The organism is Enterobacter sp. JBIWA003 (genome assembly GCF_019968825.1).
Lineage (GTDB): Bacteria > Pseudomonadota > Gammaproteobacteria > Enterobacterales > Enterobacteriaceae > Enterobacter > Enterobacter quasiroggenkampii.
This window is the reverse complement of sequence record NZ_CP074170.1, coordinates 799,014-856,684: the sequence shown is the minus strand read 5'-3', so window position 1 is coordinate 856,684 and position 57,671 is coordinate 799,014. Positions and strand designations below refer to the sequence as shown.

Here is a 57,671-nt window from a genome sequence, read left to right as displayed (position 1 = left end):
TAATAACTGCACAACTGGCGAGGCAAAATTAACGTTATGAATATTTGTAAGAAAAAAACCGAATATGCACACTAGCGTTAAGGCTCACTCAATATCATCGCAGATAAATATAAAGTGTCAGTTTGCGACGCGGGCAGCATTTTATGACAGATTCTCAGGGGATGACAGCGCCAGATTCACCCAGGCACACGGTAAGCGCAGTGGTTAGCACGTAAGCTGGCAAAGGAAGAGGAAAAAACGTCTGAATATTCATCGACCGAAGAGGGTTTGTAACAAAATAATACAAAGAATACCGTTTAAAATCGCTGAGATGTTCTTTAAAGAACAATTTAAAAGCCAAAATGAATTAAGAAAAATAGGCGATTATGATCTCACAAGAATTATCCTAATTTCTCTCCGGGAATTATCCGCACGAATTATCGTAGCAAAATGGGGCAGATTTCGCCGCCCCAGTCATTTCATTTTTGGCGGCTTAAAATTCCGCGATGGTAGAGATTACGTTTGATACGCGTCAGGCCCGGCTTTGGTTTGCGGGGTTCATCCAGACTCGCCAGCACAATCTCCAGCACGCGTTCAGCCACGTCACGGTGACGCTGTGCAACCGCCAGCACCGGGCACTGAAGGAAGTCGAGCAGCTCGTTATCCCCGAACGTGGCAATCGCCAGGTCGGAGGGGAGTTTACCTTCACGGCGTAAGGTGACATCCATGACGCCCTGCAAAAGCGCAAACGAGGTCGTGAACAGCGCCTGAGGCATCGGGTGGGTTTCCAGCCATTTCTCGAACAGCTGCGCGGCGGCTTCACGTTCGTAGCTGTTGGCATAGAGGTAGTGAACCTCGCGCGGATCGTCTTTCCAGGCGGTTCTGAATCCCTGCTCGCGCAGGAAGCTCACCGAAAGCTCGGGCAACGCGCCAAGATACAGCACCGTTTCCGCCGGGAACGTCCGCAGCTCTGCGGCCAGCATTTCGGCATCATCCTGATCCGCACCCACTACGCTTGTGAAATGTTCACGATCGAGCGCGCGATCCAGCGCCACGATTGGGAACGGGTCGTTCGCCCAGCGCTGGTAGAACGGATGTTCTGGCGGTAAGGAGGTCGAAACAATAATGGCATCCACCTGACGCTGGAGCAGATGCTCAATGCAGCGCATCTCGTTATCAGGCTGATCTTCCGAGCAGGCAATCAGCAGCTGATAGCCACGCTGGCGCGCCTGACGTTCAAGATAGTTGGCGATACGGGTATAGCTGGTGTTTTCCAGGTCCGGGATCACCAGACCAATAGAGCGGGTGCGCCCGGCGCGCAGACCGGCTGCGACAGCATTCGGATGGTAGTTATGTTCACGAACCACCGCCATAACTTTTTCAACGGTCTTGTCGCTGACACGGTACTGCTTTGCTTTACCGTTAATCACATAGCTGGCCGTTGTTCGTGACACGCCGGCTAGCCGGGCGATTTCATCCAGTTTCACAATTGCCCCTTAAAAAAAGAAAAGAGTCCATGGCCCTGTCAAGGTTATGGTTAAATCTTTTAACATCTAAACGCAGAAAAGCCTTCGCGGCAACCGCTTTTATCTGCGTTGTCGGCTGATTACGCAAAAAAAAGCCCGGCTTTGGTGACCGGGCAGAAAGAGGCGAACCTTTTTGACAACTAACGCATGATTTTCTCGCCGCGTGACAGCCCCACGACACCCGATCTTGCGACTTCAACAATTTTTGCCACATCCCGCACGGACGTCAGGAAAGCATCCAGCTTGTCACTTGTCCCGACCAGCTGAACCGTATAAAGAGAAGGCGTGACGTCGATAATCTGTCCGCGGAAAATATCCGCATTGCGTTTAACTTCTTCACGCCCGTAGCCGGTGGCCTGGATTTTCACCAGCATGACCTCACGTTCAACGTAGGCCCCCTGCCCCAGCTCGCTCACGCGCAGCACATCAACCAGCTTATGCAGCTGTTTTTCAATCTGTTCAAGCACTTTGGCGTCGCCAACGGTTTGAATCGTCATGCGCGACAGCGTGGGGTCCTCCGTCGGCGCGACGGTTAGGCTTTCAATGTTATAACCGCGCTGCGCAAAAAGACCAATGACGCGCGACAGTGCGCCAGACTCGTTTTCCAGTAAAACCGATAATATCCGGCGCATATCAGGTTCTCTCCGTTTTGCTTAACCACATTTCATCCATACCGCCCCCCCGAATATGCATCGGATAAACGTGTTCGGTTCCATCAACAATCACATCCATAAAGACAAGGCGGTTGTTTTTAACGTGCTCAAGCGCTTGTGCGAGCTTCGTTTCCAGCTCGGCCGGATCGGTCACTCGCATCCCAACATGGCCATAAGCTTCAGCAAGACGAACAAAATCCGGCAGCGATTGCATATAGGACTGCGAATGACGGCCAGAGTAAATCATATCCTGCCACTGCTTCACCATGCCGAGGTAGCCGTTATTCAGGTTCAGCACAAGAACCGGCAGCTCATACTGCAGCGCGGTAGACAGCTCCTGAATGTTCATCTGAATACTGCCGTCTCCGGTCACGCAGACGACGGTTTCATTCGGCAGGGCCAGCTTCACGCCCAGCGCGGCAGGCAGGCCAAAGCCCATGGTGCCTAAGCCACCCGAGTTGATCCAGTGACGCGGTTTATCAAACGGGTAATACAGGGCGGCAAACATCTGGTGTTGGCCCACGTCTGAGGTTACATACGCCTCACCTTTCGTCAGTCGCCACACCGCTTCGATGACCGCCTGCGGCTTAATGTTTTCGCTTTGCGTGTCATATTTCAGGCACTGACGCGCTCGCCACTGTTCAATCTGCTGCCACCAGTCGCGGATCTCATCCAGTGGCTGGGTCGCGTTCTCCTGGGTCAGCAGATCCAGCATCTGTTCCAGAACCTGACGAGCATCACCGACGATCGGTACATCAGCCGACACCGTTTTTGAAATGGACGTCGGATCGATATCAATGTGCAGCACGGTGGCGTTCGGACAATACTTCGCCAGGTTGTTGGTGGTGCGATCGTCAAAACGCACGCCGACGGCAAAGATCACATCGGAGTGATGCATCGTCATGTTGGCTTCATAGGTACCGTGCATACCCAGCATGCCGAGCGCCTGGCGGTGAGTGGCGGGAAACGCCCCCAGCCCCATCAGCGACGACGCCACAGGAAGGTTGAGTTTTTCAACCAGCTCACGAAGCTGGGCTTCACAGGCAGCGTTGATCGCCCCGCCGCCGACATAGACGACCGGTTTTTTGGCTGCCAGAAGCGTTTGCAACGCCCGCTTGATCTGTCCTTTATGCCCCTGCGTTGTCGGATTGTAAGAACGCATGCTCACCGAGTCAGGCCAGACGTACGGCAGCTTGTTTGCCGGGTTCAGAATGTCTTTAGGCAGATCGACCACCACCGGTCCCGGGCGCCCGCTTGCTGCCAGCCAGAAGGCTTTTTTCAGTACGCCGGGAATGTCTTCGGTTTGCTTGACCAGAAAGCTGTGCTTCACAACGGGACGGGAAATCCCGACCATGTCACACTCCTGAAAAGCATCGTAGCCAATCAGCGAGGTTGCTACCTGCCCGGAGAGGATCACCAGCGGGATAGAGTCCATATACGCCGTCGCAATGCCGGTAATGGCGTTTGTCGCGCCGGGGCCGGACGTGACTAAGACCACGCCCACTTCACCCGTCGCACGCGCCAGACCGTCGGCCATGTGTACAGCCGCCTGCTCGTGACGTACCAGAACATGGTCAATGCCCCCTACCGTATGCAGCGCATCATAAATATCCAGGACCGCGCCGCCAGGGTAGCCGAACACTTGCTTTACGCCCTGATCGATCAGCGACCGCACGACCATTTCCGCGCCAGACAACATCTCCATGCTTTGCCTCCAGGCATTTTGTTATAGACGGACTGCCGAATTCATTTCCGCACCGTCTTACGATCGGGATGAACCAATCTTATATTTTGCAGAGTGTTCTTTACCTTAACCGCTCGTTATGAGGCAGGCAATTAGCAAACCCGGGGAGATAAACGGTGCGTAAAGCAGAAAAAGCAGCCGTTAACTGAAGATATGGTTAATTCCTCTGGGAATAGAGGACGGTGTGATAAATCATCGCTGAAAAGCGGGGCAATGCAGGAAATCATCTATTTTTGCGTACCGAAGAGCGGCCCGAAAAAAATCGTCACAGAACAAAATAGTAATTATCTATAAAAACTCAGGATAAATCACACAATCCGATGCGATTTATCCTGATGCGTTTACCGGCGGCAGATACCGACCAGCAACTCTTCCATCCACTGGTGTCCCTTATCCCTTCCGGCCGCTTCATGCCAGGAGAGATAGCAGGTTCGGCTATTTAACTTAAGCGGCAGAGGCAAAATTTGCAGATTTAACGGGTCAGAAAACTCTTCTGCCAGCCAGCGCGGTGCAATCGCCACCAGATGTGTTTGGGAGACAACGTTTAATACGCTGACCATAGCCATCCCCTGATAAGCCACGCTCGCCTGCTTATCCGCAGAGTCATACCACGGCAGGCTAAAGGAAGCATATCTGTCGAGGGCAACAACGGCATGCTGCTCGTTATAGACATCATTTTCGCGTAGCGGATATTTCAGCCGAGGATGATTTTTACTGGCCACCAGAACCATTTCATCTTTAAACAGCGGTACGCAGGAAAATTCAGGACGACGGAACTCTTCATACCCCAGGACGAATTCAATCTCCTGATAGCGTAACTGATGCTCTGTACTTTGGTTCAAGGATGATTTAAAAACCAGATGGATATTTGGCGCGATCTCTTCGACTTTATTATAGATAATTGAGGTTAAATAATTATCTAATGGACTGCAGACACACAGATGAAATGTGCGCTCGCTGCTTAAAGGTTCAAAGCCCGATCCCGGCAGCTCGTTTTGTACCAGCTGCAACGCCTGACGGATTGAGCCGAACAGCTGGAATGCACGCGCAGTAGGCTGGATCCCTCTTCCGTAACGAACAAACAATTCGTCGTTAAACATGACCTTAAGCCTGGCAACGGCGTTACTCACAGCAGGTTGTGACATCCCCAACGCCTGGGCCGCGCGGGTGATATTCTGTTCCTGCATGACAGCATCAAACACCGTCAGAAGATTAAGATCCACCGTGCGTAACTGCGGTTTAATCCCATCAGTAGCTTGAGGTTGTTTAATATTATTTTCTGACACTTCTGACTCCACTGTCACGCTACACTCCCTTTGCTCACGTACGGTAATAATCTCGAAAAATATGATTTATCATGCAAATACGATCAGCGAAAGAGAATTATTTAAAATTCAGAATATATAAAGACGCTATACAAACGAAAAGAAAATAGCGCAAATGATATGTTTGACTTTAGGATTTAAATGAAACCATAAACCAAGCAAATACACAATGACCGCCAGATTAATGATGACTTAAGTATTATTAAACTGTTATCGCCACCGCTCATCAGTTAGTTAATAACATGTTACCTCTGTTCATTTTTTAGCGACGTGTAATAGATTCACCGTAATTATAACTTAATGATAGTAAACCCCTTTATGTACAGAATACTCTCTGTAACGCGCGTCACTCATTTTAAACAATTATATTTATTTATTTCTGCAACTGTTTTCTTCAGTCCAAAATTAGACAATTAGTCGGCTCGCAAAAGCCAAAACCAGCACAATTAGCTAACGTAAAATCCTGCCCGTTCCGCCCGTCGGGTCCGTTTTTATCGTCAGGGGTTGACATCAACTGCCGTATCCAGTACCACTAAAAGCATATTGAATTTAACGGAGCACGATTCATGATTCGCACCATTCGTTTCACCGGTCTACTACTACTAAACGCATCCACTGTGCGCGGTAGACTGGCGGGCGAAATTCAGCGTTGAATCGTCACCAGTAAGACTAAAAACCCGCGCCACTGCGCGGGTTTTTTTATGCTCGTAGCAAGGCGCCCTAAGACTGACAAGGACCTAACCCATGAGCCAGCAAGTCATTATTTTCGATACTACTTTACGTGACGGTGAACAGGCATTACAGGCAAGCCTGAGTGTAAAAGAGAAACTGCAGATCGCGCTGGCTCTCGAACGTATGGGTGTCGACGTGATGGAGGTGGGTTTCCCGGTCTCGTCTCCGGGTGATTTCGAATCCGTCCAGACCATCGCCCGCACCATTAAAAACAGCCGCGTATGTGGTCTGGCGCGCTGTGTAGAAAAAGATATCGACGTTGCAGCCGAGTCACTGAAAGTGGCCGAAGCGTTCCGTATCCATACCTTTATTGCCACCTCGCCCATGCACATCGCCACCAAGCTGCGCAGCACGCTGGATGAGGTGATTGAGCGCGCGGTGTACATGGTGAAACGCGCACGCAACTACACCGATGACGTTGAATTCTCCTGTGAAGATGCAGGCCGTACGCCAATCGACGATTTGGCGCGCGTCGTGGAAGCCGCCATTAACGCGGGTGCCAAAACCATCAACATCCCGGACACCGTCGGCTACACCATGCCGTTTGAGTTCGCCAACATCATCACCGGCCTGTATGACCGCGTTCCGAACATTGATAAAGCGATTATCTCCGTCCACACCCACGATGATCTGGGTCTGGCGGTGGGCAATGCTATCGCCGCCGTCCACGCTGGCGCGCGTCAGGTAGAAGGCGCGATGAACGGCATCGGTGAACGTGCGGGCAACTGTTCGCTGGAAGAAGTGATCATGGCGATCAAAGTGCGCAAGGACATCATGGACGTGCACACCCGCATCAATCACAACGAGATCTGGCGCACCAGCCAGACCGTCAGCCAGATTTGCAACATGCCTATTCCGGCTAACAAAGCGATTGTCGGCACTGGCGCCTTCGCGCACTCCTCCGGTATTCATCAGGATGGCGTGCTGAAGAACCGTGAAAACTACGAAATTATGACCCCGGAATCCATTGGCCTGAACCAGGTCCAGTTGAACCTGACCTCCCGTTCCGGTCGCGCGGCAGTGAAGCACCGCATGGAAGAGATGGGCTATAAGGACAGCGATTACAACATGGATCAGCTGTATGACGCGTTCCTGAAGCTGGCCGACAAAAAAGGGCAGGTGTTCGACTATGACCTGGAAGCGCTGGCCTTTATTAACAAACAGCAGGAAGAGCCAGAGCACTTCCGTCTGGATTACTTCAACGTGCAGTCCGGCTCCAGCGACATCGCCACCGCCTCGGTCAAGCTGGCCTGCGGAGATGAAATTAAAGCAGAGGCAGCTAACGGTAATGGACCTGTCGATGCGATTTACCAGGCCATCAACCGCGTTACCGAGTACGACGTTGAGCTGGTCAAATATGACCTGACAGCTAAGGGCCACGGCAAAGATGCGCTGGGCCAGGTCGACATTGTTGTGACCCACAATGGCCGCCGCTTCCATGGCGTGGGTCTGGCGACCGATATCGTTGAATCCTCCGCGAAAGCGATGGTGCATGTGCTGAATAACATCTGGCGCGCCGCCGAAGTCGAAAAAGAGTTGCAACGCAAAGCTCAGAATAAAGAGAACAACAAGGAAACCGTGTAATGTCGAAGAATTACCATATTGCTGTGTTACCGGGCGACGGTATTGGCCCGGAAGTGATGGCACAGGCGCTGAAAGTACTGGAAGCCGTTCGCACGCGTTTTGCGATGAAAATCACCACCAGCCACTACGATGTGGGCGGTATTGCGATTGATAACCACGGTACGCCACTGCCAAAAGCAACCGTAGAAGGCTGTGAAAATGCCGATGCCGTGCTGTTTGGTTCCGTCGGTGGCCCAAAATGGGAACACCTGCCGCCAGCAGAGCAGCCGGAGCGCGGCGCGCTGCTGCCGCTGCGTAAACATTTCAAACTGTTCAGTAACCTGCGTCCGGCGAAGCTGTACCAGGGTCTGGAAGAGTTTTGCCCGCTGCGCGCCGATATCGCCGCCAACGGTTTCGACATTCTGTGCGTACGTGAACTGACCGGTGGGATCTATTTCGGTCAGCCAAAGGGGCGCGAAGGCAGCGGTCAGCATGAAAAAGCGTTCGATACCGAGGTGTATCACCGCTTCGAAATTGAACGTATCGCCCATATCGCGTTTGAGTCGGCGCGCAAACGCCGCCATAAGGTGACCTCGATAGATAAAGCGAACGTGCTGCAGTCTTCCATTTTGTGGCGCGAGATCGTCAGTGAAGTCGCTAAACAGTACCCGGACGTTGCGCTGTCGCACATGTACATCGACAACGCGACCATGCAGCTGATTAAGGATCCGTCCCAGTTTGACGTGCTGCTGTGCTCCAACCTGTTCGGCGATATTCTCTCTGACGAGTGCGCGATGATCACCGGCTCGATGGGCATGCTGCCATCCGCCAGCCTGAATGAAGAAGGCTTCGGCCTGTACGAGCCTGCGGGCGGCTCCGCACCGGATATCGCCGGCAAAAACATCGCTAACCCGATTGCGCAGATCCTCTCTCTGGCCCTGCTGCTGCGCTACAGCCTGGATGCAGGCGATGCAGCAACCGCAATTGAAAACGCCATTAACCGGGCGTTAGAAGAAGGCGTTCGTACCGGTGATTTAGCACGCGGCACGGCGGCAGTCAGTACCGATGAAATGGGCGACATTATTGCCCGCTATGTCGCTGAAGGGGTGTAATCATGGCTAAGACGTTATATGAAAAGTTGTTTGATGCGCATGTTGTCTACGAAGCACCAAACGAAACCCCACTGCTGTATATCGACAGACATCTGGTACACGAGGTGACCTCTCCCCAGGCATTCGACGGCCTGCGCGCGCACAAGCGTCCGGTGCGCCAGCCGGGTAAAACCTTCGCGACGATGGATCACAACGTTTCCACCCAGACTAAAGACATTAACGCCTCGGGTGAGATGGCGCGTATCCAGATGCAGGAGCTGATTAAGAACTGCAATGAATTTGGCGTTGAGCTGTACGACCTGAACCATCCGTATCAGGGCATCGTCCACGTGATGGGGCCTGAGCAGGGGATTACCCTGCCGGGCATGACCATCGTCTGCGGTGACTCCCATACCGCAACCCACGGCGCGTTTGGCGCTCTGGCGTTCGGGATTGGCACTTCCGAGGTAGAACACGTGCTGGCGACGCAGACCCTGAAGCAGGGTCGCGCCAAAACGATGAAGATTGAAGTGAAGGGCAAAGCGGCACCAGGCATTACCGCGAAAGATATCGTGCTGGCGATTATCGGTAAAACCGGCAGCGCAGGCGGTACCGGCCACGTCGTTGAGTTCTGCGGCGACGCTATTCAGGCGCTGAGCATGGAGGGTCGCATGACCCTGTGCAACATGGCCATTGAGATGGGTGCCAAAGCCGGGCTGGTCGCGCCAGATGAAACGACCTTTAACTATGTGAAGGGCCGTCTGCACGCGCCGAAAGGGCAGGATTTTGACGACGCGGTAGCGTACTGGAAAACCCTGAAAACCGACGACGGGGCAACGTTTGATACCGTTGTCACGCTGCAGGCAGAAGAGATTGCCCCTCAGGTGACCTGGGGGACCAACCCGGGTCAGGTGATTTCTGTCAACGACGCCATTCCCGATCCGGCTTCCTTCGCCGATCCGGTCGAGCGCGCCAGTGCGGAAAAAGCGCTGGCCTATATGGGGCTGAAGCCCGGCGTGCCGTTGACCGACGTGACCATTGATAAAGTGTTTATCGGCTCCTGCACCAACTCCCGTATCGAAGATTTGCGTGCGGCGGCAGAGATCGCCAAAGGCCGTAAAGTCGCGCCGGGCGTGCAGGCGCTGGTGGTTCCGGGCTCCGGTCCGGTGAAAGCCCAGGCGGAAGCCGAAGGTCTGGATAAGATCTTTATCGAAGCAGGCTTCGAGTGGCGCCTGCCAGGCTGTTCCATGTGTCTGGCCATGAACAACGATCGCCTGAATCCGGGTGAGCGCTGTGCCTCCACCAGCAACCGTAACTTTGAAGGCCGTCAGGGCCGCGGTGGGCGCACCCATCTGGTCAGCCCGGCAATGGCCGCCGCTGCGGCAGTCACCGGCCATTTCGCCGACATTCGCAGCCTGAAATAAGGAGACAATCATGGCAGAGAAATTTACCCAACATACAGGCCGGGTTGTCCCCCTGGACGCCGCGAACGTCGATACTGACGCCATTATTCCTAAGCAGTTTTTGCAGAAGGTGACGCGTACCGGCTTTGGCGCGCACCTGTTCAACGACTGGCGTTTCCTGGACGACAAAGGCGAAGTGCCTAATCCGGAATTCGTTCTGAACTTCCCGGAATACAAAGGTGCCTCCATTTTGCTGGCGCGGGAAAACTTTGGCTGCGGCTCGTCGCGTGAGCATGCGCCCTGGGCGTTGACCGACTACGGCTTTAAGGTGGTTATTGCTCCCAGCTTCGCGGATATCTTCTACGGCAACAGCTTCAACAACCAGCTGCTGCCGGTGACGCTGAGCGATGAGCAGGTCGATGAATTGTTTGCGCTGGTTAAGGCAAATCCTGGCATGTCGTTTGAAGTGGATCTGGAAGCGGAAGTGGTGAAAGCCGGGGATAAAACCTACAGCTTCAGCATTGATGCGTTCCGCCGTCACTGCATGCTGAACGGTCTGGACAGCATTGGTTTGACGCTGCAGCACGAAGACGCCATCTCAGCGTACGAGAAAAAACAGCCTGCGTTTATGGGCTAAAGGCAATGGCCCGCGAAATGCGGGCCATTGATAAGGGTGCGTTGAGGCTCAACCACTCTGGAGAGGCGGGGAAACTTCCCCGCCCATACCGCTAACGTTTTGCTTCGTAAGCCAACACTGCCGCCATTTCTGTTTTCTCCTGTCTGAAGTGCAGCTCACACAGCGAGTCACGCACCATCCAGGTGAAGATCAACAGCGTAGTACAGATCAGAAACAAACCTAACAGCAGAGTACGTTTTGGCATTCCAGCCTCCTTATTGCTTTTCGGCAATGAAGAGACTAACCTCGCAATGTTGGTTGTGAAGTTGGTCTCCCCATCAATCTTTTGATGTGGGACTCTCCACTGTTTGCCTCTTGCGAAAGCCTGAGGCAAACAGCCTCAAGCACCCGCCACGCACTCTATTCCCCTTCGCGATCTCTGTCAGAATGTCGTTCCAATTTGTGAAGCCGTCTTCCAGAATCAGACGTCTTTTACCCGGCAGGTCAGCAGGAGCGTCACGACGGATATCGCCGCAATCATCCAGTAAACCGACGTATGGCCATAGCTTTGCGCCAGCGCGCCCTGGATCACACCGGCCAGAATCACCCCGGTTGAAATACTGTTCGTAAAGAGCGTCGTGGCCGATCCCGCGCGTCCGGGCATCAGATCCTGAAACCAGAGCATGCCGATTCCGGCGACGATCCCAATGAACACAGCATTAAACAGCTGCAGCGCAAGCAGCGCTTCACGCGAGTGGAATAAGATCAGCCCAAGATAAAACAACACCCCGGCTGCAACCGCAACCACCATCATTTTGCGTTTACCGAAACGCTTTACGTAATATCCCGCCAGAATCATTGCCGGAATTTCCAGCCCGGCAGCGGTCCCCATTAAGATCCCCGCAAGCTTGTCCGGTAAGCCCAGATCGCTGCTGATCCACAGCGGCATGTCGATGATGTACATGGTGTTGCAGGTCCACATCAGCGTGGAGGCAATAAACAGCATACGGACGTTTTTGTCCTGCCAGCCGCTCACCTGGGTGAGAGGCTTGTCCGTTGTCTGTTCGACGCGCGCCACGGACGGCAGCGCGAAGGCTATCAGCGCCAGGCTGATGACAAAAATCCCGGCCGCGATGGAGAACATGGCGGTAAAGCCGTAGTTCAACGCCAGCATGAAGGCCAGCGGCGGACCAATGACCCACGCCAGCGAGAGCTGGGCACGCATCACCGAGCTGAACATCACCACTTCCCGTGCCGAGCTATCCGCATATTCCCGCGCCAGGGCGAACAGCTGCGGCATGGCAGTGTTCGCAAGAGAGGCGAGCAGCACGCCGCAGGTAATGAGCGTCAGGTAATGACGGTTAAAAGCAAAGAGCAGCGCGTTACCCACGGCCATGGCGCAGCAAAAGAGGATCAGCTTGCGGCGATCGCCCTGGCTGTCCGATCGTTTCGCCAGCGCGAGGCTGACCAGGATCCCGGCAATCGCGTTGACGGTATAAAACAGCCCCACCCAAAACGGCTGCGCCCCCACCTCGCGGCTGAGAAACAGGCTCAGCGTCGGCGCCTGCAGCGCCCCCGCCACGCCCATCATAAAGGCCACCAGCATAAAAGCGGCATACACGCCGTTCAGGCGTCGCCCCATCGTCATCAACCACAGCATGCGCAAGTCCTTGTGAAAGCGAATCGAAATTGGGTGAAAGAATAAACGAAAAAAGCCAGCAAAAACATTTTGCTGGCGGGTGATAAGCACCAATACTCAGTCACACATGATCGAGGCGAGTCAGCGAGAAGAGGCCGGTTTCGTAACGTCCCACTGCATCAGTTCTTCTAACATTTTCAGCCGTTGCTCGGCACACTGGCGGGCCAGCCAGGACGATCCTTTTGTCGCTGAAAAGTACTGCTGATAAAACTGACGTGCGGTAGACCTCTTCATCATTTACCTCCTCGCTTCATCGGGAAGCATTATTGGCCTAATATAGGGATTAATAAATTGCTGGTTTTTTGTCAGGAGTTCCCCTTTTATGCCTTCCGGTCGTCTGCAGCAACAATTTATCCGCCTCTGGCAGTGCTGCGAGGGGCAATCGCAGGAAACGACGCTCAACGAGCTGGCTGACCTGCTTAGCTGTTCCCGCCGTCATATGCGCACGTTGCTCAATACCATGCAGCAGCAGGGGTGGTTAAGCTGGGAAGCGGAAGCGGGACGCGGGAAACGCTCGCGGCTGACCTTTCTCTACACCGGGCTGGCATTGCAGCAGCAGCGTGCAGAAGACCTACTCGAGCAGGACCGCATCGATCAGCTGGTCCAGCTGGTGGGCGACAAAGCCGCCGTGCGCCAGATGCTGGTTTCCCATCTCGGACGCAGTTTTCGTCAGGGCCGACACATTCTGCGGGTACTCTACTATCGGCCAATGAAAAATCTGTTGCCCGGCACGGCGTTACGCCGCTCAGAAACCCATATGGCCCGGCAAATCTTCAGCGGCCTGACGCGGATAAATGAGGAAAACGGGGAACTGGAGGCGGATATCGCGCACCACTGGCAGCAGCTTTCCCCGCGCCACTGGCGCTTTTTCTTACGCCCTGGCATCCACTTTCACCACGGTCGCGAGCTGGAGATGCACGACGTCATCGCCTCTCTGGAACGCGCCCGCAGGCTGCCGCTCTACTCGCATATTTCGCGCATCCACTCCCCCACGGCCTGGACGCTGGATATTGAGCTGTCGCAGCAGGACAAGTGGCTTCCCTGGCTGTTGGGCTATGTACCGTCGATGATTTTGCCCGGCGAGTGGGAATCGATGAACAATTTTGCCAGCCTGCCAATTGGCACCGGCCCCTACGCCGTGTCCCGCAATAACAGCAATCAGCTGAAAATCCGCGCGTTCGATGACTACTTTGGCTATCGGGCGCTGATCGACGAAGTGAACGTGTGGGTATTGCCGGATCTCAATGAAGACCTGAGCTGCGGGCTGACGCTGGAAGGCCCCACCACGGGAGAAAAGGCCGTGGAGAGCCGCCTGGAGGAGGGATGCTACTATCTCCTCTTTGACCGCCGCACCCACCGCGGGGCAAACCAGGACGTCCGGAAGTGGATCAGCCACGTGTTGTCCCCTTCCAATCTGATCTACCATGCGGAAGCGCAGTACCAGACATACTGGTTCCCGGCGTACGGCCTGCTTCCGCGCTGGCACCACGCCCGCCCGTCGCACTGCGACAAACCCGCAGGGCTGGAGTCCATCACCCTGACCTACTACCGCGAGCATGTTGAGCATCGTTTTATCGCGAGGATCATGACCCGCCTGCTGGCAGCCGAGGGGGTCAGGCTGGACATCAGGGAAGTGGACTATGACGAATGGCATCAGGGGGAGATCGCCAGCGATATCTGGCTCAACAGCGCCAACTTTACCCTGCCGCTCGATTTTTCCCTTTTCTCGCATTTGTATGAAGTCCCGCTGATCCAGCACTGCATCGACCGTGACTGGCAGCAGGATGCCGCCCTGTGGCGTGCGGGCGAGATGAATCTTGCCGTGTGGTGCCAGCAGCTGCTGGCCGAGCAGGCGATCGTCCCGTTGATCCACCACTGGCTGATGATTCAGGGCCAGCGCAGCATGCGCGGCCTGCGGATGAACACCCTGGGCTGGTTTGATTTCAAATCCGCCTGGTTTGCGCCCCCGGAGCCATAACGCTTTCGTAATATTCACCAAATCATTACAATAGCGCCGTTCTCAACGGGGTGCTGCATCACAGATGTGCGCTGAGATAATACCCGTCGAACCTGATCCGGATAACGCCGGCGAAGGGATTTGAGGCTGTCGCTCAAAATCCTTTGCCACTCAACCCTGAGGTGCAAAGTGTTAAAAAAAGTTCTCCCCCTGCTGGCGCTGTTCGCGCTGCCCGCTTTAGCCAAACCCGTCCTGACGGTCTACACCTACGACTCTTTCTCTGCCGACTGGGGCCCTGGCCCGGTTGTCAAAAAAGCCTTTGAAGCTGACTGCAACTGCGAGCTGAAGTTCGTGGCGCTGGAAGATGGCGTTTCACTGCTCAACCGTCTGCGCATGGAAGGGAAAAACAGCAAGGCAGACGTGGTGCTCGGTCTGGATAACAACCTGCTGGAAGCCGCCTCGCAGACCAAACTGTTTGCCAAAAGCGGCGTCGCAGCAGAGGCCGTTAACGTGCCTGGCGGCTGGAAGAACGACACCTTTGTGCCGTTCGACTACGGCTACTTTGCTTTTGTTTACGACAAAAACAAGCTGAAAAACCCGCCGAAGAGCCTGAAAGAGCTGGTGGAAAGCGACCAGAAGTGGCGCGTGATTTATGAAGATCCGCGGACCAGCACGCCGGGCCTGGGTCTGCTGCTGTGGATGCAGAAAGTCTACGGCGATAAGGCGCCGGAAGCGTGGCAGAAGCTGGCTGCCAAAACCGTGACCGTGACCAAAGGCTGGAGCGAAGCCTATGGCCTGTTCCTGAAAGGTGAAAGCGACCTGGTGCTGAGCTACACCACCTCCCCGGCTTACCACATTATCGCCGAGAAGAAAGATAACTATGCTGCCGCAGATTTTGCGGAAGGGCACTATCTGCAGGTGGAAGTGGCCGCGCGTACCGCTGCCAGCAAGCAGCCGGAGTTGGCCGAGAAGTTCCTGAAGTTTATGGTTTCGCCGGCATTCCAGAATGCCATTCCCGCAGGCAACTGGATGTATCCGGTCACCAGCGTTGCACTGCCTGCAGGTTTTGAACAGTTGACCAAACCGAAAACCTCGCTGGAGTTTACGCCGCAGCAGGTCGCCGCGCAGCGTGCCGCATGGGTAAGTGAATGGCAACGCGCCGTCAGCCGCTAATTCCCGGCTGGTTGCTTCCCGGGCTGCTCGCCGCCGTCGTAATGGTGGCAGTCAGCCTGGGGGCTTTTCTTGCGCTGTGGTTTAACGCGCCGGAGAGCGACCTGCTCGCTCTCTGGCACGACAGCTATCTCTGGCACGTCATTCGGTTCTCTTTCTGGCAGGCGTCTCTTTCTGCCCTGATGTCGGTGCTCCCGGCTATTTTTCTTGCACGCGCGCTGTATCGACGGCGCTTCCCCGGCAGGCAGGCTCTGCTGCGCCTGTGCGCCATGACGCTGATCCTGCCCGTGCTGGTGGCGGTATTTGGCATTCTGAGCGTTTACGGTCGCCAGGGGTGGCTGGCTTCGCTGTTCGGCCTGCTTGGTCTGGAATGGTCATTCTCGCCTTACGGACTGCAGGGCATCCTGCTGGCACACGTCTTTTTCAATATGCCGATGGCAACGCGCCTCTTTTTGCAGGTGCTGGAGAATATTCCAGGCGAACAGCGCCAGATTGCCGCCCAGCTCGGCATGCGCGGCGCGTCGTTCTTCCGCTTTGTCGAATGGCCGTGGCTGCGCCGCCAGCTCCCGCCCGTAGCGGCATTAATCTTCATGCTCTGCTTTGCCAGCTTTGCCACCGTGCTGTCACTTGGCGGCGGGCCGCAGGCCACCACCATTGAGCTGGCGATTTACCAGGCGCTGAGTTACGACTACGATCCCGGTCGCGCCGCACTGCTGGCGATAGTCCAGATGGCGTGCTGCCTTGCACTGGTACTGTTGAGCCAGCGGCTGAGTAAAGCCATTCCCGCTGGCAGTCATCAAATAACCGGCTGGCGCGATCCGCAGGACAGCCTGCACAGCCGCGTCAGCGATGTTATCCTGATCGGGCTGGCGCTCCTGCTGCTGTTGCCGCCGCTGCTGGCCGTTATCGTTGACGGACTGAACCTCAATCTCATGTCTGTCCTGCAACAGCCCGTCCTCTGGCAGGCCACCTGGACCTCGCTGCGTATCGCGCTGGCTGCCGGATTACTGTGCGTCATCCTGACCATGATGCTGTTGTGGAGCAGCCGTGAGCTTTACGCCCGCCAGGCGCAAAAAGCCGGACAAATGCTGGAGCTGACGGGCATGCTGATTCTTGCTATGCCGGGGATTGTACTGGCAACGGGCTTCTTTTTACTGTTCAACAGCACCATCGGCCTGCCCGAAAGGGCCGACGGCATTGTGATCTTTACCAACGCCTTAATGGCTATTCCTTACGCGCTCAAGGTGCTGGAAAACCCGATGCGCGACGTCAACAGCCGCTACAGTTTGTTGTGCCAGTCGTTGGGCATGCAGGGCTGGCAGCGACTGAAGGTGGTTGAACTGCGCGCGCTAAAGCGTCCGCTGGCACAGGCGCTGGCGTTTGCCTGCGTGCTCTCTATTGGAGACTTTGGGGTCGTGGCGCTGTTCGGCAATGACGATTTCCGCACGCTGCCATACTGGCTCTATCAGCAAATCGGCTCTTACCGCAGTCAGGACGGCGCGGTCACCGCGCTGTTACTGCTGCTGCTGTGCTTTGCCTTATTTACCGTTATCGAAAAACTTCCGGGGCGTGATGCTAAAACTGACTGATGTAACCTGGCTTTATCAGCATCTGCCGATGCGCTTCACGCTCTCCGTGCGCCAGGGAGAGATGATCGCCGTGCTTGGCCCAAGCGGTGCCGGGAAAAGCACCTTGCTCAATTTGATCGCCGGTTTTCTGCAACCTGCCAGCGGGTCGATAGCCATCGATAATCGTGATTTCACCAACGCCCCTCCGGCTAAACGTCCTGTCTCAATGCTGTTTCAGGAAAACAACCTGTTTACCCACCTGACGGTGCGGCAAAACATCGCGCTGGGAATGCACCCGGGACTGAGGCTGAACGATGATCAGCGCCATAAACTGGAAGTTATTGCCGCGCAGATGGGGATCGCCGGGTTTATCGACAAGCTGCCGGGCGAGCTTTCCGGCGGGCAGCGTCAGCGCGTGGCGCTGGCACGTTGTCTGGTGCGCGAACAGCCGATACTTCTGCTGGATGAGCCGTTCTCGGCGCTCGATCCCGCGCTGCGTCAGGAGATGCTGGCCCTGGTGCAGGAGGTCTGTCAGCGCCAGCATCTTACGATGCTGATGGTGTCGCACAGCATCGAGGATGCCGCACGGATTGCCCCGCGATCGGTGGTGATCGCGGAGGGACGCATTTTGTGGGATGGAGCAACAGAAGCATTAATGAGCGGAAAAGAAAGCGCTTCTGGATTATTGGGTATAAAACCGTAGGCCGGGCAAACGCAGTGCCACCCGGCGCTTAACGGCTTACAACTTTCAACAGGATCTCACCGTATACTGGCATCAGCGGGTGACGAATCAGCGCCACCAGCGCCACCACCGCCACACCCAGCGTCAGCGGGGCCAGCCAGAGCAGGCGAGTACGCGGGAGGTAGCGTGTCAGGCGATCGATATTTGCCTTCGCGCTGCGCCACAGTCGCCAGCAGAGCCATGCCGCCAGCCACAGCAGCAGCGCCGTGCCCAGCAGCAGCCACTTAAACTCACCGCTTTGCATACCGTCAGGAATATCAATGGCGGCCCCTGCAAGGATCCCCGGCAGGAAGTAGAACGGCGGCCAGAAGACGCAGCCGATAATGTTTGGCACCACGAATTTCGCAACGGGCAGATCCAGCATCCCGGCCACCATCGGCACCAGCGGACGCGTTGGCCCAACGAAGCGGCCGACGAGGATGGTAAACATGCTGTGCTGGTGCAGCGCATGCTCGGTCTTATCCAGCAAGGCTTTGTTCTTTTTCATGAACGACCAGCGGTGCAGCGGCTTCTTAAAGCGCCAGCCCAGCCAGAAGGAGATCCAGTCGCCGAGCAGGCAGCCGATAATTCCCGCCAGCCACGCCTGCCAGAAATTGACCTCACCGCTGCCGATCAGCGCGCCGAGCCCCGCCATCATCACGGTGCCGGGCAGGATTAACCCGACGAGCGCCAGCGACTCCAGAAACGCCACCAGCGCCACGGCGATGAGCGAGTACATAACGGACTGGGTAATAAAGTGTTCCAGCAATGCCTGCATAACTATTCCGGTCAGAAAACGAATCAGCGATTCTGCTTAGCGCCCCGCACCGCGTCAAGGCAACAATTGTCTGAATAGTTTACAGGTTGCTTCCCGCATTCACCTGTTTGTTTATCTTTTTTTACCGTTTATTCACATCCCGCGCGGAATTCACTGGGGCTGGCACCGGTGCATTTTTTAAATACCCGGGAGAAATAGAGCTGATCCTCAAAGCCCACATTGCGCCCCACGGTGGCGATGGGCATCCGGGTGGTGCTGAGCAGCAGCTTCGCCTGGCTGATCCGCTGATCCTCACGCCAGCTCAACACGCTGACGCCCAGCTGCTGGCGGAACAGATGCGACAGACGCGACGGTGACAGGCAGACGTGCTGGGCAACGCTGGCGATATCAAACTGGCTATCGGCCAGGTGGTCGCTGATGTACTGGCAGGCGTCGCGCACGCGGTTATCCAGCGGCGGGTTAAGCGACGCGTTAATCGCCTCCATCCGTCGCAGTAGCAGTTGCTCAAGCAGGTTAATCGCCAGCAGTTCAGCGTAGCGCCCACCGGCCTGTCCCGCCTCGATAATCTGCGCAAAAAGTTCGCGAAACTGCGCCAGATGCACCTCATCCGGACGATAAAAACCGGTGTGCGCAAAAATCGCCGGCCAGGAAAGCCACTCCTGCCAGTAGGCGCGCGGACGGAAATAGACCCACTGGTGATACCACTCTTTGGCGTCCGGATGACGGCCGTAGTGGTGGATCTCCCCCGGCGGGAACAGCAGGATATCCCCCGGGCGGCAGACAAATTGCTGTTCGCCGTTTTTGATGATCCCTTCCCCTCGCACGGTCAGGTTGAGGATATATCCTTTCATCCCAAGCGGTCGGTCGACGTAAAAGTCGAGATATCCTTCAGCCTCGATAGGAGTCAGTCCCGCCACAAGGTGCGCGTTAAACGAGTATCCCGGCAGCAGAGGATCGTTTTGCGTTTCGGCCATAGATTCAGTTCTCCCAAGGGTCCTCAAGGAAACCAATTGTCCATATCACTAAAAGCAGGTTAAAAATGGCCCGCGAAAAGATCCAAAAAGCATCACGCCGCTTTTACGTCCGCCATGTTTCAGCCTTTCCCCCTGATTTCTCCGCCTGAGCAGGCAGATAAGCAGTAACAAAAGTGTCTATAACTGCGGCAGAAATGTCCACATTGAATATTTGCACGGCGTCACACTTTCCGTTGTAACAGCAATTTAGTCCATAAGATTAGCGGATCCTGCCTGACGTCTTTTGTCCCCAGTCTCTAATGTTCTTCCATACCTCTTTTTTCGATGGAGCAACACCATGGCAATTGCGATTGGCCTCGATTTTGGCAGCGATTCGGTTCGCGCGCTGGCAGTGGACTGTACGTCCGGCCAGGAGATAGCAACCAGCGTTGAGTGGTACCCGCGCTGGCAAGAGGGGCGCTACTGCGATGCGCCGAACAACCAGTTTCGGCATCACCCGCGTGACTACATTGAGTCGATGGAAGCGGCCATTAAAACCGTTCTGGCCGAACTGACCGACGCCCAGCGGGCGGATATTATTGGGATTGGCGTCGACAGTACCGGCTCCACGCCTGCCCCTGTGGATGCCGATGGCCGCGTGCTGGCGCTGCGCCCTGAGTTTGCCGACAACCCGAACGCCATGTTCGTGCTGTGGAAAGACCATACCGCCGTGGAAGAGGCCGAAGCCATCACCCGCCTGTGCCATCAGCCGGGCAAAACGGACTACTCGCGCTACATCGGCGGGATTTACTCCAGCGAATGGTTCTGGGCCAAGATCCTGCACGTCACCCGTGCCGACGCAACCGTTGCGCAGGCTGCAGCGTCATGGGTTGAACTGTGCGACTGGGTGCCTGCCCTGCTCTCCGGCACCACGCGTCCACAGGATATCCGCCGCGGTCGCTGCAGCGCCGGGCATAAATCCCTGTGGCATGAAAGCTGGGGCGGCCTGCCTCCGGCAGCCTTCTTCGATGAACTCGACCCGATCATCAACAAGAGCCTGACATACCCGCTGTTTACCGACACCTTTACCGCCGATATTCCCGTCGGCACCCTCTGTGAGGAGTGGGCGACGCGCCTCGGCCTGCCGCAAAACGTGGCGATCTCCGGCGGCGCGTTTGACTGCCATATGGGCGCCGTGGGCGCGGGCGCACAGCCAAACACGCTGGTCAAAGTCATCGGCACCTCCACCTGCGACATCCTGACGGCGGATAAAGCCACCGTCGGCGACCGCGCGGTAAAAGGCATCTGTGGCCAGGTTGACGGCAGCGTGGTACCGGACTTCATCGGCCTCGAAGCCGGTCAGTCCGCGTTTGGCGATATCTACGCCTGGTTTGGTCGCGTGCTGGGCTGGCCGCTGGATCGGCTGGCGGCGGCGCATCCTGAACTGAAAACCCAGATCGCCGAGAGCAAAAAGCAGCTTCTGCCGCAGCTTACCGAAGCCTGGGCCAAAAATCCCTCTCTCGACCACCTCCCGGTGGTGCTGGACTGGTTTAACGGTCGTCGCACACCGTTTGCCAACCAGCGCCTGAAAGGGGTGATTACCGATCTCAACCTCGCGACCGACGCGCCCGCGCTGTTCGGCGGCCTGATTGCCGCAACGGCCTTCGGTGCCCGCGCCATTATGGAGTGCTTCACCGAGCAGGGCATCGACGTGAATAACGTGATGGCGCTGGGCGGCATCGCCCGTAAAAACCCGGTGATCATGCAGGCCTGCTGCGACGTGCTGAACCGTCCGCTGCAGATTGTGGCGTCCGATCAGTGCTGCGCGCTGGGCGCGGCGATTTTCGCCGCCGTCGCCGCGGGCGTCCATGCGGATATCCCCACCGCGCAGCAGCACATGGCGAGCGCCGTCGAAAACACCCTTCAGCCGCGTGCTCAGCAGGCACAACGCTTTGAACAGCTTTATCAGCGCTACCAGCAGTGGGCAAAAAGCGCCGAACTTCACTATCTCCCTGTCGCCGCCCCGGCCAAAAGCACCGCGGACACTACGGCAACCCTGACCCATTAAGGACACGATGATGACCATTTTTAATAACTATGAAGTGTGGTTTGTGATTGGCAGCCAGCATCTGTACGGACCGGAAGCGCTGCAGCAGGTAACAAAACACGCGGAGCACGTCGTTAACGCGCTGAACGCGGAAGCCAAACTGCCGTGCAAGCTGGTGCTGAAACCGCTGGGCACAACGCCGGATGAGATTACCCATATCTGCCGCGACGCGAACTACGATGATAAATGCGCCGGTCTGGTGGTGTGGCTGCACACCTTCTCACCGGCAAAAATGTGGATCAACGGCCTGTCTATCCTCAACAAACCGCTGCTGCAGTTCCATACCCAGTTCAACGCCTCCCTGCCGTGGGACAGCATCGACATGGACTTTATGAACCTGAACCAGACCGCACACGGCGGCCGCGAGTTCGGCTTCATCGGCGCGCGTATGCGTCAGCAGCACGCAGTGGTCACCGGCCACTGGCAGGATGGCAAGGCGCAACAGCGTATCGGCTCCTGGATGCGCCAGGCGGTTTCGAAGCAGGATACCCGCCACCTGAAAGTGGTGCGTTTCGGCGACAACATGCGTGAAGTGGCGGTCACCGACGGTGACAAAGTGGCCGCGCAGATCAAGTTCGGCTTTTCCGTGAATACCTGGGCCGTGGGCGACCTGGTGCAGGTGGTGAATGAAATCAGCGATGGCGACGTAAGCGCGCTGGTGGATGAGTACGAAAGCAGTTACCGCCTGACGCCTGCGGCACAGATCAACGGCGACAAGCGTCAGAACGTGCTGGATGCGGCGCGCATCGAACTGGGCATGAAGCGCTTCCTGCAACAGGGCGGTTTCCACGCCTTTACCACCACTTTTGAAGATCTCCACGGTCTGAAACAGCTGCCGGGTCTGGCAGTACAACGTCTGATGCAGCAGGGCTATGGCTTTGCCGGCGAAGGCGACTGGAAAACTGCCGCTCTGCTTCGCATCATGAAGGTGATGTCGACCGGTCTGCAGGGCGGCACCTCCTTTATGGAGGACTACACCTACCACTTCGAGAACGGCAATGACCTGGTGCTCGGCTCTCACATGCTGGAAGTGTGTCCTTCCATCGCGGTAGAGGAAAAACCGATCCTCGACGTGCAGTACCTCGGCATCGGCGGTAAAGCCGATCCGGCGCGTCTGATCTTCAACACCCGCACGGGCCCGGCCATCAACGCCAGCCTGATCGATCTGGGCGATCGTTTCCGCTTGCTGGTGAACTGCGTCGATGCGGTTGAAACGCCACATTCTCTGCCGAAACTGCCGGTCGCCAACGCCCTGTGGAAAGCACAGCCGGACCTGCCGACCGCGTCAGAAGCCTGGATCCTGGCCGGTGGCGCGCACCATACCGTCTTCAGCCACGCGCTGGCTCTGAACGACATGCGTCAGTTCGCCGAGCTGCACGATATCGAATTGACCGTCATTGATAACGATACCCGCCTGCCCGCCTTCAAGGACGCGCTGCGCTGGAACGAAGTCTATTACGGTTCAAAACGCTAAAGCACGGAATGCCCGGTGGCGCCGCGTTTACCGGGCCTACGATCCTGTAGGCCGGATAAGCGAAGCGCCATCCGGCACTGGAGACAACAATGTTAGAAGAGCTCAAACAGCAGGTACTTGAAGCCAACCTGGCGCTGCCGAAACATAATCTGGTCACCCTGACCTGGGGCAACGTGAGCGCCGTTGACCGCGATAGAGGCGTGTTCGTGATCAAGCCTTCCGGCGTCGATTACGCGGTGATGACGGCAGACGATATGGTCGTTGTCAGCATCGAAACAGGTGAAGTGGTGGAAGGCAACAAAAAGCCGTCATCCGATACGCCCACTCACCGCCTGCTCTATCGATCATTCCCGACTATCGGCGGTATCGTGCATACCCATTCGCGCCATGCCACCATCTGGGCGCAGGCGGGCCAGTCCATCCCGGCGACCGGCACCACCCACGCGGACTACTTTTACGGCACCATTCCCTGCACGCGTTTGATGACCGATGCGGAAATCAACGGCGAGTATGAGTGGGAAACCGGTAACGTGATCGTTGAGACCTTCGAAAAACAGGGAATCGACGCGGCGCAAATGCCGGGCGTGCTGGTGCACTCCCACGGCCCGTTTGCCTGGGGGAAAAACGCGGAGGACGCGGTGCACAATGCCATCGTGCTCGAAGAGATCGCCTATATGGGGATCTTCTGTCGCCAGCTGGCGCCGCAGCTGCCGGATATGCAGCAAACCCTGCTGGATAAGCATTACCTGCGCAAGCACGGTGCGAAGGCCTACTACGGACAGTAACCCCTTGCCCGGTGGCGCTGCGCTTACCGGGCCTACGGAACCTGCAGGCCGGATAAGCGCAGCGCCATCCGGCAAAACAGGCACTGTATAAAACCCCAGCAAACCTACCTCAACCAGGCTATAATCAGGCCTGGTTTTGTTTTCTGGGATAACGGCGTGGCGCAGGCGCAAGAAGGCTTTTTACTGACCCGACACTGGCGGGATACGCCTCAGGGCACCGAGGTTGAATTCTGGCTGGCAACCGACAACGGCCCGCTGCAGGTGACGCTGCCGCCGCAGGAATCCGTGGCGTTTATTCCAGAAGCGCACGTCGAAAAAGTGAAACAGCTGCTGCGCGGTGAAAACGGCTGGCGCATTACCCCGCTTGAGCTGAAAGATTTCCACCGTCAACCGGTTTATGGCCTCTACTGTCGCGCCCATCGTCAGCTGATGCGCTATGAAAAACTGCTTCGCGAAGCGGGCGTAACGCTCTACGAAGCCGACATCCGCCCACCGGATCGCTTTCTGATGGAGCGGTTTATTACCGCGCCCGTCTGGGTCGACGGCACCGCGCACAACGGCAGCCTCGTTAACGCGCGGCTGAAGCCGAACCCGCACTACCGCCCTCCGCTGAAGTGGGTCTCCCTGGATATCGAAACCACCCGCCACGGCGAACTGTACTGCATAGGACTTGAAGGCTGCGGCGATCGGGTTGTCTATATGCTCGGGCCGCCAAATGGTGATGCCTCCGCGCTGGATTTCCGGCTTGAGTACGTCAACAGCCGACCGCAGCTGCTGGAGAAGCTTAACCAGTGGTTTGCCGACTACGATCCCGACGTCCTGATCGGCTGGAACGTGGTGCAGTTCGACCTGCGCGTGCTGCAAAAACACGCCGAGCGTTACCGCATCCCGCTGATGCTCGGGCGCGGCAACAGCGAGCTGGAATGGCGCGAGCACGGTTTTAAGAACGGCGTTTTCTTCGCCCAGGCGAACGGTCGCCTGATTATCGACGGCATCGAGGCGCTCAAGTCCGCCTTCTGGAACTTCTCATCATTCGCCCTCGAAGCGGTGGCGCAGGAGCTGCTTGGCGAAGGCAAATCCATCGACAACCCCTGGGACAGAATGGACGAGATCGACCGGCGCTTTAACGAAGACAAGCCCGCGCTCGCCACCTATAACCTGAAAGATTGCGAGCTGGTCACGCAGATTTTCCACAAAACCGAAATTATGCCCTTCCTGCTGGAGCGCGCGACGGTGAACGGCCTTGCGGTCGACAGGCATGGTGGATCGGTTGCCGCCTTTAGCCATCTCTACTTTCCCCGAATGCACCGGGCAGGATATGTCGCCCCTAACCTCGGGGAGGTGCCGCCGCAGGCCAGCCCCGGCGGCTACGTCATGGATTCCCGGCCAGGATTGTATGATTCCGTTCTGGTGCTGGACTACAAAAGCCTCTACCCGTCGATAATCCGCACCTTCCTGATCGATCCCGTCGGGCTGGTTGAGGGCCTGGCCCAGCCGGATGATGAACACAGCACCGAAGGCTTCCTCGGCGCACGCTTTTCGCGGGAAAAACACTGCCTGCCCGACATCGTGGGAAACATCTGGCACGGCCGCGATGAGGCCAAGCGCCACGGCAACAAACCGCTATCACAGGCGCTGAAAATCATCATGAACGCCTTCTACGGCGTGCTGGGTACCAGCGCCTGCCGCTTCTTCGACCCGCGGCTGGCGTCGTCTATCACCATGCGCGGGCACGAGATCATGCGTCAGACCAAAGCGCTGATTGAGTCCCGGGGCTATGACGTCATCTACGGTGACACCGACTCCACCTTTGTGTGGCTTAAGGGCGCGCATTCAGAAGAAGACGCCGCGCAAATCGGCAAAGCGCTGGTCGCCTTCGTGAACGACTGGTGGCAGGAACATCTGCAGAAAGCGCGGTTAACCAGCGCGCTGGAGCTGGAATTTGAAACCCATTTCGCCCGCTTTTTAATGCCCACCATTCGCGGTACCGATCAGGGCAGCAAGAAGCGCTACGCCGGGCTGATTCAGGACGGCGATGCGCAGCGGATGGTGTTTAAAGGGCTCGAGACGGTACGTACCGACTGGACGCCGCTGGCGCAACAGTTCCAGCAAACGCTCTATCTGCGGGTGTTTCGCAATGAACCGTATCAGGACTACGTGCGCGAGACGATAGCCAGCCTGATGGCGGGCGAACTTGACGCGCAGCTGGTGTACCGCAAACGCCTGCGCCGCCCGCTCGCGGAGTACCAGCGCAACGTTCCTCCGCACGTGCGCGCCGCGCGCCTCGCGGACGACGAAAACGTCCGCCGTGGCCGCGCGCCACAGTATCAGAACCGGGGTACCATCAAATACGTCTGGACGATAAACGGTCCGGAACCGGTGGATTATCAGCACTCGCCTCTGGATTACGAACACTATCTGACGCGTCAGCTTCAGCCGGTTGCCGACGGAATTTTGCCCTTCATCGACGACGACTTTGCTACACTGGTTACAGGGCAACTTGGCCTATTTTGACACGTGACGAAATGGCTGCCATCCAGTACCATAGCGCCCTTTCCATTCCCGGACCCATTTTTCGATGACCGTCTTTTTTGACGGTGGTCGAACTATTGCCTGCAATTAAAGATTAGAGCCGAACAACTATGCCTTTTACACTTGGTCAACGCTGGATCAGCGATACAGAAAGCGAACTTGGATTAGGAACCGTCGTTGCCGTTGATGCGCGCATGGTTACCCTCCTCTTCCCTGCCACTGGTGAAAACCGCCTGTACGCTCGCAATGACTCCCCTGTAACCCGCGTGATGTTTAATCCGGGTGACACCGTGACCAGCCATGACGGCTGGCAGCTCAAGATTGAAGACGTAAAAGAAGAGAATGGACTGCTCGCCTACATCGGCACTCGCCTGGACACCGACGAGGCCAATGTCATCCTGCGCGAAGTGCTGCTCGACAGCAAGCTGGTGTTCAGCAAGCCGCAGGACCGCCTGTTTGCCGGGCAAATCGACCGTATGGATCGCTTCTCGCTGCGCTATCGCGCGCGTAAGTTCCAGAGTGAACAGTACCGCATGCCGTGGAGCGGCCTGCGCGGCCAGCGCACCAGCCTCATCCCCCACCAGCTGAACATCGCCCATGACGTGGGCCGTCGCCACGCGCCGCGCGTGCTGCTGGCAGATGAAGTGGGCCTGGGTAAAACCATTGAAGCGGGTATGATCCTGCATCAACAGCTGCTTTCCGGCGCCGCCGAGCGCGTGCTGATCGTGGTGCCAGAAACCCTGCAGCACCAGTGGCTGGTTGAGATGCTGCGCCGCTTCAACCTGCGTTTCTCTCTGTTCGACGACGAACGCTACGCCGAAGCGCAGCACGATGCGGACAACCCGTTTGAAACCGAACAGCTGGTGATTTGCTCCCTGGACTTCGTGCGCCGCAGCAAGCAGCGTCTTGAGCATCTGTGCGATGCCGAGTGGGACCTGATGGTGGTCGACGAAGCGCACCACCTGGTCTGGAGCGAAGATGCGCCGAGCCGCGAATATATGGCTATCGAGCAGCTTGCCGAACGCGTGCCTGGCGTCCTGCTGCTGACCGCAACGCCGGAACAGCTGGGTCTCGAAAGCCACTTCGCCCGTCTGCGCCTGCTTGATCCCAACCGTTTCCACGATTTTGAGCAGTTTGTGGAAGAACAGAATAACTACCGTCCGGTGGCGGATGCCGTCGCCCTGCTGCTGGCGGGCAAGCGTCTTTCTAATGACGAACTCAACACCCTGAGCGATCTGATCGGCGAGCAGGATATCGAGCCGCTTTTGCAGGCCGCGAACAGCGAGAGCGACAACGCGGAATCCGCGCGCAAAGAGCTGATCGACATGTTGATGGATCGCCACGGCACCAGCCGCGTGCTGTTCCGTAACACCCGTAACGGCGTGAAAGGGTTCCCGAAACGCGAACTGCACACCATTAAACTGCCGCTGCCGACGCAGTATCAGACGGCGATTAAAGTCTCCGGCATTATGGGCGCGCGCAAAACGCAGGAAGAGCGCGCCCGCGACATGCTTTATCCGGAGCAAATCTACCAGGAGTTCGAAGGCGATACCGGCACCTGGTGGAACTTCGATCCGCGCGTGGAGTGGCTGATGGGCTACCTGACTGCACACCGCTCCCAGAAAGTGCTGGTGATCTGCGCCAAGGCTGCTACCGCGCTGCAGCTGGAGCAGGTCCTGCGCGAGCGTGAAGGTATTCGCGCCGCCGTGTTCCACGAAGGCATGTCCATCGTTGAACGCGACCGTGCCGCGGCGTGGTTTGGCGAAGAGGACAGCGGCGCGCAGGTTCTGCTGTGCTCGGAAATCGGCTCCGAAGGCCGTAACTTCCAGTTCGCCAGCAACCTGGTGATGTTCGATCTGCCGTTCAACCCGGATCTGCTCGAGCAGCGTATCGGCCGTCTGGACCGTATCGGTCAGGCCCATGATATTCAGATCCACGTGCCGTATCTGGAAAAAACGGCCCAGTCCGTGCTGGTGCGCTGGTTCCACGAAGGTCTGGATGCGTTTGAACATACCTGCCCGACGGGCCGCACCATTTACGATCAGGTGCATAGCGATCTGATCGGCTACCTGGCCGCGCCGGAAAACACCGACGGCTTTGACGATCTGATTAAGTCCTGTCGTGAGAAGCACGACGCGCTGAAAGCGCAGCTGGAACAGGGTCGCGATCGCCTGCTGGAGATCCATTCCAACGGTGGCGAGAAAGCGCAGGCGCTGGCAGAGAGCATCGAAGAGCAGGATGACGACACCAGCCTGATTAGCTTCTCGATGAACCTGTTCGATATCGTCGGTATCAACCAGGACGATCGTGGTGAGAACCTGATAGTCCTGACCCCGTCCGATCACATGCTGGTACCGGATTTCCCTGGCCTGCCGGAAGATGGCTGTACGATCACCTTCGAGCGTGACGTGGCGCTGTCCCGTGAAGATGCCCAGTTCATCACCTGGGAACACCCGCTGATCCGCAACGGGCTGGACCTGATCCTCTCCGGTGATACCGGCAGCAGCACCATCTCCCTGTTAAAGAACAAGGCGCTGCCGGTGGGGACGCTGCTGCTGGAGCTGATTTACGTTGTGGAAGCACAGGCGTCGAAGCAGCTGCAGCTCACCCGTTTCCTGCCGCCGACGCCGGTCCGTCTGCTGCTGGATAAAAACGGCACGAACCTGGCCGGACAGGTCGAGTTCGAAAGCTTCAACCGCCAGCTGAGCGCGGTGAACCGCCATACCGGCAGCAAGCTTGTTAACGCGGTCCAGCAGGACGTGCACGCTATTCTGCAGCAGGGCGAAACCCAGATTGAGAAAGCGGCCAGAGCGCTGATCGATGCCGCACGCGCGGAAGCCGACGAGAAACTGTCTGCGGAGCTGTCGCGTCTGGAAGCGCTGAAGGCCGTGAACCCTAACATCCGTGACGACGAGCTGGCGGCGATTGAAAGCAACCGTCAGCAGGTGCTGGAAAGCCTCAACCAGGCTAGCTGGCGTCTGGATGCCCTGCGTCTTATCGTTGTGACGCATCAGTAACCGGAGCGCAAGATGGTGATGGAGCCGTACAATCCGCCGCAGGATCCCTGGCTGGTCATTCTGTATCAGGATGAACACATTATGGTGGTCAACAAGCCCAGCGGGCTGTTGTCCGTGCCGGGGCGTCTGGATGAGCACAAAGACAGCGTGATGACGCGCATTCAGCGCGATTATCCTCAGGCGGAGTCTGTCCATCGCCTGGACATGGCGACCAGCGGCGTGATTGTGGTGGCGCTGAATAAGGCGGCGGAACGCGAGCTGAAGCGCCAGTTCCGCGAGCGTGAGCCGAAAAAGCAGTATGTCGCCCGCGTCTGGGGTCACCCCGCGCAGGCGGAAGGGCTGGTGGATTTACCGCTGATCTGCGACTGGCCGAACCGCCCAAAGCAGAAGGTGTGCTACGAAACCGGCAAGGCCGCGCAGACCGAGTATGAAGTGCTGGAGTACGCGCCGGATAATACCGCGCGCGTCCTGCTTAAGCCGATTACCGGTCGCTCACACCAGCTACGTGTGCATATGCTTGCCCTGGGTCATCCAATTCTGGGCGACCGGTTTTACGCGCCGCCTGAAGCGCTGGCCTTAGCGCCACGTCTGCAGTTGCACGCGCAGACGCTTACCATCACCCATCCGGCCTTCGGTAATGCGATGACGTTTAAAGCTCCGGTGGACTTCTAATCCACGCTCAATAAATATTTGTTATCGGGCACGCGCCTGATAACAAATATTCAAAATCCATATATTTCACACCAATAATAAAACCACCACAAATAATATTCACAAAAGTTATTTCTTATAATAACGCCTCTCTCATTTATTTAAAAAAACTAAAATACATATTAAAAAATAGTAAATTGAATTAACGTCGGTCATTGTTAAAAATCCTCCTAAAAAATAAGGAAATACTAATCCCACTGGCTCCCAGGCCAGGTCGTTTCGCTAGCCAAAAACATTCAGAAACAATCGACTCATCAATTTACAAGGACGTATATGAACAGGACTTACAACATCATCTGGAATTACGCCAGAAATATGTACATTGTTGCCTCTGAGTTTTCCCGTGGAGACAGCAAAACCCGCTCACGCGTTCGCGCTGGAGGGGCTATCGCGACCTTTATTTTATCCGGCATTGCGGGTTCGGCACTCGCGACTGACAGGACGTTTGAGGCTGTCCCAGGTGATAACGAGATCAGCGGCGAATACTCAACCACAGAGAATGTTACCGCAGCGGTAACAGCCCAGGGTTCCGATGTCGTTGTTAACGATAGTGGCGCGCTGACAATATCGACTAGCGGAGACTCAGCGATGGGCCTTTACGTTTTCAATGGCGCGAAAGTCACGCTAGACGATCCCAACACCACCATTACTACTTCTGGATATGGCATGGCCAGGGGGCTCGTTAACCAACAAGGAACGGTCACATTAGCTAACGTTACTATAAAAACCACCGGTGATTTTGGTAATGCGGGCATATTTAACAATGGCGAAATGACCGGCACCGGGGTCACCATTAGTACAACCGGTAGCGAGAGCTACGGGATTCAGAATTACACCCAAACGTTTACCTTAGACTCATCAAAAATTGATACTTACGGTGAAAAGTCTATCGGTTTATCCAATTTCGGCCGAGCAGCGCTCTCGGATACGCAAATTGCCACGCATGGGCAGAATTCTGACGCGATATCCTCCAGTAAAGCAACCAGCGCTGTCGTGCTAAATAACGGTTCTGTCATTACGACAGGGGAAAATTCACGGGCAGTGGTTATCAATAACGGCGGGGAATTTGATGCAACCGGCACCACGATTACCAGTGAACAGTCTGCAGCCATCGTCTTGCAAAACGCCAGCAATGCCGCCATCGCTAACAGTAATATTTCCGGTAGCAATGCCGTCTTCTCGTTCAGCGGTGGAAAAAATGCCGCCACAATTGACGGCGGAAGCATTACGGCAACCGCATCCGGAGGAAGTGCTTTTGCCGTGGATTCAGGATCTGCCGATATTAGCGTGAAGAATGTGCAAACGATGAATGCAGACAATCTGCTCACCGTGGCCAATACCGCCGATGCAGTCACCCTGAGCGCTGAAAACAGCAAGTTGTCCGGCGCCGTTAAGGCCAGCGGTGATAATGTCAGCATGAATCTGGATGAAAACAGCCAGTGGCTGCTTACCGGCGATTCCAGCGTCGGTAATCTTTCCAGTAACGGGCGCATCACGCTCGGCGATGAAAACGGCAGTGCCGGTACGCTCAATGTCGGTAATCTCATCCTTCAGGATAACAGCCAAACTGATGTCTACCTCGATGCAAACGCGACAAGTGCCCCTGTTATCGCTCAGAATGCAACGCTGAATGGCACGCTGAATATTACAGGTTACGGTAGTGCCAGCACGCTTTCAGCGGATAGCACCTTCACGGTGATTGACGCTGAAAATGCAATCAATGGCAATTTTACCCACCTCACCGTCGCGGGTATGGCATCAGGATCCGTTGACTTCATCACCTTCAGCGGCACCGTTGACCCCGCCGACGTGACGAATTACGTCCTGACGCCGTCATTAGCCTGGTATGCCAGCCAGAACCCAACGCCAACGGCGGCTCACGGTACATTCACCCTGAACAATGCTGACGGCAGCTTTACGCTGAGCACGGCGCTTGTCGATCAAAATGCTAACGCCACGACGGGATGGGACGGTAAATCACTCACCAAAGAGGGGCAAGGTACGCTGATTCTGAATGCCGCAAACAGTTACAGCGGCACAACAGATGTTAACCAGGGCACGCTCTGGCTGGGCGAGGCCGGCGTTATCGGCGTACAAAACAGCGAGCAGGCCGTGAATGTCGCGGCAGGCGCGACGTTTGGTGGCGACAACGGTGTGGTGAACGGCAATGTTAACAGCAAAGGCACCGTTCAGTTCAACGACACGCTTACGATCAATGGTGATCTGAGCAACGCAGGCAGCATTATCAGCGGCAAAATCGAAGGTACCGACGGCACAACGACCGGTAACACACTGATCGTAAACGGCGATTATACCGGTAATCAGGGGTCTCTGACGCTGAATACGCAGTTAGGCGACGATACGTCGCCAACCGATATGCTTAACATTACGGGGAATACGTCCGGTAACACTACCCTGTACATTAACAACGCAGGCGGTCAGGGGGCCCTGACCCAAAACGGAATTGAAGTGATTAAGGTCGGCGGTGAATCAAACGGTACCTTTGTTCAGGGTAACCAGGTCCAAATCAACGCCTACGAATACCGTCTGTATCAGGACTCAGGGAACTGGTATCTCCGTTCCCAGGCCACGGGTGAGGGTGGCGACGTAACGCCTCAGTATCGTGCCGATATTGGTTCATACCTTAGCAACCAGTGGCTGGCTCGCGATCTGCAGATGCAGACCCTCTCAGACCGAGAAGGCAGCCAGTTCAAATCGCAAAACGGCACGACATGGGCGCGTTTCAAAGCAGGTAAGAACCAGTCCACTGCGGCAGAGAGCAATATTGATATCGACAGCAACTACTCCCAGTTCCAGATGGGGGGCGATGTTGCAGCCTGGAACAACGGCGAAAAAAGCCTGGTGGTCGGGATTATGGGTAGCTATATGAACGCCAGCAGCGACAGCACGGGCAATAGAGGTGCTGACGGCAGCCGCTTTAGCGCTGACGGTAAAGTCGATGGCTATAACCTCGGCGTCTATGCCACCTGGTTTGCCGATGCCCGACAGCATCAGGGTTTTTATGTCGACAGCTGGTATCAGTACGGGATGTACCACAACAGCGTAGATAACGGTGACGTTGGCTCAACGGATTACGATTCAAACGCCAGCGCCGTTTCGCTGGAAACGGGCTATCGCTACGATGTCGCACTCGGCGACAACACGCTGAGTCTCACGCCGCAGGCACAGATCGTCTGGCAGGATTACCGTGCCGATGACATCAAAGACAGCAGCGGCACAACGATTGATGGGCAAAACGGTGACAGCTGGACCACCCGTTTAGGTCTGCGAGTTGACAGCAAGATGAATAAGGCGAACGACGCGGTTATCCAGCCGTTTGCGGAGGTCAACTGGCTGCATACCTCTGAAGAAACGGCAGTTAACTTTGGTGACACACAGATCAAACAGGATATTCCTGCCGATCGTGCGGAGCTGAAAGCGGGTGTTCAGGCGAATGTGAACAAGCAATGGAGCGTTATCGCCCAGGTGTCCGGACAGAAAGGTGATAATGATTACAGCGATGTAAACGGCAGTCTGAACGTACGCTACAACTGGTAATCACGTAGAAAGGGCCTGGCAGTTCATCCTGCCAGGCCCTTCTTCATTCTCCAGAGGGGCTTATTTAAAGCCTTTCTTCTCTTTAATCAGTTCGTACGCTTTCTGAATTTCCTGCGCCTTTTGCTTCGCCATCTCCATCATTTCCGGCGGTAAGCCTTTCGCGACCAGCTTGTCCGGATGGTGCTCGCTCATCAGCTTACGATAGGCACGTTTGATCGTGGTCTGATCGTCAGAAGGTTTTACGCCTAGTACGTTACAGGCATCTTCCAGCGTCGGACCACGCTGCGCCTGCTGCCAGGCACCGCCAGATGACTGCTGGTGATAGCCGCCGCCAAACTGCGCCCCGCCCTGCATCATGCGCAGGAACTGGTCGAACTGCATACGGGAGATGCCCAGCTCTTCCGCAATCACGTATAAAACATCGCGCTCGTTAGGGTGAAGCGAGCCGTCGGCGAAGGCCGCCTGAATCTGAATTTCCAGAAACATCCGAATTAAATCAAAACGGCCGAAGCAGATGCTGCGGAACTGACGCATTTTTTCGCGAAGCGGATAGTTATCGGATTTCCCAATGCGAAACGCATTTTGCGCCTCCAGGCGGGAGTCACCGTGCAGATTCATGCGGTCCATAAAGACGCTGGCAATCTGAATATCGGCTTCCGTAACGCGGCCTTTGGATTTGGTTAAATGCCCCATCACCTCAAAGGTGGTGGAGAAAAAGAGTGACTGACGCTCGCGCTGATTGGCAAACCAGGCCATTTTGCGGCTGCGCGCCTTATCAAACATATGGCCAATAATAAGCCCCAGCACTATTCCCCAGAACCCGGCACCCATGATGATGGCGAACGCAACGCCGATTATTTTACCCCAATACTGCATATACTCCCCGGATAGTCATATTCCTGGCCGACGCAACGTCATCATCACTGTGTTCAAGTCACGGTCAATTGAAGGACATCGCCTATAATTTGCTTTATCATACTCGTCATTCGATAGCGAGCCTAACACTCTGGCACGCAAACGGGCAGGATTAACGCTGGTACTGCGCAGATGAGTAAGATAGTCTCTGAGCGTTTGTAAGCCGTAGCCACTGATGACGGAACAATAAAATACAACGTATGAAAAAACGTATCCCCACCCTCCTGGCCACAATGATTGGCACCGCCCTGTACAGTCAACAGGGGCTGGCGGCCGACCTCGCCTCGCAGTGTATGCTTGGCGTCCCAAGTTATAATCGCCCACTGGTGAGTGGCGATACCAATAGCTTGCCGGTAACCATTACTGCCGACAGTTCAAAAGGGACTTACCCTGACAATGCCACGTTTACAGGCAATGTCGATATTAATCAGGGCAATAGCCGCCTGCAGGCAGATGAAGTGCAGTTGCACCAGAAGCAGCCGGAAGGCGCGGCCGAGCCGGTACGCACGGTGGATGCGCTGGGTAATGTGCACTATGACGACAATCAGGTCATCCTGAAAGGTCCGAAAGCCTGGTCAAACCTGAATACGAAAGACACTAACGTCTGGAAAGGTGATTACCAGATGGTGGGTCGCCAGGGGCGCGGTGACGCAGACCTGATGAAACAGCGCGGAGAAAACCGCTATACTATCCTGGAAAATGGCACGTTCACGTCGTGTCTGCCGGGTTCAAATACCTGGAGCGTGGTCGGGAGCGAAGTGATCCATGACCGCGAAGAGCAGGTCGCAGAGATCTGGAACGCCCGCTTCAAGGTGGGTCCGGTCCCCATATTCTACAGCCCTTATTTGCAGCTTCCCGTGGGTGACAAACGTCGCTCCGGTTTCCTGATCCCGAATGCCAAATACAGCACCACGAACTACTTTGAGTTCTACCTGCCGTATTACTGGAATATCGCGCCCAACATGGATGCGACGATCACGCCGCACTATATCCACAAGCGCGGCAACGTCATGTGGGAGAACGAATTCCGCTATCTGACTCACGCCGGTGCGGGTCTGATGGAGCTGGATTATCTGCCGTCGGATAAAGTATTCCAGGACGAGCATCCGACTGAAGGCGATAAACACCGCTGGATGTATTTCTGGCAGCATTCCGGGGTGATGGATCAGGTCTGGCGTTTCAACGTCAACTACACCAAGGTCAGCGACCCGAACTACTTCAACGATTTTTCGTCAAAATACGGTTCGAGTACCGACGGTTATGCCACACAGATCTTCAGCGTTGGCTATGCGGTGCAGAACTTCGATGCGACGGTAACCAATAAACAATTCCAGGTGTTCTCAAGCCAGACGGCGAGTACTTATGGTGCCGAGCCGCAACTGGACGTTAACTGGTACCAGAATGACGTGGGGCCATTTGACACCCGTATTTATGGTCAGGCGGTGCATTTTGTAAACACCAATTCCACTATGCCGGAAGCCACCCGTGTTCACCTGGAGCCTGTCATCAACCTTCCATGGTCCAATGACTGGGCAAGTCTGAACACAGAAGCTAAGCTGATGGCGACACACTATCAGCAGAAAAACATTGATGATTACAACACCAGCAACAACGCCCATCTTGAGGAATCCGTTAACCGTACGCTTCCGCAGTTCAAAATGGACGGTAAGCTGATATTCGAACGCAATATGGGTCTTCTGGCGGATGGCTATACCCAGACGCTGGAGCCACGTATGCAATACCTGTACGTGCCTTATCGAGACCAGAGCAACATCAATAACTACGACTCCTCCTTATTGCAATCGGACTACAGCGGTCTGTTCCGCGACCGTACGTATGGTGGTCTGGACCGTATCGCATCTGCTAACCAGTTGACGACCGGGGTCACATCGCGCGTTTATGATGACGCTGCCGTTGAACGTTTTAACGTTTCTGTTGGTCAAATCTATTATTTCACCGAGTCTCGTACGGGCGATGACAACATTAAGTGGGAGCAAGATAATAAGACGGGTTCGCTAATTTGGGCTGGCGACACCTACTGGCGTATGACCGATCGTTGGGGCCTGCGTGGTGGCGTTCAGTACGACACACGTCTCGACAATATTGCCAACAGTACTGCGGCTATTGAATATCGCCGGGATGAAGATCGTATGGTGCAGTTGACCTATCGTTATGCCAGTCCGGAATATATTCAGGCGACATTACCAAACTATGGTACTGCTGAGCAGTATAAAGACGGTATTTCGCAGGTGGGTGGCGCAGCGAGTTGGCCCATCGCCGACCGTTGGTCAATCGTAGGCGCTTACTACTTTGACACTAACGCGAATAAAGCTGCTGACCAGATGGTGGGGCTGCAATATAACTCCTGCTGCTACGCGCTGCGTGTCGGTTACGAACGTAAGCTTAACGGCTGGGAAAACAATCAAAGCAAATACGATAACGTGATTGGCTTTAACTTCGAGTTACGCGGCCTGAGTTCCAACTACGGTCTGGGTACGCAGAAAATGCTGCGCTCGAATATTCTGCCTTACCGCAGTTCCTTGTAATGTGCTTGATTTGCAACGTAATCCGCTTTGCGGTTAATTGAAATGGAAAAAGTATGAAGAACTGGAAAACGCTGCTGCTCGGTGTCGCTATGGTTGCGAATACCAGCTTCGCGGCCCCCCAGGTTGTTGATAAAGTCGCCGCGGTGGTTAACAACGGCGTCGTGCTTGAAAGTGACGTTGACGGTCTGATGAAATCGGTGAAGCTCAATTCGGGCGAAGCGGGTCAGCAGCTTCCGGATGACGCCACGCTGCGCCATCAGATCCTGGAGCGTCTGATCATGGATCAGATCGTTCTGCAGATGGGGCAGAAAATGGGTGTGAAGGTCACTGACGAGCAGCTCGATCAGGCGATCGCTAACATCGCGAAACAAAACAACATGTCTTTAGACCAGATGCGCAGCCGTCTGGCCTATGACGGCATCAGCTACGCCACCTACCGTAATCAGATCCGTAAAGAGATGCTGATTTCGGAAGTGCGTAACAACGAAGTGCGTCGCCGCGTCACTATCCTGCCTCAGGAAGTGGACGCGCTGGCAAAACAGGTGGGTAACCAGAACGATGCGAGCACGGAGCTGAATCTGAGCCACATTCTGATCCCACTGCCAGAGAACCCAACGTCCGATCAGGCTGCGGAAGCAGAAAGTCAGGCGCGTTCCATTGTCGAACAGGCGCGTAACGGCGGTGACTTTGGCAAGCTGGCCATCACCTACTCCGCAGACCAACAGGCGCTGAAAGGCGGCCAGATGGGCTGGGGACGTATTCAGGAGCTGCCATCCATCTTTGCCCAGGCCCTGAGTACGGCGAAGAAAGGGGATATCGTCGGTCCAATCCGTTCAGGCGTGGGCTTCCACATTCTGAAAGTGAACGATCTGCGCGGCCAGAGCCAAAATATCTCCGTTACCGAAGTTCACGCTCGTCATATTCTTCTGAAACCGTCACCAATCATGACTGACGATCAGGCGCGTGCGAAGCTGGAACAGATTGCAGCAGATATTAAGAGCGGTAAAACCTCGTTTGCGAAAGCAGCAAAAGAGTTCTCTCAGGATCCTGGCTCTGCTAACCAGGGCGGCGATCTGGGCTGGGCGGCAGCGGATATTTACGATCCTGCCTTCCGTGACGCGCTGATGAAGCTGAACAAAGGCCAGATTAGCGCGCCGGTCCACTCTTCGTTTGGCTGGCATCTGATCGAGCTGATGGACACCCGTAACGTTGATAAAACGGATGCGGCGCAGAAAGACAGAGCCTACCGTATGCTGTTTAACCGTAAGTTCTCTGAAGAAGCAGCCACCTGGATGCAGGAACAACGCGCCAGTGCTTACGTGAAAGTGCTGAGCAACTAATGAAACAGCATCGTGTTGTTATCACGCCCGGCGAACCCGCCGGGATTGGGCCTGACCTCGTTGTCCAGCTCGCCCAGCGCAGCTGGCCAGTAGAACTGGTTGTCTGCGCGGATGCAACACTGTTACAGGACCGGGCAACGCTGCTCGGTCTGCCTTTAACGCTCATCCCTTACGTTGAAGGCCAACAGCCTGCACCGCAGCAAGCCGGTACCCTCACCCTTCTTTCTGTTCCCCTTCGTACGCCGGTCATTCCTGGCCAGCTCAGCACGGAAAACGGCCACTATGTGGTTGAAACCCTTGCGCGCGCCTGCGACGGTTGCCTGAAGGGCGAATTTGCCGCCCTGATTACCGGCCCCGTCCACAAAGGCGTGATCAACGAAGCGGGCATACCGTTTACCGGGCATACGGAGTTCTTCGAAGAGCGATCGCACAGTCCGAAAGTGGTGATGATGCTGGCGACCGAAGCGATGCGCGTTGCCCTGGTGACCACCCATCTGCCGATCAAAGCGATTCCGGATGCGATCACCCCCGATCTCCTGCGCGAGATCATCGGGATTTTGCATCACGATCTGCAGACAAAATTTGGGATCCCGCAGCCGCATGTGCTGGTTTGTGGCCTGAATCCGCACGCGGGCGAAGGCGGACACATGGGCACCGAAGAGATCGACACCATCATTCCGGTACTCAACGAAATGCGGGCGAAGGGAATGAACCTCAGCGGTCCGCTGCCTGCTGATACCCTTTTCCAGCCGAAATACCTGGATAATGCCGACGCCGTGCTCGCGATGTACCACGATCAGGGCCTGCCCGTGCTAAAATACCAGGGCTTTGGCCGCGGGGTGAATATCACCCTCGGTTTACCCTTTATTCGAACGTCCGTTGACCACGGTACTGCGCTGGATCTGGCAGGCCAGGGGAAAGCGGATGTCGGCAGTTTTATTACGGCGCTTAATCTCGCCATCAAAATGATTGTTAATACTCAATGACTAATCGAGTCCATCAGGGCCACTTAGCCCGTAAACGTTTCGGGCAAAACTTCCTTAACGATCAGTTCGTGATCGAAAGCATTGTCTCGGCTATTAATCCACAAAAAGGCCAGGCGATGGTCGAAATCGGCCCGGGCCTTGCCGCACTGACCGAGCCGGTAGGCGAACGCCTCGACGAACTGACCGTCATCGAACTGGACCGCGATCTGGCCGCACGCCTGCAAACGCACCCGTTCCTCGGGCCGAAGCTGACTATCTATCAGCAGGACGCCATGACCATGAACTTCGGCGAACTGTCGGAAAAAATGGGCCAGCCGCTGCGCGTTTTCGGCAACCTGCCGTATAACATCTCCACGCCGCTCATGTTCCACCTCTTTAGCTATACTGATGCCATTGCCGATATGCACTTCATGTTGCAAAAAGAGGTGGTTAACCGTCTGGTTGCAGGCCCGAACAGTAAAGCGTATGGTCGTTTAAGCGTGATGGCACAATATTACTGCAACGTGATCCCGGTGCTCGAAGTACCGCCGTCAGCGTTCACACCGCCACCGAAAGTGGATTCAGCGGTTGTGCGCCTTGTGCCGCACAAAACAAAACCGTACCCGGTTAAAGATCTGCGTGTACTGAGCCGTATTACCACTGAAGCCTTTAACCAGCGTCGTAAAACGATCCGTAACAGCCTCAGCAATTCGTTCACCGTTGAGGTATTAGCTGAACTGGGGATCGACCCGGCAATGCGTGCGGAGAACATTTCCGTAGAGCAGTACTGCAAGCTGGCTAATTACATCAGCGAAAATGCGCCGCCGAAGGAGAGTTAAGCCATGATTGATTCGCCCCGCGTATGTGTCCATGTACAAAGCGTCTATGTTGAATCACAGTCCTCGCCGGACGAAGAACGCTTTGTCTTTGCTTACACCGTGACCATTCGCAACCTGGGGCGGACGCCCGTGCAGCTGCGCGGACGCTACTGGCTTATCACCAACGGCAATGGCCGCGAAATCGAAGTTCAGGGCGAAGGTGTGGTCGGTGAACAGCCCCACATCGCCCCTGGCGAAGAGTACCAGTACACCAGCGGCGCGGTGATTGAAACGCCGATGGGTACCATGCAAGGCCATTATGAAATGGTCGATGTCGATGGCAATGGCTTCCGCGTTGCCATTCCCGTGTTCCGTCTCGCCGTAACCACACTTATTCATTAATCTAATGTCTACATATCTGATTGGCGACGTTCACGGTTGCTACGATGAACTGATCGCATTATTAAAACAGGTCGACTTTACGCCAGAACAGGACACGCTCTGGCTGACGGGCGATTTAGTCGCACGTGGCCCCGGCTCTCTTGAGGTATTACGTTTTGTCAAATCACTGGGCGACAGCGTGCGCATGGTGCTGGGCAATCACGATCTGCATCTGCTGGCAGTGTTCGCCGGGATCAGCCGCAATAAACCTAAAGATCGCCTCACCCCGCTGCTGGATGCGCCGGACGCGGACGATCTGATTAACTGGCTGCGCCGTCAGCCCCTGCTTCAGGTCGACGAAGAGAAAAAGCTGGTCATGGCGCATGCCGGGATCACGCCACAATGGGATCTTGAAACAGCGAAAACCTGTGCGCGTGACGTTGAGGCGGTGCTGGCAAGCGACTCGTATCCTTTCTTCCTCGATGCCATGTACGGCGACATGCCGAACCACTGGAGCGAGGATCTCAGCGGTCTGGCCCGTCTGCGCTTTATCACGAACGCCTTCACCCGCATGCGTTTCTGCTTCCCGAACGGACAGCTGGACATGTATTCCAAAGAGACGCCGGAAAGCGCACCGGCCCCGCTCAAACCGTGGTTTGCCATTCCGGGACCGGTGACCAGCGAGTACAGCGTGGTATTTGGTCACTGGGCTGCACTGGAAGGAAAAGGGACGCCGGACGGGATTTACGGTCTGGATACCGGATGCTGCTGGGGCGGAGAGTTAACCTGCTTACGCTGGGAAGATAAAGCTTACTTTGTTCAGCCGTCCAACCGACAGCTGGACTTAGGGGAAAGTGAGGCCGTCGCCTCCTGAATCATGCCCTCTCCCGGGCGGGAGAGGGCAAATCACTTAACGACGTTCCAGGATCTCGAAGCAGTAGCTGTGAGAGTTCTGTGCATCCGCATCGTGGAATTCGCTGAATACCGATTCCCACTCGTCCGGATCGTAGTCCGGGAAATGGGTATCCCCTTCCACTTCCGCATCAATATGGGTCAGATACAGCTTCTGCGCTTTAGGCAGGAACTGCTCGTACACGCGCCCGCCGCCAATCACCATGATCTCTTCGGCATTGCCGCATGCAGCAATCGCCTCGTCGACGGATTTTACCCATTCGACGCGATCGTCAGTACCCGGCTGGCTACTGATAACGATATTTTTACGGCCCGGCAATGGACGACCAATCGACTCCCAGGTCAGGCGGCCCATCACTACCGGCTTGTTTAACGTAGTACGTTTAAACCATGCGAGATCGGCAGGCAGGTTCCACGGCATGGCATTTTCCATACCGATAACGCGGTCCACCGCCAGCGCTGCAATCAGACTGATCATTGAAAATTTCCCGGATGCAAAAAATTGCCGCCACTATACGGAAAGCTTAATCTTTCGTCGACTGGCGGCAGAGTAAAGATACAGAAATTTTTTAATATTGCTGGCAACTCCACTTCACGCGGAAGGTTTACTCTCCGGTTCGTCAGACGGATCCCCGGTATGCTTGCCCTCTTCCGTGCCCTGCCAGCCGTGACGCTGGATCAGCGACAGGTGATTGCGATCCTCATTGATGATTTCCGTCAGCATGGCGCTGGTGCGTTTAAACACTGCCGCACGCTCCGTGGCCGTACTGCCCGCCATCGCCGCCATCTCTTCCACCATTTCGGTATTAAAGCGACGGAACAGATCCGCCCGTTCGCGGGCTTCATACGCGCCGAGTCCCAGGTTTTCCAGCGCCATGCGGCCAGACTTCAGCGCGCCTTCAAACGTTTCACGCTCCGGTGCTTCTACCCCCGCCTGCCGCAGCCGGATATAGTGATCCACATCGCGGGCGCGGGAAATGATGGTCAGATCCGGAAAATGCTCTTTCGCCATTTCCACCATCTGCATGCTGGTCTCCGGATCGTCAATCGCGTTAATCAATACCTCCGCTTTCGCCGCCCCGGCGGATTCCAATAGATCGACGCGCGTTGCATCGCCGTAAAACACCTTCATATCAAATTTACGCAGTGTATCGACATGGTCGGGGTCGTGATCGAGGATAACCATTTTCACCCCGCTGGACAGCAACAGACGGCCAACGATCTGCCCGTAGCGGCCAAATCCGGCAATGATGACGCGAGGCTGCTCCTCGTCGATCTCATCGGCTTCGCGCTCCTGATCGCTACCCGATTTTTCCAGACGCGTCAGCACCACCAGCAGAACGGGCGTCGCGGCCATCGACAGAGCGACCGCCAGCGTCAGCGCTTTTGCCCACTCGGGATCGAGGACGTTTGCCATCTGCGCCGCGCCAAAGACCACGAACGCAAATTCACTCCCCTGCCCCAGCAGAACCGCAAACCAGCTGCGCTGCTTATTCGGCACCTTCAGCGGACGCGCAATCAGCCACAGCATCGCCATTTTAATGATCAGGAAGCCGACCAGCAGGACGACGATCCGCAGCGGGTGCGTCACCAGCGTGCCAAAGTCGACGGACATCCCTACGCCGATGAAAAACAGCCCCAGCAGCAAGCCTTTGAACGGCTCGATATCGCTTTCCAGCGCGTGACGGTATTCGGAACTCGCCAGCAGAACACCCGCCAGGAAGGCCCCCATCGCCATCGACAGGCCGGCTTCCTCCAGCAGCAGACCGAAGCCAAACACCAGAAAGAGCGCCACGGCACTGAACACTTCGCGAAGGCCCGAGCGGGCCACGAACCGCAGCAGCGGACGGGTGACGTAGCGACCAAGCAGCACCACCAGCGCCAGCGCCCCCACGACTTTTAATGCCGACAGCGCGAACGCCCCCAGCGTCGTGGAGGAACCGCTGGCCGCCAGCAGCGGGATCATCGCCACCAGCGGGATAGCGGCAATGTCCTGGAACAGCAGCACCGAGAACGCACTGCGTCCCATCTGGGAGACCGTCAGATTGCGCTCGTTCATGGCCTGCATGGCAATGGCGGTCGAGGAGAGCGCCAGCGTCATGCCGATAAGCTCTGCCACTTTCCAGTCCATGCCCAGCAGGATGCAGAACCCACCCAGCAGCAGGCCACAGGCCACCATCTGCAGCGCCCCGCCGCCAAATACAGAGGCGCGAAGCTTCCACAGGCGCTGCGGATCGAGCTCCAGACCAATCACAAAGAGCATCAGCACAACGCCAATTTCAGCGAAATGAAGGATCGCCTCTGCATCCGTCACCAGTCGAAAGCCCCACGGTCCAATAACGCAGCCCGCAATCAGGTAGCCGAGAACAGAGCCCAGCCCCAGGCGTACCGCCACGGGCACAATCAGCGCCGCTGCGCCAAGGTATATCAGCGCCTGTATCAGCGTATGGCTATCCATGGTGCGCCTCCTGCCACTCAAGTAAGCGTTGTTTATAATGGCGAGCCTGCGCCTGCAGAGTTTCGTCATCGCAGACAAAAGTGCAGTGCATCGCAAAAGGCGGGAGCCAGTTCAGGCCGCAGTAGAGCGCGGTCGCCTGCAGCGGCTGTGCCAGAACCTCAAAACCCGGGAAGGAACCAATATCAAAGTGGCTTTCCCCTCCGCCCGTGGTGACCGCCCACATCAGGCTTTTCCCTTTTAACGCATGACCATTGTGGCCATACGCCCAGCCGTGGGAGAAGACCTTATCAATCCACAGCTTCAGCAGCGGGGGCGTGCTGTACCACTGCATGGGATGCTGCCAGACGATCAGATCGGCACGGGAAAGCGCCTCCTGTTCAGCGGCGATATCGATGTTGAAATCGGGATAAAGTTGATAGAGAGAACGTATCTCTACGTCATCAAGCGTCCTTACCTGCTCAAGCATCCGCTTATTCGCATGCGAGTGCTGCGGATAAGGGTGCGCGTAAATAATGAGTATCATCAAATGGCCTGTCTTCTTCTCTTCTTGTAGCAGTGAGTGTAGACAGTTAACCCGCCCGGTGAAAGGGGCGAAAAGCCTTGCAAAGGTAAAACGCAACAATGGGCAATGATTGTCCCGGACGGGTATAGCAGGCGAAAAATGACCGTTTACAGAGAATATATTAAATGAATGATTAAGGATTAAATATATTAATTAACGATCAATTAAGAAACTCTAAAATCATTATTTAATAAATCAACCTATACATAACGCATTGAAAAAATAATAATTTTATGCTCTTAGTCGTAAGCCCATTCTTGTAAGCAGCCTAAAAGGGTTACTCCATATCATTAATTAGCGTCACTTCTTCTCAAATGGATGTGTACATGCGCAACAAAAAATTCAAATTAAACAAAACTACAAGCACCCTCGGAAAGATATTTCCTGCCTTGTTTATATTCACACCGATAGTGGCCCTTGCCGGAACCATTGATCAATCCACCTCTGTCCCACAAGAGTTTTCCTCCGAAGCAGAATACACCATCAATAAAGACGTCACCATCTCGTCCTCGGGAAGTGAGAGCGCGGTTTCTGTTTCAGGATTCAACGTAACAACCGTGACTAACAAGGGTAATATTTCTGGCGCAGGTAAAGGTCTGGACATTAATACCTCTGCGCAACGTGTTACCTTAAATAATGAGGAAGGTGCGACGATTTCCTCTACCGGTGCCTCTGCCGTTAACATTGAATCCATGCAGGGGGATATTATCAATAACGGAAGCATTACCGCTTTCGACAACGGTATTTATGTCAGTCAGAACTCCTCAGCGGTAAATATATCGAATGGCGCTACCGGGGTTATTAAAGGTAAAACAGGTCTTAGTGCACACGTCGGTGTGGCTATAAATAACGAAGGCACGCTTACCGGCACGGAAAATGATGGTATTCACCTGAGCGACGGTAATACCAAAATCACCAATACCGGAACCGTTCAGGGCGCGCAGAACGGCATCAACGTAACGGATACGGCGAAAGTCGATATCACCAACAACGGTTTGATTGGCGGTGGCGGTACGGCAATTACGTTTGCCAGCAGCAAAAATAATACGTTGGTACTTGATACAGGCTCGTCACTGAAAGGCGACGTCATTTCTAGCATCTCTAAAGGAAATACGGTAACCCTGGCAGGAACCGGCACAGAAGACAGCAATTTTGTTGGCTTATCGGAAGGTGATGGCTTCGCTTCTTTAGAAATGGACGGTGAAAGCTGGGCGCTCTCAGGGAATATCGACATTATCGGTTCTGGTAATTCGCTGCTGGTTAACAGCGGTGAGTTAATCCTGTCAGGGAATGTGTCTAATGCAGGCACGACTCTCGTTGCCAAAGATGCTTCTCTCCAGTTGGGTGATGGCACGAGAACGGCGACGCTGAGCGGTGGACTGACCAACAACGGCACCCTTATTTTTAATCAGGGCAGTAATACGGCGTTCGCCACCGGCATTACCGGTAGCGGCAATGTTGAAAAAGTGGATTCCAACACCCTGACGCTAACCGGCAAAAACACCTACACGGGTGATACCGTTCTGCATAGCGGCACCACGCTGGTCGGTGTTGGTTCAACGCTTGGTACAAAGAGTAGCAACGCGACGATTACTGTCGAAAATGGCGCTCAGTTTGCCACTGCTGGCGAAGTAAACGACAATATCAACATCCTCACGGGTGGTACGCTGGCAGCATGGAATGCGATTCAGGGTAACGATACGCTGAGCGTTTCAGGTATCGATACGGTCAACGGCAACGTCACCAACGGTGGCACACTGTTACTCAGCGCCGCCAATCACAGCGTTGGCAATAATTTCACCATTAACGGCGACTATACCGGCTCTGCGGGCAGTCAGATCGTGATGAACAGTACCCTGGGTGAAGACAACTCGCCAACCGATCATCTCACCATTACCGGCAGCAGCTTTGGCCAGTCCGACGTCAGCGTTAACAACATTGGCGGCCTGGGCGCGCAAACCGTTAACGGCATGGAAATTGTCAGCGTTGGCGGCAGCTCCGAAGCCCAGTTGACCCTTGCCAAACCGGTGGTTGCCGGTGCGTGGGAATATAATCTTTATCAGCACAGCAACGGCAACTGGTACCTGGAGTCAAAGGCCACGCCTTCCGATGAACCGTCTGATAATACCGATGATGGCGATAACACCGACAACGGTGATAACACCGACAACGGCGGTAACACCGACAACGGCGGTAACACTGACAACGGCGGTAACTCCGACAACGGCGGTAACACCAACAACGGCGGTAACACCGACAACGGCAGCAACAGCGGTCCTGAGGTCATGGCTCCAGAGGTTGGCGCTTACTTAGGCAACTACCTTGCCGCGCAGAGCATGTTCCTGCACAAGCGTGACGATCGCGATCAGATCACCTTCCGTAATGAAGAAGACCTCAACACCTGGATGTACGTCAAAGGTCGCTACCATGAAAACAATGCAGGCGGCGACAAAGTCAGCTATGACACCACCACCACCGTGCTTCAGGTAGGCAGCGATTTTATGAGCAAGCCTATGGACAACGGTATTCTGCGTGCGGGCGGCATGTTTGGGGCCGGTCAGGCGAAAACCCACTCTGATGCAAAACACAACGTGCGTGATGCGCAGGGCAAAGTGGACGGCTTTAACGTCGGCCTGTATGCAACCTGGCAGGAAGATCAGAAGCTGCGCCTGGGCAGCTACGTTGATACCTGGGCCGCCTACAGCTGGTACAACAATAAAGTGACCAGCAATCGCAACGATGAAGACTACGACAGCACCGGTTTTGCCGCTTCCGTCGAAGTGGGCCATGCGTGGGTGGTTGATTCAGAGAATGAGCGCACCTGGAAAATCGAACCGCAGGCTCAGATCGTCTACAGCTATCTGGATCAGGAAAATCATACCGATCGCGACGGCGTGCGGGTGACAACGCTGGACAACGACGGTCTGTTTGGTCGTCTGGGCGTCAAATCAAGCTACTTCCAGCAGAAAGATGTGAAAGCCTGGCAGCCGTACGTTGCCGTGAACTGGCTGAAAGGTGCGGGTCAAAACGATCTGGCGTTTAACGGCGAGACCGTCAGCAACGATACGCCGGAAGATCGTGGGCAGCTGGAACTGGGCGTCACCGGTAACCTGAACGACACCACCACGCTCTCCCTGCGCGCCAGCGGCGAGTGGGGTGAAAACAGCTATGCTGCTTATGGCGGTCATATCCTGCTGAACCACCGCTGGTAATCGTTCCTGAAAGACTAAAAGCCGTGGCAAACGCCACGGCTTTTTTATTAGTTATCCAGCTCGCCCATTGATTTAACCTGATCGCGGTTGATCTGCTCGGTCTGACCCGTTTCCGCATTTTTATACGACACCAGACCGGTATCATCATCGACCTCTGGTTTTCCGTCGGTGACAATGGTTTTGCCATCGGTGGTTTTCACTGCCTGGTTAGAGGAACAGCCCGCGACGGTAAACGTTGCAGTGGCGGCAAGAAGGGTGGCGATCAGTAATTTATTTTGCATGGTGTTTTCCCCTGCTCTCAGTTGAATTTCGTTATCGACCTAATGATTTTAGGCTAACTCACTGAATGCGGATGAAAAACCAGAAGGTTCTGAAGATGGATAAAGAAAAAAGCAGGGCGGGTAAGCGAAGCGCCACCCGCCATTTGCCCGGCGGCGCTACCGCTTGCCGGGCCTACGCAGATTACTTGCTAATCTGCGCGTGCATTTCCTGAACCGAAATCACCTTCTCGGTGGCATCCGCGTTCAGCGCCATGGCTGTTGCGAAACCGCCGTTCAGGGTGGTGTCGTAGTGCACTTTGTACTGCAGCGCGCTGCGGCGAATCAGCTTGGAGTCTTCAATCGCCTGGCGGCCTGCGGTGGTGTTGATGATGTAGGTGTATTCGCCATTCTTGATACGATCCTGAATGTGCGGACGACCTTCATGCACCTTGTTCACCAGACGCGGGTTGATGCCCGCTTCGCCCAGCACAATCGCCGTACCGTGGGTCGCGTCCAGCTCAAAGCCCTGCTTCAGCAGTTTGGCGGCCAGGTCAACCACGCGCTCTTTATCGCCTTCGCGAACGGAGAGCAGCGCACGGCCCGATTTTCTCATGGTTGAGCTACTGCCCAGCTGCGCCTTCGCGAACGCTTCTGCGAAGGTGCGGCCTACGCCCATCACTTCCCCGGTTGAGCGCATTTCTGGCCCTAACAGCGGGTCAACGCCCGGGAATTTGTTGAACGGCAGCACCACTTCTTTCACCGAGTAGTACGGTGGAATGATCTCTTTGGTCACGCCCTGCTGTGCCAGCGTCTGGCCTGCCATCACGCGCGCCGCTACTTTCGCCAGCGGAATACCGGTGGCTTTGGAGACGAACGGTACTGTACGTGCCGCACGCGGGTTGACTTCAATCAGGTAGACTTCGTTATCTTTCACCGCGAACTGGACGTTCATCAGACCGCGAACCTGCAGTTCGAAGGCCAGCTTCTGCACCTGCTGGCGCATCACGTCCTGAATTTCCTGGCTCAGGGTGTACGCAGGCAGAGAACAGGCAGAGTCACCGGAGTGCACGCCCGCCTGCTCGATATGCTCCATGATGCCGCCAATCAGCACCATTTCGCCGTCGCAGATGGCGTCAACGTCCACTTCTACCGCATCGTCGAGGAAGCGGTCGAGCAGCACTGGCGCATCGTTGGAGACGCTCACCGCCGTCTGGAAGTAGCGACGCAGGTCGGCTTCGTCGTAGACAATTTCCATCGCGCGGCCGCCCAGCACATAAGAAGGACGCACCACCAGCGGGTAGCCAATCTCTTTCGCCTTCTCTACGGCCTGTTCGATGGCCGTCACCGTGGCGTTCGCCGGCTGTTTCAGCTTCAGACGGTCAACCGCCTGCTGGAAACGCTCGCGGTCTTCCGCACGGTCAATCGCATCCGGGCTGGTACCGATAACCGGTACGCCTGCCGCTTCCAGCGCGCGCGCCAGCTTCAGCGGAGTCTGGCCACCGTACTGCACGATAACGCCTTTTGGCTTCTCGATGCGCACGATTTCCAGCACGTCTTCCAGGGTAACCGGCTCGAAGTAGAGGCGGTCGGAGGTGTCGTAGTCGGTGGAGACGGTTTCCGGGTTACAGTTGACCATGATGGTCTCGTAACCGTCTTCGCGCAGCGCCAGCGAGGCGTGTACGCAACAGTAGTCGAACTCGATGCCCTGGCCGATACGGTTTGGACCACCGCCCAGCACCATAATCTTGTCGCGGTCGACGGACGGGTTCGCTTCGCACTCATCTTCATAGGTGGAGTACATGTACGCGGTGTCGGTCGAGAATTCAGCCGCACAGGTGTCCACGCGCTTGTAGACCGGGTGCAGGTCATACTGGTCACGCAGTTTGCGGATTTCCGCTTCGCGCACGCCCGCCAGCTTAGCCAGACGCGCATCGGCGAAGCCTTTACGCTTCAGCACGCGCAGGAAGTCAGCGTCCAGGCCGTTGATACCCAGCTCGGCCACTTTCTCTTCCAGACGCACCAGCTCTTCAATCTGCACCAGGAACCAGCGGTCGATGTTAGTCAGGTTGAAAACGCCGTCGACGGACAGGCCGGCACGGAAGGCATCGGCGATGTACCAGATACGCTCTGCACCCGCGTCTTTCAGCTCGCGGCGGATTTTGGTCAGCGCTTCCGGGTCGTCCAGACTCACTTTCGGGTCGAAACCGGTCGCGCCCACTTCCAGGCCGCGCAGCGCTTTCTGCAGGGATTCCTGCTGGGTGCGGCCAATCGCCATCACTTCACCGACAGATTTCATCTGGGTAGTCAGACGGTCGTTCGCGCCCGCGAATTTCTCGAAGTTAAAGCGTGGAATTTTGGTCACAACGTAGTCGATGGACGGCTCGAAGGACGCAGGCGTGCGGCCACCGGTGATGTCGTTCATCAGCTCGTCGAGGGTGTAACCCACCGCCAGTTTCGCCGCCACTTTCGCAATCGGGAAGCCGGTCGCTTTAGACGCCAGCGCGGAGGAGCGGGACACGCGCGGGTTCATTTCGATAACAATCAGGCGGCCGGTTTTCGGGTTCACGGAGAACTGCACGTTTGAACCACCGGTTTCCACGCCGATTTCACGCAGTACCGCCATCGAGGCGTTACGCATGATTTGGTACTCTTTGTCGGTCAGCGTCTGGGCTGGCGCAACGGTGATGGAGTCGCCGGTGTGGATACCCATCGCATCGAAGTTTTCGATGGAGCAGACGATGATGCAGTTGTCGTTTTTATCACGCACCACTTCCATCTCGTACTCTTTCCAGCCAATCAGCGATTCATCAATCAGCAGCTCTTTGGTTGGGGAGAGATCCAGACCGCGCTCGCAAATTTCTTCGAACTCTTCACGGTTGTAAGCGATACCGCCGCCGGTGCCGCCCATGGTGAACGATGGACGGATGATGCATGGATAGCCCACGTCAGCCGCAACGGCCAGCGCTTCTTCCATGTTGTGTGCGATACCGGAGCGCGCGGTGTCGAGGCCGATTTTCTTCATCGCCACGTCGAAGCGGCGACGGTCTTCGGCTTTATCAATCGCGTCGGCGGTCGCACCAATCATGGTGACGCCAAATTCGGCCAGCACGCCCTGACGCTCCAGCTCGAGCGCGCAGTTCAGCGCCGTCTGGCCGCCCATGGTTGGCAGCACCGCGTCCGGACGCTCTTTCTCGATGATTTTACGCACCACTTCCCAGTGAATCGGCTCGATGTAGGTCGCATCTGCCATTTCCGGGTCGGTCATGATGGTAGCCGGGTTAGAGTTAACCAGGATGACGCGGTAACCCTCTTCACGCAGGGCTTTACACGCCTGCGCGCCGGAGTAGTCGAATTCGCAGGCCTGGCCGATGACGATCGGGCCAGCGCCAAGGATCAGGATGCTTTTTATGTCTGTACGTTTTGGCATTGTCTTCTCGGCTCCTGATTATTTAGCGGTCTTACGGTATTGCTCGATAAGTTCGATGAAGTGATCGAACAGCGGCGCGGCGTCGTGTGGGCCCGGGCTGGCTTCCGGATGCCCCTGGAAGCTGAACGCTGGCTTATCGGTGCGATGAATCCCCTGCAGGGTGCCATCGAACAGCGACTTATGGGTCACGCGCAGGTTAGCTGGCATTGAGGCCTCATCGACGGCAAAGCCGTGGTTCTGCGCGGTGATCATCACCGTGTTGTTATCGATATCTTTCACCGGGTGGTTACCACCGTGGTGGCCGAACTTCATCTTGACGGTGTTCGCACCGCTCGCCAGCGCCAGCAGCTGATGGCCGAGGCAGATGCCGAATACAGGGATGTCGGTTTCCAGGAAGGACTTGATGGCAGCGATGGCGTAATCGCACGGCGCCGGGTCGCCAGGGCCGTTGGACAGGAAAATACCGTCCGGATTCATCTTCAGTACGTCTTCAGCAGACGTTTGTGCCGGCACCACCGTCAGGCGGCAGCCGCGGTCAACCAGCATGCGCAGGATGTTGCGCTTGGCGCCGAAATCGTAGGCCACCACGTGGAACGGCAGCTCGCTCTCTTTTTTCGCTTCCGGCAGGTCGCCTTCCAGCGTCCAGCTACCCTGCGTCCAGCTGTAGGCTTCTGCGGTAGTCACTTCTTTCGCCAGGTCCATGCCGTTCAGGCCCGGGAAGGCTTTCGCTTTTTCCAGCGCCAGCGTCGCATCGAGGTTATCACCCGCGATGATGCAGCCGTTCTGTGCACCCTTCTCGCGCAGCAGACGCGTTAACTTACGGGTATCGATATCGGCAATCGCCACGATGTTATGGCGCTTCAGGTAAGAAGAGAGGTCTTCGGTATTGCGGAAGTTGCTGGCAATCAGCGGCAGGTCACGAATGACAAGGCCTTGCGCATGTACCTGAGAGGATTCTTCGTCAGCCGCATTGGTGCCGACATTGCCGATATGAGGATAAGTAAGAGTAACGATTTGGCGAGAATAGGAAGGATCAGTGAGGATTTCTTGATAACCGGTCATTGAAGTATTGAAAACGACTTCCCCAACCGCCGAACCCGTTGCCCCTATGGCCCGACCGATAAACTGGGTTCCGTCTTCCAGAACCAATAGCGCTGACTTAATCAAAACACCCTCCAGAGAATATTCACTCACTTTATTTGCATATTAATTCATAACCATGTCATGGATCAATGCAAATGTGTTGCCAGCGGATTTTTGGCAAACGGCGGCATTCTGGAGATTTGGTGGGTAAAAGTCAACTTAAAACCGATATTTTGTTTAGTCTTTTGCGTATCTGACGAGGTGAGTGAAGCTTAAGCGACAAAAAGATCAGGTAAATCACTGCGGAAAACGCTTGCGCGCCGGGTTTAATGAAAAATGAGTCGACGCAGCATCAAAAAGTGGACCAAATGGTCAAAATTTACATTTCAGTAACGGGAATTAAGGGGAATAGCTATACTTTCAAGGCTAAAGGAACAAAATGGGCGCGAAATAGATAAAATAAAAGGGCAATAAATTATTGCCCTATGCAATCAAAGGATTACGACTGCAATAACCACATCACGATGGGTAATAATGCTTACAGATTGTTGAGATCAAGCACATCTCTCATATCAAAAAGACCATTTTTCTTCTCTTTCAGCCACAAGGCGGACCGAACGGCACCATTGGCAAACGTCATTCGGCTGGACGCTTTATGCGTAATCTCGACGCGCTCGCCGATATCGGCGAACATCGCGGTATGTTCGCCGACGATGTCACCCGCCCGGACGGTTGCGAAACCAATGGTGCCCGGCACGCGCTCCCCGGTGTGGCCTTCGCGGGCATAGACCGCGCAGTCTTTTAAATCTTTATCAAGTGCATGAGCAATCGCTTCGCCCATTGCCAGCGCCGTGCCTGATGGCGCATCAACCTTATAGCGGTGATGAGCTTCGACAATCTCAATATCGGTGTAGTTGCCCATCACCTTCGCCGCCTTCTCCAGCAGCTTCAGCATGACGTTAACGCCCACGCTAAAGTTTGCGGCGAAGACAATCGCAATCTCTTTGGATGCATCCTGGATAGCCTGCTTGCCCGCATCGTCAAAACCGGTGGTGCCGATCACCATCCCCTTGCCGCGCTGACGGCAAAACGCCAGATGCGCGAGCGTCCCTTCAGGGCGGGTAAAATCGATGAACACATCGAAGTCATCTTTAACCGCGTCCAGGCTGCTTTGTACGGTGACGCCGGTCTTTCCCGCGCCCGCCAGCTCGCCAGCATCGGTCCCCAGAAGTGATGAACCGTCACGCTCCAGCGCCGCGCCAAGTGCTACGCCATCCATCTGAAGTGCCGCCTGAATCAGCTGACGGCCCATACGTCCACCCGCGCCCGCAATGGCGACACGGATCTGTGCATCATGCATAGTTATTCTCTTACGTTAAAATGATGTAAACCGTTTTCAGATTAACCAGCCTTTCTGAGCACTGCCAACTGAAAACACCAATAATTAGAATTTAACGTGAAACCGACTTAAATATCAGTAAAAGACATGATTTTGTCGTCACGATAAAGTAACGGGTAAAAAAAAGGCCAGCACAGAAGGTGCTGGCCTTTCATCAGAAAAGGGACTATTCGACTTCGCGGGCGTCGATTCTCAGCTCTTTCGGCACTTCGAAAACAATATTCTCTTCGCGTCCTTCCAGCGGCACCGCTTCGCCGCCGCCCAGCTCCTGCAGACGGGAAATGACGTTTTGTACCAGAATATCGGGCGCGGATGCCCCGGCCGTCACGCCTACGCAGGCCGCGTCTTTAACCCACGCTTCCTGAATATCCGTTGCATCGTCGATCAGGAACGCCGCCTTCCCCATTCGCTGTGCCAGTTCAGCCAGACGGTTAGAGTTGGAGGAGTTCTTAGAGCCGACCACCAGCACCACGTCCGCCTGTTCAGCCAGTGCGCGCACCGCTTCCTGACGATTGGTGGTGGCGTAGCAGATGTCGTCCTTGCGCGGCCCGACGATTTTCGGGAAGCGCTGACGCAGGGCATCAATCACGTCTGAGGTATCGTCGACGGAGAGCGTCGTCTGGGTCATAAACGACAGGCGCGCTTCGTTTTTCACGTTCAGCGTAAAGACATCTTCAGGGGACTCTACCAGGTACATTCCCCCTTCAGGGTTGCTGTACTGGCCCATGGTGCCCTCGACTTCCGGGTGGCCAGCATGGCCAATCAGGATCGACTCTTCACCACGGCGGCTGGCGCGCGCCACTTCCATATGCACCTTGGTCACCAATGGGCAGGTGGCATCGAAGACGGTCAGATCGCGACTTTTCGCTTCGTTACGGACCGCCTGAGAGACGCCGTGCGCGGAGAAAATCAGGATCGCACCGTCCGGCACTTCGCTGATCTGCTCGATAAAGATGGCACCGCGTTCGCGCAGGCTGTCGACCACGTAGCGGTTATGCACCACTTCGTGACGTACATAAATCGGCGCGCCGTAAATCTCCAGCGCGTTTTCAACAATGCTGATAGCGCGGTCTACACCGGCGCAGAAGCCGCGCGGGTTAGCCAACAGGATCTGCATTTCAGGCCTCCAGTGCCGGATCGATTTCCAGCACTTCAACATCAAAATGAACGGTACGCCCGGCAAGCGGATGGTTGAAGTCAACGGTAATCGAGTCGCCGTTGATTTCGCGGATCACGCCAGGCATTTCGCTGCCGTCCATAGCGGTAAAGAGCATAATCGCGCCGATTTCCGGTTCACCTGCGTCCATAAACTCGCGGCGCGAGAAATACTGGATCAGGTCCGGGCTTGGCACGCCAAATGCCGCATCCGGCTCCAGCGAAAAGGCTTTTTTCTCGCCCTCTTTCAGGCCCAGAAGCTGCTGCTCAAGACCTTCAGACAGGGAGGTATCGCCAAGACGAAACAGGGCCGGTTTGCCGTTATTGCGGGTGGACTCAGCCGTTGAACCATCATCCAGCTTCAGCGTGAAGTGAACGAGAACCGCGCTGTTGCTCTGTACGGATTTAGACATGCAAATTGCTCGCTTGTTTTGGGTCACCTGTTGCCCGGTGGCGCTACGCTTACCGGGCCTACGGGAAGCCACAAATTCTGTAGGCCGGGTAAGCGTAGCGCCACCCGGCATTGATGCTTACGCCTGCTCTTTCGCAGCGGGTTTAGGCAAGAAGCCTTCCAGCACGATTAACGCCGCACCGATGCAAATGGCGCTATCAGCGAGGTTAAAGGTCGCGAAGTGCCAGTCGCCGACGTAGAAGTCGATCATATCGACCACAAAGCCGTGCCACAGGCGATCAAACAGGTTGCCCAGCGCGCCGCCAATGATCAGCGCGTAAGCGATGTTATTCAGCTTTTGCGTTGCCTTCGAGCGGTACATCAGCACCGCCAGGATCACGCAGATACCGAGAGCGATACCCGCAAAGAACCAGCGCTGCCAGCCACCGCTGTCAGCAAGGAAACTGAACGCCGCACCGTAGTTGCGCGCGTAGTGCAGGTTAAGCGACGGGAACAGCGGGACCGTCTCCCCCAGAGCAAAATTCTGGAGGATCAGGAATTTGCTGCCCAGATCAATAATCAGCACCACCACAACCAGCCACAGCCAGCGCAGTCCTGTTGAACAGAGAGTTTTACTCATCAGGCAAACTTACGTTTTTCGCCGTCACCGGCGACGTTGCTTACACAGCGTCCGCAGATGTCTGCGTGTTCCGCCACCTGACCGACATCGGTGGTGTAATGCCAGCAACGCGGGCATTTCTCACCGTCGGCTTTGCTCAGCGCGACTTTCAGTCCTTTGAGCAGTTCGCTCTGCTGAGCATCAGCAGAAGCCTCGGCATAATCCGCAACTTTCGCACCGGAGGTCAACAGGACAAATCGTAATTCATCGCCCAGCACCGTCAGCTTCGCCGCCAGCTCTGGCTCCGCGTACAGGGTTACTGCCGCTTCCAGAGAGCCGCCGACTTTCTTATCAGCACGCGCCTGCTCGATAACCTTGTTCACTTCGCCACGTACTTTCAGCAGCTCGTCCCAGAAGGCATCGTTCATCGCTTCGGTGCTGGAGAGATCGAACAGACCTTCGTACCACTCGCCGGTGAAGACATACTTCTCACGGTCGCCCGGCAGGTAACCCCAAATTTCATCCGCGGTGAAGGACATGATCGGCGCCATCCAGCGTACCAGCGCTTCTGCGATATGGAACAGCGCGGTCTGGCAGCTACGACGCGCCACGCTGTCCGCTTTCGCGGTGTACTGGCGGTCTTTGATGATGTCGAGGTAGAACGAGCCCATCTCGATGGAGCAGAAGCGCATCAGGCGCTGCACCACTTCGTGGAAGTCATAAGACTCGTAGGCCTTCAGGATATCTTCCTGCGCCGCTTTCGCGCAGCCTACCGCCCAGCGGTCCAGCACGACCATCTCTTCCGGTTTCACCATGTCTTTTGCCGGATCGAACCCGTTCAGGTTCGCCAGCAGGAAGCGCGCGGTGTTACGGATACGACGATAGCTGTCGGCAGCGCGTTTCAGGATCTCGTCAGACACCGCCATTTCGCCGGTGTAGTCGGTAGAGGCCACCCACAGACGCAGAATGTCTGCGCCCAGTTTGTTCATCACATCCTGCGGAGAAACGGTGTTACCGATAGATTTGGACATCTTACGGCCCTGACCATCCACGGTGAAGCCGTGAGTCAGTACCTGACGGTAAGGCGCTTTACCCTTCATGGCGGTAGAGATCATCAGAGATGACATGAACCAGCCGCGGTGTTGGTCAGACCCTTCCAGATACATATCGGCAGCGTGACCGGCAAACTCCGGACGCACGTCAACCACGGAGGAGTGGGTAGACCCGGAATCGAACCAAACGTCCAGGGTATCCGGCACTTTCTCGTAGTTATCCGCATCAGCGCCCAGGATGTCGCGGGCGTCGAGATCCCACCACGCCTGAATGCCGTCAACTTCGACGCGCTTCGCCACTTCTTCCATCAGTTCCAGGGTGTTCGGGTGCAGCTCATGCGTCTCTTTATGCACGAACAGAGACATCGGCACGCCCCAGGTACGCTGACGGGAGATACACCAGTCAGGACGGTTAGCCACCATGGATTCGATACGCGCCTGGCCCCAGTCAGGGATCCACTGCACGCCTTTAATCTCTTTCAGAGACTGCTCGCGCAGGCCCTTCTGATCCATG

43 protein-coding genes and 1 riboswitch (1 of these 44 only partly in view) are annotated in these 57,671 nt (G+C 55.8%); of the genes, 22 read left to right on the top strand and 21 right to left on the bottom strand.

Annotated features, from left to right (window positions below; genetic code table 11):
* Positions 1 to 458: 458 nt before the first annotated feature.
* From cra to leuO, 4 genes are all read right to left on the bottom strand, one after another.
* Positions 459 to 1,466, bottom strand: a complete 1,008-nt coding sequence (gene cra, locus KGP25_RS04090) for a catabolite repressor/activator (protein WP_008501993.1) — start codon at positions 1,464 to 1,466, stop codon at positions 459 to 461.
* Between the two features lie 179 nt (positions 1,467 to 1,645).
* On the bottom strand, positions 1,646 to 2,137 hold the full coding sequence (gene ilvN, locus KGP25_RS04085; RefSeq protein ID WP_063620771.1) for an acetolactate synthase small subunit: 492 nt from the start codon (positions 2,135 to 2,137) through the stop codon (positions 1,646 to 1,648).
* A gap of 1 nt (position 2,138) precedes the next feature.
* Positions 2,139 to 3,863 (bottom strand): acetolactate synthase 3 large subunit, encoded by a 1,725-nt coding sequence (ilvI, locus tag KGP25_RS04080; protein WP_045907791.1) that lies wholly within the window; start codon positions 3,861 to 3,863, stop codon positions 2,139 to 2,141.
* A 380-nt stretch (positions 3,864 to 4,243) separates the two neighbouring features.
* Positions 4,244 to 5,206: a transcriptional regulator LeuO gene (leuO, locus tag KGP25_RS04075; RefSeq protein WP_275430302.1), complete on the bottom strand. Its 963-nt coding sequence runs from the start codon at positions 5,204 to 5,206 to the stop codon at positions 4,244 to 4,246.
* Between the two features lie 765 nt (positions 5,207 to 5,971).
* Between leuO and leuA the strand changes: the two genes are divergently transcribed.
* From leuA to leuD, 4 genes are read left to right on the top strand one after another with little or no spacing between them, the layout of a single operon-like run.
* Positions 5,972 to 7,543: a 2-isopropylmalate synthase gene (gene leuA / locus KGP25_RS04065; RefSeq protein ID WP_008501997.1), complete on the top strand. Its 1,572-nt coding sequence runs from the start codon at positions 5,972 to 5,974 to the stop codon at positions 7,541 to 7,543.
* Positions 7,543 to 8,634, top strand: a complete 1,092-nt coding sequence (gene leuB / locus KGP25_RS04060) for a 3-isopropylmalate dehydrogenase (RefSeq protein WP_024907450.1) — start codon at positions 7,543 to 7,545, stop codon at positions 8,632 to 8,634. The genes leuA and leuB overlap by 1 nt, the downstream gene beginning before the upstream one ends.
* Before the next feature lie 2 nt (positions 8,635 to 8,636).
* On the top strand, positions 8,637 to 10,037 hold the full coding sequence (gene leuC / locus KGP25_RS04055) for a 3-isopropylmalate dehydratase large subunit (RefSeq protein ID WP_008501999.1): 1,401 nt from the start codon (positions 8,637 to 8,639) through the stop codon (positions 10,035 to 10,037).
* A gap of 10 nt (positions 10,038 to 10,047) precedes the next feature.
* Positions 10,048 to 10,653: a 3-isopropylmalate dehydratase small subunit gene (gene leuD / locus KGP25_RS04050; RefSeq protein WP_023616037.1), complete on the top strand. Its 606-nt coding sequence runs from the start codon at positions 10,048 to 10,050 to the stop codon at positions 10,651 to 10,653.
* 91 nt (positions 10,654 to 10,744) lie between these two features.
* Here the strand turns inward: leuD and KGP25_RS04045 are convergent, their stop codons facing one another.
* The 3 genes from KGP25_RS04045 to sgrT form a co-directional block, all read right to left on the bottom strand.
* Positions 10,745 to 10,897, bottom strand: a complete 153-nt coding sequence (locus KGP25_RS04045; protein WP_045907789.1) for a Hok/Gef family protein — start codon at positions 10,895 to 10,897, stop codon at positions 10,745 to 10,747.
* 216 nt (positions 10,898 to 11,113) lie between these two features.
* Positions 11,114 to 12,292: a sugar efflux transporter gene (locus KGP25_RS04040; protein WP_063620765.1), complete on the bottom strand. Its 1,179-nt coding sequence runs from the start codon at positions 12,290 to 12,292 to the stop codon at positions 11,114 to 11,116.
* 120 nt (positions 12,293 to 12,412) lie between these two features.
* The gene (gene sgrT, locus KGP25_RS04035; protein ID WP_045907787.1) at positions 12,413 to 12,565 is read right to left on the bottom strand and encodes a glucose uptake inhibitor SgrT; all 153 of its coding nucleotides are present in this window, start codon (positions 12,563 to 12,565) and stop codon (positions 12,413 to 12,415) included.
* Positions 12,566 to 12,653: 88 nt separating this feature from the next.
* On the opposite strand from sgrT, the gene sgrR reads away from it, so the two are divergent.
* The 4 genes from sgrR to thiQ all read left to right on the top strand — a co-directional run bounded on the left by sgrR (position 12,654) and on the right by thiQ (position 17,729).
* Complete coding sequence (sgrR, locus tag KGP25_RS04030; RefSeq protein ID WP_045907786.1) at positions 12,654 to 14,309, top strand: HTH-type transcriptional regulator SgrR; 1,656 nt, start codon at positions 12,654 to 12,656, stop codon at positions 14,307 to 14,309.
* 36 nt (positions 14,310 to 14,345) lie between these two features.
* A riboswitch (TPP riboswitch) is annotated at positions 14,346 to 14,446 on the top strand.
* A 31-nt stretch (positions 14,447 to 14,477) separates the two neighbouring features.
* Positions 14,478 to 15,461 (top strand): thiamine ABC transporter substrate binding subunit, encoded by a 984-nt coding sequence (gene thiB / locus KGP25_RS04025; protein WP_023345430.1) that lies wholly within the window; start codon positions 14,478 to 14,480, stop codon positions 15,459 to 15,461.
* Entirely contained in the window at positions 15,437 to 17,047 is a 1,611-nt protein-coding gene (gene thiP, locus KGP25_RS04020; protein ID WP_223540016.1) for a thiamine/thiamine pyrophosphate ABC transporter permease ThiP, read from the top strand. Before thiB ends, thiP begins: the two co-directional genes overlap by 25 nt.
* A complete protein-coding gene (gene thiQ, locus KGP25_RS04015) occupies positions 17,031 to 17,729 on the top strand; it encodes a thiamine ABC transporter ATP-binding protein ThiQ (RefSeq protein ID WP_223540015.1) in 699 nt (232 codons plus the stop codon). The genes thiP and thiQ overlap by 17 nt, the downstream gene beginning before the upstream one ends.
* A 28-nt stretch (positions 17,730 to 17,757) precedes the next feature.
* Here the strand turns inward: thiQ and KGP25_RS04010 are convergent, their stop codons facing one another.
* Both KGP25_RS04010 and araC read right to left on the bottom strand, forming a co-directional pair.
* Positions 17,758 to 18,525: a DedA family protein gene (locus KGP25_RS04010; protein WP_045907783.1), complete on the bottom strand. Its 768-nt coding sequence runs from the start codon at positions 18,523 to 18,525 to the stop codon at positions 17,758 to 17,760.
* Positions 18,526 to 18,653: 128 nt separating this feature from the next.
* Positions 18,654 to 19,499 carry an arabinose operon transcriptional regulator AraC gene (gene araC, locus KGP25_RS04005; RefSeq protein ID WP_223540014.1) on the bottom strand — a complete coding sequence of 282 codons (846 nt, stop codon included), beginning with the start codon at positions 19,497 to 19,499 and terminating at the stop codon, positions 18,654 to 18,656.
* Positions 19,500 to 19,836: 337 nt separating this feature from the next.
* Between araC and araB the strand changes: the two genes are divergently transcribed.
* The 7 genes from araB (at position 19,837) to KGP25_RS03970 (ending at position 33,662) form a co-directional block, all read left to right on the top strand.
* On the top strand, positions 19,837 to 21,546 hold the full coding sequence (gene araB, locus KGP25_RS04000; protein WP_048028526.1) for a ribulokinase: 1,710 nt from the start codon (positions 19,837 to 19,839) through the stop codon (positions 21,544 to 21,546).
* A gap of 10 nt (positions 21,547 to 21,556) precedes the next feature.
* Positions 21,557 to 23,059: an L-arabinose isomerase gene (gene araA / locus KGP25_RS03995; protein WP_223540537.1), complete on the top strand. Its 1,503-nt coding sequence runs from the start codon at positions 21,557 to 21,559 to the stop codon at positions 23,057 to 23,059.
* 89 nt (positions 23,060 to 23,148) lie between these two features.
* Positions 23,149 to 23,844, top strand: a complete 696-nt coding sequence (gene araD, locus KGP25_RS03990; RefSeq protein WP_111967214.1) for an L-ribulose-5-phosphate 4-epimerase — start codon at positions 23,149 to 23,151, stop codon at positions 23,842 to 23,844.
* A gap of 156 nt (positions 23,845 to 24,000) precedes the next feature.
* The gene (gene polB / locus KGP25_RS03985) at positions 24,001 to 26,358 is read left to right on the top strand and encodes a DNA polymerase II (protein WP_223540013.1); all 2,358 of its coding nucleotides are present in this window, start codon (positions 24,001 to 24,003) and stop codon (positions 26,356 to 26,358) included.
* Between the two features lie 128 nt (positions 26,359 to 26,486).
* Positions 26,487 to 29,393 (top strand): RNA polymerase-associated protein RapA, encoded by a 2,907-nt coding sequence (gene rapA, locus KGP25_RS03980; protein ID WP_223540012.1) that lies wholly within the window; start codon positions 26,487 to 26,489, stop codon positions 29,391 to 29,393.
* A gap of 12 nt (positions 29,394 to 29,405) precedes the next feature.
* Positions 29,406 to 30,065, top strand: coding sequence for a bifunctional tRNA pseudouridine(32) synthase/23S rRNA pseudouridine(746) synthase RluA (gene rluA, locus KGP25_RS03975; protein WP_008502014.1), 660 nt, complete (start codon positions 29,406 to 29,408; stop codon positions 30,063 to 30,065).
* A 312-nt stretch (positions 30,066 to 30,377) separates the two neighbouring features.
* Complete coding sequence (locus KGP25_RS03970) at positions 30,378 to 33,662, top strand: autotransporter outer membrane beta-barrel domain-containing protein (RefSeq protein WP_223540011.1); 3,285 nt, start codon at positions 30,378 to 30,380, stop codon at positions 33,660 to 33,662.
* Positions 33,663 to 33,722: 60 nt separating this feature from the next.
* Here the strand turns inward: KGP25_RS03970 and djlA are convergent, their stop codons facing one another.
* On the bottom strand, positions 33,723 to 34,538 hold the full coding sequence (gene djlA / locus KGP25_RS03965) for a co-chaperone DjlA (RefSeq protein WP_008502016.1): 816 nt from the start codon (positions 34,536 to 34,538) through the stop codon (positions 33,723 to 33,725).
* A gap of 239 nt (positions 34,539 to 34,777) precedes the next feature.
* Between djlA and lptD the strand changes: the two genes are divergently transcribed.
* Genes lptD through apaH form a run of 6 tightly spaced genes read left to right on the top strand, consistent with a single transcriptional unit; the run spans position 34,778 to position 41,501 of the window.
* A complete protein-coding gene (lptD, locus tag KGP25_RS03960; protein WP_223540010.1) occupies positions 34,778 to 37,123 on the top strand; it encodes an LPS assembly protein LptD in 2,346 nt (781 codons plus the stop codon).
* 53 nt (positions 37,124 to 37,176) lie between these two features.
* Entirely contained in the window at positions 37,177 to 38,463 is a 1,287-nt protein-coding gene (surA, locus tag KGP25_RS03955) for a peptidylprolyl isomerase SurA (RefSeq protein WP_045907775.1), read from the top strand.
* Positions 38,463 to 39,449: a 4-hydroxythreonine-4-phosphate dehydrogenase PdxA gene (gene pdxA / locus KGP25_RS03950; protein WP_045907774.1), complete on the top strand. Its 987-nt coding sequence runs from the start codon at positions 38,463 to 38,465 to the stop codon at positions 39,447 to 39,449. Before surA ends, pdxA begins: the two co-directional genes overlap by 1 nt.
* Positions 39,446 to 40,267, top strand: coding sequence for a 16S rRNA (adenine(1518)-N(6)/adenine(1519)-N(6))-dimethyltransferase RsmA (gene rsmA, locus KGP25_RS03945; RefSeq protein ID WP_008502020.1), 822 nt, complete (start codon positions 39,446 to 39,448; stop codon positions 40,265 to 40,267). Before pdxA ends, rsmA begins: the two co-directional genes overlap by 4 nt.
* Before the next feature lie 3 nt (positions 40,268 to 40,270).
* The gene (gene apaG, locus KGP25_RS03940; RefSeq protein WP_032644031.1) at positions 40,271 to 40,648 is read left to right on the top strand and encodes a Co2+/Mg2+ efflux protein ApaG; all 378 of its coding nucleotides are present in this window, start codon (positions 40,271 to 40,273) and stop codon (positions 40,646 to 40,648) included.
* A gap of 4 nt (positions 40,649 to 40,652) precedes the next feature.
* Positions 40,653 to 41,501: a bis(5'-nucleosyl)-tetraphosphatase (symmetrical) ApaH gene (apaH, locus tag KGP25_RS03935; RefSeq protein ID WP_045907773.1), complete on the top strand. Its 849-nt coding sequence runs from the start codon at positions 40,653 to 40,655 to the stop codon at positions 41,499 to 41,501.
* 36 nt (positions 41,502 to 41,537) lie between these two features.
* Here the strand turns inward: apaH and folA are convergent, their stop codons facing one another.
* The 3 genes from folA to kefF form a co-directional block, all read right to left on the bottom strand.
* The gene (gene folA, locus KGP25_RS03930) at positions 41,538 to 42,017 is read right to left on the bottom strand and encodes a type 3 dihydrofolate reductase (RefSeq protein WP_008502023.1); all 480 of its coding nucleotides are present in this window, start codon (positions 42,015 to 42,017) and stop codon (positions 41,538 to 41,540) included.
* 114 nt (positions 42,018 to 42,131) lie between these two features.
* On the bottom strand, positions 42,132 to 43,997 hold the full coding sequence (gene kefC, locus KGP25_RS03925; protein ID WP_223540009.1) for a glutathione-regulated potassium-efflux system protein KefC: 1,866 nt from the start codon (positions 43,995 to 43,997) through the stop codon (positions 42,132 to 42,134).
* Complete coding sequence (gene kefF / locus KGP25_RS03920; RefSeq protein ID WP_223540008.1) at positions 43,990 to 44,520, bottom strand: glutathione-regulated potassium-efflux system oxidoreductase KefF; 531 nt, start codon at positions 44,518 to 44,520, stop codon at positions 43,990 to 43,992. The genes kefC and kefF overlap by 8 nt, the downstream gene beginning before the upstream one ends.
* A gap of 365 nt (positions 44,521 to 44,885) precedes the next feature.
* Between kefF and KGP25_RS03915 the strand changes: the two genes are divergently transcribed.
* Positions 44,886 to 47,771, top strand: coding sequence for an autotransporter outer membrane beta-barrel domain-containing protein (locus KGP25_RS03915; RefSeq protein ID WP_223540007.1), 2,886 nt, complete (start codon positions 44,886 to 44,888; stop codon positions 47,769 to 47,771).
* A gap of 47 nt (positions 47,772 to 47,818) precedes the next feature.
* Here KGP25_RS03915 and KGP25_RS03910 read toward each other — a convergent pair whose 3' ends face one another.
* The 8 genes from KGP25_RS03910 to ileS form a co-directional block, all read right to left on the bottom strand.
* Positions 47,819 to 48,052, bottom strand: coding sequence for a YgdI/YgdR family lipoprotein (locus KGP25_RS03910; RefSeq protein ID WP_045907769.1), 234 nt, complete (start codon positions 48,050 to 48,052; stop codon positions 47,819 to 47,821).
* Positions 48,053 to 48,233: 181 nt separating this feature from the next.
* Positions 48,234 to 51,458, bottom strand: coding sequence for a carbamoyl-phosphate synthase large subunit (gene carB, locus KGP25_RS03905; RefSeq protein ID WP_047072642.1), 3,225 nt, complete (start codon positions 51,456 to 51,458; stop codon positions 48,234 to 48,236).
* 18 nt (positions 51,459 to 51,476) lie between these two features.
* Positions 51,477 to 52,625 (bottom strand): glutamine-hydrolyzing carbamoyl-phosphate synthase small subunit, encoded by a 1,149-nt coding sequence (gene carA / locus KGP25_RS03900; RefSeq protein ID WP_010427050.1) that lies wholly within the window; start codon positions 52,623 to 52,625, stop codon positions 51,477 to 51,479.
* Between the two features lie 454 nt (positions 52,626 to 53,079).
* On the bottom strand, positions 53,080 to 53,901 hold the full coding sequence (dapB, locus tag KGP25_RS03895) for a 4-hydroxy-tetrahydrodipicolinate reductase (RefSeq protein ID WP_223540006.1): 822 nt from the start codon (positions 53,899 to 53,901) through the stop codon (positions 53,080 to 53,082).
* Positions 53,902 to 54,106: 205 nt separating this feature from the next.
* Positions 54,107 to 55,057 carry a 4-hydroxy-3-methylbut-2-enyl diphosphate reductase gene (gene ispH, locus KGP25_RS03890; RefSeq protein ID WP_045415580.1) on the bottom strand — a complete coding sequence of 317 codons (951 nt, stop codon included), beginning with the start codon at positions 55,055 to 55,057 and terminating at the stop codon, positions 54,107 to 54,109.
* Position 55,058: 1 nt separating this feature from the next.
* Entirely contained in the window at positions 55,059 to 55,508 is a 450-nt protein-coding gene (gene fkpB / locus KGP25_RS03885; RefSeq protein ID WP_003856450.1) for an FKBP-type peptidyl-prolyl cis-trans isomerase, read from the bottom strand.
* Positions 55,509 to 55,625: 117 nt separating this feature from the next.
* Positions 55,626 to 56,126, bottom strand: a complete 501-nt coding sequence (gene lspA, locus KGP25_RS03880; RefSeq protein WP_008502034.1) for a signal peptidase II — start codon at positions 56,124 to 56,126, stop codon at positions 55,626 to 55,628.
* A protein-coding gene (ileS, locus tag KGP25_RS03875) for an isoleucine--tRNA ligase (protein ID WP_223540005.1) crosses the window boundary here: on the bottom strand, positions 56,126 to 57,671 show its 3' portion. The gene runs 1,271 nt beyond the window's last position; the window shows 1,546 of its 2,817 coding nt (coding positions 1,272-2,817); its start codon lies off the right edge, out of view; it ends in the stop codon at positions 56,126 to 56,128. The genes lspA and ileS overlap by 1 nt, the downstream gene beginning before the upstream one ends.

What these genes read in the sequence shown, in the direction of transcription:
- KGP25_RS03970 (WP_223540011.1), top strand. Translation starts at nt 30,378, where the DNA reads ATGAACAGGACTTACAACATCATCTGGAATTACGCCAGAAATATGTAC.
- dapB (WP_223540006.1), bottom strand. Translation starts at nt 53,901, where the DNA reads ATGCATGATGCACAGATCCGTGTCGCCATTGCGGGCGCGGGTGGACGT.
- ispH (WP_045415580.1), bottom strand. Translation starts at nt 55,057, where the DNA reads ATGCAGATCCTGTTGGCTAACCCGCGCGGCTTCTGCGCCGGTGTAGAC.
- lspA (WP_008502034.1), bottom strand. Translation starts at nt 56,126, where the DNA reads ATGAGTAAAACTCTCTGTTCAACAGGACTGCGCTGGCTGTGGCTGGTT.
- ilvI (WP_045907791.1), bottom strand. Translation starts at nt 3,863, where the DNA reads ATGGAGATGTTGTCTGGCGCGGAAATGGTCGTGCGGTCGCTGATCGAT.
- araD (WP_111967214.1), top strand. Translation starts at nt 23,149, where the DNA reads ATGTTAGAAGAGCTCAAACAGCAGGTACTTGAAGCCAACCTGGCGCTG.
- araB (WP_048028526.1), top strand. Translation starts at nt 19,837, where the DNA reads ATGGCAATTGCGATTGGCCTCGATTTTGGCAGCGATTCGGTTCGCGCG.
- araC (WP_223540014.1), bottom strand. Translation starts at nt 19,499, where the DNA reads ATGGCCGAAACGCAAAACGATCCTCTGCTGCCGGGATACTCGTTTAAC.
- thiP (WP_223540016.1), top strand. Translation starts at nt 15,437, where the DNA reads ATGGCAACGCGCCGTCAGCCGCTAATTCCCGGCTGGTTGCTTCCCGGG.
- apaG (WP_032644031.1), top strand. Translation starts at nt 40,271, where the DNA reads ATGATTGATTCGCCCCGCGTATGTGTCCATGTACAAAGCGTCTATGTT.
- rluA (WP_008502014.1), top strand. Translation starts at nt 29,406, where the DNA reads ATGGTGATGGAGCCGTACAATCCGCCGCAGGATCCCTGGCTGGTCATT.
- fkpB (WP_003856450.1), bottom strand. Translation starts at nt 55,508, where the DNA reads ATGTCTAAATCCGTACAGAGCAACAGCGCGGTTCTCGTTCACTTCACG.
- kefF (WP_223540008.1), bottom strand. Translation starts at nt 44,520, where the DNA reads ATGATACTCATTATTTACGCGCACCCTTATCCGCAGCACTCGCATGCG.
- rsmA (WP_008502020.1), top strand. Translation starts at nt 39,446, where the DNA reads ATGACTAATCGAGTCCATCAGGGCCACTTAGCCCGTAAACGTTTCGGG.
- lptD (WP_223540010.1), top strand. Translation starts at nt 34,778, where the DNA reads ATGAAAAAACGTATCCCCACCCTCCTGGCCACAATGATTGGCACCGCC.
- folA (WP_008502023.1), bottom strand. Translation starts at nt 42,017, where the DNA reads ATGATCAGTCTGATTGCAGCGCTGGCGGTGGACCGCGTTATCGGTATG.
- KGP25_RS04010 (WP_045907783.1), bottom strand. Translation starts at nt 18,525, where the DNA reads ATGCAGGCATTGCTGGAACACTTTATTACCCAGTCCGTTATGTACTCG.
- sgrR (WP_045907786.1), top strand. Translation starts at nt 12,654, where the DNA reads ATGCCTTCCGGTCGTCTGCAGCAACAATTTATCCGCCTCTGGCAGTGC.
- KGP25_RS03910 (WP_045907769.1), bottom strand. Translation starts at nt 48,052, where the DNA reads ATGCAAAATAAATTACTGATCGCCACCCTTCTTGCCGCCACTGCAACG.
- djlA (WP_008502016.1), bottom strand. Translation starts at nt 34,538, where the DNA reads ATGCAGTATTGGGGTAAAATAATCGGCGTTGCGTTCGCCATCATCATG.
- leuC (WP_008501999.1), top strand. Translation starts at nt 8,637, where the DNA reads ATGGCTAAGACGTTATATGAAAAGTTGTTTGATGCGCATGTTGTCTAC.
- kefC (WP_223540009.1), bottom strand. Translation starts at nt 43,997, where the DNA reads ATGGATAGCCATACGCTGATACAGGCGCTGATATACCTTGGCGCAGCG.
- leuA (WP_008501997.1), top strand. Translation starts at nt 5,972, where the DNA reads ATGAGCCAGCAAGTCATTATTTTCGATACTACTTTACGTGACGGTGAA.
- thiQ (WP_223540015.1), top strand. Translation starts at nt 17,031, where the DNA reads ATGCTAAAACTGACTGATGTAACCTGGCTTTATCAGCATCTGCCGATG.
- KGP25_RS03915 (WP_223540007.1), top strand. Translation starts at nt 44,886, where the DNA reads ATGCGCAACAAAAAATTCAAATTAAACAAAACTACAAGCACCCTCGGA.
- carB (WP_047072642.1), bottom strand. Translation starts at nt 51,458, where the DNA reads ATGCCAAAACGTACAGACATAAAAAGCATCCTGATCCTTGGCGCTGGC.
- ilvN (WP_063620771.1), bottom strand. Translation starts at nt 2,137, where the DNA reads ATGCGCCGGATATTATCGGTTTTACTGGAAAACGAGTCTGGCGCACTG.
- KGP25_RS04040 (WP_063620765.1), bottom strand. Translation starts at nt 12,292, where the DNA reads ATGCTGTGGTTGATGACGATGGGGCGACGCCTGAACGGCGTGTATGCC.
- KGP25_RS04045 (WP_045907789.1), bottom strand. Translation starts at nt 10,897, where the DNA reads ATGCCAAAACGTACTCTGCTGTTAGGTTTGTTTCTGATCTGTACTACG.
- sgrT (WP_045907787.1), bottom strand. Translation starts at nt 12,565, where the DNA reads ATGAAGAGGTCTACCGCACGTCAGTTTTATCAGCAGTACTTTTCAGCG.
- leuB (WP_024907450.1), top strand. Translation starts at nt 7,543, where the DNA reads ATGTCGAAGAATTACCATATTGCTGTGTTACCGGGCGACGGTATTGGC.
- apaH (WP_045907773.1), top strand. Translation starts at nt 40,653, where the DNA reads ATGTCTACATATCTGATTGGCGACGTTCACGGTTGCTACGATGAACTG.
- pdxA (WP_045907774.1), top strand. Translation starts at nt 38,463, where the DNA reads ATGAAACAGCATCGTGTTGTTATCACGCCCGGCGAACCCGCCGGGATT.
- rapA (WP_223540012.1), top strand. Translation starts at nt 26,487, where the DNA reads ATGCCTTTTACACTTGGTCAACGCTGGATCAGCGATACAGAAAGCGAA.
- leuD (WP_023616037.1), top strand. Translation starts at nt 10,048, where the DNA reads ATGGCAGAGAAATTTACCCAACATACAGGCCGGGTTGTCCCCCTGGAC.
- araA (WP_223540537.1), top strand. Translation starts at nt 21,557, where the DNA reads ATGACCATTTTTAATAACTATGAAGTGTGGTTTGTGATTGGCAGCCAG.
- surA (WP_045907775.1), top strand. Translation starts at nt 37,177, where the DNA reads ATGAAGAACTGGAAAACGCTGCTGCTCGGTGTCGCTATGGTTGCGAAT.